Origin of the sequence: Nonlabens sp. SY33080, from assembly GCF_011784885.1 — a bacterium.
GTDB classification, from domain to species: Bacteria; Bacteroidota; Bacteroidia; order Flavobacteriales; family Flavobacteriaceae; genus Nonlabens; species Nonlabens tegetincola.
This window is the reverse complement of the sequence record NZ_CP050461.1, coordinates 2,076,171-2,133,841: the sequence shown is the minus strand read 5'-3', so window position 1 is coordinate 2,133,841 and position 57,671 is coordinate 2,076,171. Positions and strand designations below refer to the sequence as shown.

Below are 57,671 nucleotides of genomic sequence, written 5' to 3'. Positions count from 1 at the left end.
AAGGACATCGTTCCAGTAAGCAGGTCCAATCGCCCTATCTTAATGAAACGATTAAATTTATTGTAGTAGATGTGATATATTACGCTTTCGCGAAAGCGTGTTAACCACCTATAAAAGAATCCAGTAATCTTACTGATCAAACCATTCAACTACACTTAACGCCTGTCTAGCGAAAATACACCTAACAAGGTCGTTTATAATTCTAATTTTGACACATATAAACAAAGTCAAGATGAAGAAAATACTACTCCTTTTGTTATTCGTATCTCAGTTAATATGGGCTCAAGGTTATCAATATCTAGGAGCCTATGATTCCATGGGTACACCTTTATATTTAGAAAACCCAGGTGATGTGGTAGGTAGCGACACTATGGATATGGTGGGTTATTCTTTGCCAGAAGGTTATCCTGTTCCCATCTACAATCCTCACTATATAACAGCTGGATACGATACCGATCTTATTATTGATAGTCTAGCAGACGTTTGGGTAACCTTCGTAAGTGAAGGTGCAGGTTATAAGAATGTTTTAGGTTTTTACACCTATGATGTTAATAATCCTCCAGTTACAGCTCCTACTCCATCAGACATAACGATTATTTTTCCTAACGTATCTGCACTATACAGTGGTGGCGGATTATTAGCTGGTGATAAAGTTAAAATAGGAACTTTTCCTGCAGGAACGGGAATTGGATGGGTTCTTTTAGCAAATGCATGGAATAGTTCTACATCTTCTATAGGTAATCCACTTTGGGCTGTACACTCAAACCCAGACTTTAACCCAGAAGCCCTACCCGAACTACAGCATCATAATGTCTTGCTACAAGATGCCGAAAACGAAAGAATCATTTTAGGATTTGAAGATGTAAGAAGAGATTACGGCTCGTGCGATAATGATTTTAATGATGCTGTATTTTATATTTCTGCAAATCCATACACTGCATTGAGAACAACAAATTATGCCGATGTAAGCAAATCGGCAACTGTAACATCGGGAAATACAGGTGGTTTAGAAAGTGATGGTAAGCTAGCTAGCCTAGTTGCAGTTAGAAATTTTAAACGATCTAAAGATAACCATCAATCAAATAAGAAAAATCAAGAGAGTTTTACTTCATATATTTCAAAAAACGGCGGAACTCAAACGACTCTAGATACTTACATTCCTAATACAGGAATGTATGGAACTGAAGTGGCACAAGTATCTACACCGCAAGACCTTATAGGAATTACCAATGCAAATGAAGTTTTATCAGTAGATTATTATGAACAAAGTAATCGCGTAGCGGCTGTTCTAGCAACTAGTACAACAGGATCTATATACGATCATTCCAAAGTTATTTGCGACCGATTAAATAATTCCTCACTGGACGACGTACGTGTAGTAACCGTAAATGGGTATCCCATGATAAGTTCAAAAATAACTCGAGCCAATGGTGAGGTAGAGTACGCATTGGGTTTTTCCATTAAACACGACGGTGCCCAAAATGAACTCTATAGTTTGTGGGAAATAGGCCAGTATCCTACAGGAGATTATTACAATTTTCAAGTATGGGGAAGTTCTTTTTCACAGGTTTTTGCAATTACTAATGGTATCCTAAGCAACTTTAACCAATCTCAATCTGTAGTTAATACTACCATTACAGCTAAAGTGCCAGAGGTGTTCGTAAATTCTGGTTACTATAAAAATGGAGCGCTACACCTTACTATTACAAATAAAACTGGTGTCCTTAATATGAATTTTTCTGGGAATTTGTCTGTAACAGAACAATCTGGAAGACAAAACATCACGCAGTCCATTAATCTTTCAGGCGCTTATCAAGAAGATATAATAATTCCAACTGGTGGATTATTTGATATTGGATTTTCTATCAATACAGGATCTTCACAGCCCGACACTCTATATCTAGCTGATGGACCATGGGGACTGGACTATCTAGACACCTATGCAACTGTATCACAGTTTGATATTAATGCGGGTAATACATCGGTTTTACCAAACGTTTATCATGTGGAACGTAATCCTATTGTAACTGGTAATGTAAAGGGTAATATCAACCTTTTTAGACACCTATTACCTGGTGATCAAAGTCTGGATATAACAAATTATGACACCATTCAATTTGATTTAAGCAATGACCAAGATGTAGAAATTGTTCTGGTTCCAAATGCAGATATCGCCTGGACTGACAGGTATACCTTTACCATTCCGGCTAATCAGGGAAATACTACTACTACTCATACGATAAGAATAAATGAATTTGAAAATAGATCAGGAGTTCCATTCTCTTATTCAGACATTAAAACTATTGTTTTTTCAGTTATAAGTGATTATTCCACAACTATTCCATTTTCAATAAGTATTAATGATTTAAAAATCGGTCAATTTTCAACGTTGTCGGTGAACCAAAATTACGATGCTATTGCACAGGTTATGGTGTATCCTAATCCGGCTAGTACAACTGCCTACTTTAAGTTGCCAGAATCTACAAGTTCAATTGAACTACACATATATGATATGAATGGAAGATTGATAGATCGTAAAACTGAATCTTTGTTAGAAACTGAGAATAGCTTTAAATATGATGTGACTTCGCTTAAAAAAGGCTATTATGTTTATAAAATTCTTACAGCAAATAATGAATCTTTTATGGGGAAACTCATGAAACAATAGGTATAAGGAATTGTGGTTAGTTATGTTTTCGCGACCGAGCAAAGCGAGGGAAGACAGAAAAAAGGCTTGGAGTAATCTTAGCCTTTTTTTAGTCCATTTTTTTTGCTTCTGAAAAATTAAATAGTGGTCTTTTTGTAATGTACCATCTAAGGTTCAAACCAAATTCAGTAAACGTAAAACCAGCGGTGGTTGTTGACGCAATATTACTTTGCAATCCATATAAATCAATAAAAGCTCGATCTGACAATTTGTAACCCAATTTGGCCTGTACACGATAAGTAGATTGACTAGGATTGTCTTCTATGACTTGTAAACCTGTAGCAAGATTAATGTCGTAATACCATTGATTGATCTTAATCGAATTAAGATCTCTATTAAGGTTTAAGAAAATTTCTACAGCATTAAAACTGCTAGGGCTAAAATATGTGGTAGGCACTTGATTTTTAAAGCTTATATATTGGTAGTTTACACCGGCTTTAAGAACAGGTTTTTTGAAAATGTTATAATATAATGAGGTAAAAAGCAAATTACGAGTATTATTATCGTTCTGCGAGGTATAATAATATTGAGTAAACCATCCTAAGTTGAAATTGGTACTTAGATTATAGTTTACATAATAGTTGTTTTGAATCAATTGTCTATCTAGTAAAGCTGCATTGAAACTTTCCAGAGTGCGTTGATAACCTAATGATAAGGATTGTAATTTGAGTGCGTTAATATTGAGTGAGAGGTTTGTGACAACCTGACTTTGGTTAGTATTCTCACTATTAGTGTTAATGACACCCAACAACCCTTTTAAATCAATTTTTGGAATTATCGTGTATTTAGATCCTATTTGGAATGAGTGTGCGGTTGCTGTAGTAGATAACAAATCATTATTTGTATTTCTATAAGTATAATCTGCTAGTAATTCCCATTTTGCACTCATAGGAACTTTTAGTGTGAGTTGTGAACTATACGCCTCATTTTCACCATTATCAAAGCTATAGCTAGGTTTGATATTTAAGTATGGAGTAAAACTTTGATCTATATTTTTTAGAAACTTAGTAACGTCTTTTTGTTGATTAAAAATGTCTAATGTTTGAATTCCTTTAAGGTAGGCTTGTTGGTAAAGGCCTAAAGCTTTTAATGAGTTTGCTTTACCTAGATTACCGTCAAACGATAATGAATCATTATTTAAAATTTTATCGTAGTCTTTGATACTTGATTTAAAATTACTTTTATAAACATTGTTAGTAGCTCTTAATGCTAGTATCCAGTTTTCATTACCATAATCGTTTAAAAGCATTTCAATTTTATCACTTGCTTTTTTATACTTGGAGTTCCATATAAGAGCTTGCACATACCGTTCATGTGTTCTTGCAACTGTGTTGGGTTCAATATTTAAAGTTATCAGGCTTAATGATTTTGAAGCTGTTTTTAAAGCTTTTTTATCCTGATTCTTTAGATGTTGTACTAGGGCAATACCGTTTAATGAAATAATACTGTCAGTTCTTGTTTTATTTATTCTCTTATAAGTAATAAATGCACTATCTATTTTTTCTGAGATCAAGTAGGTATTAGCTAGCACCTGGAGTAATTCAGCATCCTCCTTTATTAATTTATTTACTTCATTCAAGGTATTTATAGCTGCTTGAGTTTTTTGGTTTTTTACTAGAGAATCTGAATATCCTAAATGTATGTACTTTTTAGAGGTAAGAGCATTGGCATTATTGGGTTCTAATTCAAGAGCTTTATTTATATAAATAATAGCTTGATCATATAATTTTAGATTTGAAAGAGTATTTGAATATCCTAATACAGCTGGAAAACTATTCGGTTGGGATCCTAGTAATTTCTCGTAGTATTCTTTCGCTTGTTGAAACTCTTTGTTCCAAAGAAGAGACTCGGCATAATTAAGTTTAATTTCAAAATCATTGGGATATTCATCCAGTAAATCAACGAACATATTCTTTGCTAATCTAGGGTTATCATTAAGGCCGGTAGCTCGAGCGTAACAAAGCTTTGCTGTTTTGTTGTTAGGAAAATCCTGTAAAACCTGATTAAAAAAAACTTGGGCTTCTCTAAATTGACCTTTCTCTAGCATTTTAAACCCTTCTGACATTTCCTGTGAATAGAGTCTATTACAACAAAACAATGTTATTATAAAGGAAATTAAAACATACGTTTTCATAAAATCATAGGTAAATCGGGTTAGACTAAAGATAATTACCACTGGTCTACAGTAAAATGCGATTAAACGAAAATAACCAATCTAAGCCTTTAAGCTAGAGCATCTTTGTAGAGAATAAAAAATAAAAATCATTTAAATATCAATATTATGTCTTTACAAATTAACAAATTAAACGGGATTTATGAATTAACTGGAGTGCTTGATTTAACCACTGCAAAACCATTATTAAATCATATAAAATTATTGCAAGGGTTCGAGAACTCTATTGATATCAATATAGATAACCTATCACTGATTGATAGAACAGGTGTTGCTGCACTACTTACTATACTTTCTTTGTCTCTAAGAACTGATTGTAATATCACTATTTCTGGTAGAGGTTACAAAGATATTTATAACGAGTATAGAGATAATCAAGCTGCTTAAAACAATAATTTAAAAAAAATAAAATGTTAGCCAGTACCTTCCTTAAATCAAAAAAAATTACCTCAGAACAATTATTTATGTTAAGTGTTCTTTTGGTGAACGGTGGTAATTATTTTTATAATTTAATTCTGGGAAGGCTATTGGGGCCATCGCAATTTGCAGATGCAGCAGTACTCGTTACTTTTTTATTAGTGCTTTCTTTTTTGGCCATGACATTTCAGCTGGTTACCACAAAATTTAGCGCTTTATTAGAATATTTTGATTTATCAAAATTCATCAATTCAATATTTAAACTGTCTGTGATTACCGGTATTATCATCGGTGCAATAATTATTACCTTATCAAAGTGGCTTCAACAATCATTACAAACTCAAAGTTCTATGATGTTTGTGATTTTTGGAACAGCGGTTCCTGTTTACTTTATATTGAGTGTAAATAGGGGTTTTCTTCAAGGAAATAATCAATTCAAACCTTTATCCATTACCTATCAATTGGAAATGGTAACTAGGTTAGTTTTAACTGTCAGTTTTCTATTATTCATACCAAAATTAGAACCCATAATAAGTGTTTCCATAGGAATCGTGATTTCATTAATCGCAGGTTTCTTCCCCTTCAAATTGACGCCTTTCATTGAAAGAATGTCAATTAAATCCAGTCTGATTTTAAGTCGACCTGTGAAACACTTTTTTATTGTTACTCTATTCTATGAACTTACTCAAATCATTATAAATAATAGCGATATTTTATTAGTGAAGCATTTTTTCAACAGTTATGATGCTGGATTATATGCTTCCCTTGCTTTAATAGGTCGAGTAGTTTACTTCATGGCATGGATGTTTGTAATGCTCTTACTTCCTAAAGTAATCGAACTGAAAAAAAACAATAAAAACACAACTCAGATTTTATCTAAATATGTAAGTTATATCACCTTATTGTGTATGGTAATTGTAATTGGAACTATCCTTTTACCAGAAACCATAGTAAGCTTACTGTTTGGTAATGAGTATTTAGAAATAGCACCATTGTTGTGGAAATACGCTGTGGCAACCTCATTGTTTGCAATCGCCAATATATTCTCGTATTACTTCTTATCCTTAGGAAATTATATTCCTGTAATTATTTCTGGGATTATGGGAATGATGCAGGTGGCAATGATTTACTGGTTTCATGATTCTCTTCACACAGTTGTACTAGTTCAAATAATAGCTATGGTTGTGCTTCTTACTGGACAAGTATTATACTTCTACCAATCAAAAACAGATCAAAACCATTCATCTACACCAACAGGTATTTAGTCTACACATATAAGTGTGCAATCGTTTTTGACTGATTAACACGTTTAAAACTAGGCATATTTGTATAGAAATTAAAAACAAAGATCAATGAAAATCGCAGTCGTAACATCGTTTCCTCCTAGTAAAATCACACTAAATGAATATGCTTTTCATTTGGTAAAAAGCTTAAGTGATCATGAAAAAATTTCAGAGATTGTATTATTAACTGATCACACGGTTGAAGAAAAAGATTTAAGTTTTAAAAATGATGATTGCATCATAACTGTCAAAGAATGTTGGTCCTTCAATAGCTACTGGAACTTGAAATCGGTTACTAAAGCAATTAACGAGACTAATCCAGATCAGGTTTTATTCAACCTACAATTTATGAAGTTCGGAGACAAAAAAGTAGCTGCTGCATTAGGTTTAATGTTACCCTTAATGTGTAAACTAAAAAAAATACCTACAGTTGTCTTGCTGCATAACATTCTTGAGGAAGTAGACTTATCTAGTGCCGGTTTTACAAATAACATTATCCTTACGAAAGCTTATAACTTAATAGGCTCTTTACTTACTAGACTCATATTACAAGCAGATGTTGTAGCCGTTACTATGCAGAAATATGTAACCATTTTACAAGAGAAATACAACGCAAGTAATGTAAGGCTTATACCTCATGGAACTTTTGAAACTCCTCAACAAGAACCTAGCTACGATACAAATACTGGCGCGTTGAAGGTAATGACCTTTGGGAAATTTGGAACCTACAAAAAGGTAGAGAACATGATCGAGGCTGTAGAATTAGTACGTGAAAGAACTCACTTAGATATTGAGATAATAGTTGCAGGAACTGATAACCCAAACGTTCCTGGATATTTAGAAGGTGTTAAAAAGAAATACAGTAGCGTTGAAAAGGTAACGTTTACTGGATATGTAGAAGAGGATGAGGTACCTGTAATCTTTCGCGAAAGCGATATCGTTATATTCCCATATACATCTACTACTGGTAGTTCTGGAGTACTGCATCAAGCAGGAAGTTATGGTAAGGCTGTAGTAATGCCTGATCTAGGAGACCTAGCTCTACTTACTAAAGAAGAAGGTTATAGAGGTGAGTTTTTTGAGCCTACTAGCATTACTAGTTTAGCATCTGCCATTGAAGTATTACTTACAAACGATGCTCACCGTCGCGCTATAGCTCGTTCAAATTTTGAGGCTGCAACTGCTTATCCTATGAGTAAGATTGCACAATTATATGTTGATGTTTTTGATGAATTACAGACTGAATCTAAGTCTGTTAATCATTTACAGGTTGTTAATTAGATAAATGTTTAAAGGTTGGTTTCTTATTGCCATGGACGTCGATAAATCCATAGAATTTTTGAGGATTTCTACGCCATGGCAATATTCCTGTTACCTTATCAGGTACTTGGTTAAAATCATATAAAGTCCAGGACATAGCAGGAATTTTCTTCTCTTTCAGGATTGAGTTGGCTTTTTTATGATACTCTGCTTGTTCTTTTTCACTAGAACTCAAACCCAGTATTCCTGTATAAGAACTCCATCCATATTCGGTAATAACAATTTCTTTTTCAGAGAGTTGAGAACAAAGTTTTTCCCACTTATTTGATAATTCATCTAGGTCTTCATAATAATGAAAAGAAACAAAGTCTACATGTTCACTTAATCCTGTCGCAGCTTGTGCATTTGACCAACCTATAGTGACTGGATGATCCTGGTCTAGTAATTTAACACGATAAATCATTTGTTCAAGCCACGAATCTACCATGGAACGACTTCGGTTTTCGTAATCGAGATCTGGCTCGTTTTTTAAGTCATAACCTAATAAAGCTGGGTGATTCATTATTTGTGGAATCAATTGATTTAAGTGCTGTGTGGTCATTGTCCAGTCTTCGACATCATAATTACCATAAAAGTCAAATAGAGTTACCAAAACGTCTAGATCATTGGAATGAGCGCTATCTAATAGCTCGAGCAGTTTATTAACTTTCTTACTTTGCACGTATTCTTTTCCAAAATCCTCATACCCAATAAAAATTCTAATCGTATTGATGCCTTGATTTTTAAGCAGCTTAAAATCTGAATCAAAAGTGGCCTTGGTAATACTATCATTAAAGGTATCCCAAGGAAATTTTTGAGGGTAATAATTAATTCCTCTTACTTTACTGTGCAGTGGTAAGGTTTCAAAATTTGAGGTTATAGAACGTACGCCTGTTGAAACTAAATGCCTAATGTGCCAGTGACCATCCTGTAGTAGTAACACAACCTTATAGTCATTTGATGTATTTTGTTCATCGATTGTCTGATTATCTTGATACGTTTTTTGATATTGAAGTACTTCGGTATCTGATATAACCACAATTTGACCATCCTCGCTCATAAACTCTATTTTAGGATGATGCTCTAGTGTGGTCATCTCAACCGTTGTTCCGTTTTTACTATTATAGTCGATAATAGATTTTAGTTTGCCCAATGAGCGCTTTGTGTAAAAATCTGAAACACCGTTAATGTCGTTATTTTTAAGAGCATTTGCTTTTACACGCCATGCGTTTAAATAATCTTTCTCTATGGTGGCAAGCATGGTTTTATTCACAGATCTACCTTTTACTGCTGTTGTATCCCAGGTTATTATAGGTCGATAAGTGCGTTGTTCTAGCTGTTCAGTATGTAGCATTTTATTGCGATCTGCCCCAGTATTTAAATAACTGTATACGCTTCCTATCGCTAGGATTACACAGGCTATAAGTCCTAGGTAAAGTAAAACCAGTCCAGATCGTAATATATTTACGCTAAAGTTATTCAATAGCTACGTTTTTAAGATGTTTAACGACTCCACCAGCTGTAATTTTAATATCATAGTCTCCTTTTTCAAACACATTTGGGTCTAGATAAAATATAACATCACCATTTAAGGTTCCTTTATTTAAGTTATGGTTGCTATCATTTCCAACTATTATTGCCTCGACTGTAAATCCATCTGGAATGATTTGGCCTAGGAAACTAGTAAGTGAGGTGACCCTTATACTTCTACCCGTAATCTGAATATCAAAATCTTTGATAGCTGGTAAAAATTCAATTTTCATATAATTGCTTACGGCCATATTAGGGATTAGGGCACGTACTTCCCATGACTCGGCTTTTTCTGGATGAAGTAGGTTTGCTGTTGCTACTCCGTTAATAGTTGTTGCAGTGGTTTGTCTAGTTGCTCCGTGCTCTGTTTGAATATAAAAAGTAACAAGCGTTCCATCAGAAACTGTATTTCCATAACGGTCGGTAATTGATGAGGTAATGAGTTGTAGTGTTTGATTACCATCTGCATATGGGTGATTACGCTTTCGCGAAAGCGTAAAATCCACAGCCCTACCAGCCATTATATCAATCGTGTGTTCCTTACTGGATACATTTCCCGATGTGACCGTCGTAATTAATTTACCAGTAGATGTAGGAGCATTGAGAATATCAAAGGTAAAAAGGTTATTAATCATAAGATCTTTTTCCTCTTTTTTGAAGTCCATAAAGTTTTTAAGAGTAACTGTAGTATTGTCCAACTGAGGATTATCAAATTCATCAACCGGAAGAATAGTGATCATAGTAAAATCATCCTTACTAGCTTCTAAAGTAGGTGGACCAACATAACTCTCAATATGATGTATGTTTTTAGGTAGAATTTTAAGTTTACCTTCCAGATTAGTTTGAAGTAATTTCCAATATAATACACCTGCTTCATTTGAGATAAATTGAGGTATTGGATATTTTAAATAGGCGTCGTTCTTTAAAGGCTTAATTAGAATAATGCCTTGATTTCCCATTATTTTAAGTAAAGGAATGTCATCAGTGGTGGCGCTTATTTCTAGGACAATGTTATCTCCTGCAAGATATTCAGTAGTTGTGTTTATCAATCGATATGTAGGATCCACATACGGGTGTTCTTTGCTTGACATAAGCAAAGTCACTATTATAATCAGGATATGTGAGTTTCTTAAAATCATTAATTAGGATTACCTATATAACTGTTCAACTCTATTTTAATATATAGGATTTCACTATTGCTTGTAGGTATTAATTCATGTTCAACTTTGTCATCATAACCAGTATGGTAATTAGGATTGGGTAATCCATTCACATAGCAATTTGACATGTTTGAATTGATGGTTTTTAATTCTTTGAGATCAGTAAGTTTAATTTCAAAATTTGACTTGCGCTGCGGTCTTATCGCATCAGTAATAAAATGATGTTCTACCCAAACTAGATTTGAATGTTGATCATAATAGGATAATAGTAGTTGAGGTACTGTTACTTGTTGATTGCCCGCATTGAATAAGGAGCCTGACAATTTATCTCCCTTTATATGAAGCTCATTAATAGTTAATGCTTTATACAAATCAGTTATCGCTACATTACCAGCAGCTTGAAGATTAAAAACCTGCGGTTCACTTTCAAAATTAATAGGTGTATAATGGTCTGGATCAAATCCTGACGGAATACTGTCTTTGGTATTTTGCCAGGCAATACCTTCAAACTTGATTTTGAAACTACTGATCTCTTTTGGTAACAGTTTGTGTTTTAAATCGTATTGAGCATTATAACTAGCTAGCTCTTTATTGCTGTTATCATAAATAGTACCATTTATAACAACATCTGCAGGAACATTATCTATATTTTGTACCTCACCAAGTAAATAATACTGTCCTTCATTTTTAACAAGTTTGCTATTGAGTAGTTGAAGTTCTGGTTGTTTAAGTACGTCCTCGTGAAACGTTTTTTCTACCGTTGCCTTGCGCCTTCCTTGATTATAAAAATCTGTTTGATTAACACTTATAAATTGATCTGGAGGAAGGTCTGGATCTTTTTCCTGTAATTGAATGTACCAATTGCCATCACGTTTTACTGTAGAAATAATCATGGTTTTTTCTAATTTCTTCAATGGAGTGATCCATTTTGTAAAGACTTGAACTATAGCTGTGCTATCAGTAGATGATACAATTTGAGTGTCTATTTCGTCTAGCTTACCATAAGAACTTAATAATCCGTCAGATACTGAAACCTCTAGCATATATTGATCAAGGGAAAGTTCACTTTTTACGTCAATATAGCTATGTGCCTTTTTAAATTCCTTGAAATCAAGAGCGTCATAATAAGCTATACTTACATTCTCTGGACTATGGTGGGCATCATTTTTAATGTATAATAAATACAGACCAATAATTGAGATGATTACTAAAATTATTGACCATATATGTAGTAGTACAATTAAACTCCAAGGTATGTTTTTGATTGTAAAAGGTACTTTTAAATAATCCGGTAATCTGACCTCTTTATATTTCAACAATCTTAATAAAAGCAAGTGAAAATTGAGCACAAATGCAATAAGCACTGTCAATATAGGCATGATTCCCCAAAGCAATTTTTGCCATTGTGCGACATCTTGAAAAGGTAAAATTTTTGGTAATGGAGCAACATTAAGTTTTTCCCAAACCATAATTCCGTTTTCCAGTTGTTGTAATCTTTGCCATCCACTGAAATATAGCATTGGATCATAAAATTTATCATTAGAAAAAATGTATTTCAAATGATACTTTTCTGGAGCGGTTAAAAATTGTTGTAAAGAGCCTAAACCTTCTACACCTTTAAACTTTGAATTTTCTAATCGTTCTATGGGTCTTGTTGTCAACTCTGGTAATCTGCGAGCAGAATGATAATTACCATCAACCGTTAGTGCATTTGTTTGAGCAGATAGCCATGCCATTTGATCTCCAAATCCTAATGTTAAATACCTCCATTCATGGTGTTGATCTTGATCAAGAAAGTTGACTATGGGTAGCATTTTAATTTTAGGCGGCTGCGACGGCCTAAAGTTTCCTAGAGTTATTGTAAAAATGCTGAAAAAAATGATTAAACCAGCTAATACACCACCGCTCAATCTATGATAAACGGCACCTAATTTACTTTGGATCAACTCTTTTAAATCACCATTTATAAATCTATAGGCAAACTCACCCAACATAGGCAACGACATTATGGAAGCCCATAACGTAAATCTATCTAAGGTAAGAATATTAAAGGCGTTTTCTCCCAATATCGTTCTTGGTATAGGAGTAGTTCCTCCTGTTCCTAATATGGTAAGTAAAGTAATAGACAAACCAAAAAACAAATAGCGCTTACTATAATACCTATAGAATATATAAGGTAGAATTAACAGAAGAATACCCCATGGAATTAAAAAGAAAACAAGTCCTGAAGAAGTGATTTCTATAAAATTATCTCGTGATCCATGTGGTATAGGAACCTGTGTTATTGGATTATTTTTAGTGTTAATCCAATATGGTAAAATACAACCTATTATAATTACTAAAGAACAAGCTCCAAATACTACTATCCTTTTAAACAATTTAAAAAAGCTAACTAGGAATACCTTAAAAGTGATTTGTCTGTACGTAGAAACACGATCTCTTGAATGGTCCATAATGACCATTCCGATTAATGGAAAAATAAAAAATACCATCCCAAAAATCGGTGTGACATGATGTGAGGTAACGGTAACCGCGATTAAGGATAAGCTCGTTATTAAATATTTGATTTTACCATTTTTCAACCATAAATAAATTTCTGGTAGGGCATGCATAAGTACCGATATTCCAACTATACTAGGCAATTGACCGAATATGTGTAGTGTTTCGACAAATGAAGAAGAAAAAACAGCTAGGAGCGCGGCGTAACCTGCACAATTTCTGTTTGAAGTAAGTAATAGGGTGAATCGATAAACACCGGTAATAAATAAGATAACTCCTACTATAGCAATAGTAAACATACCAAACTTCAATCCACCAATATTACTTAACAAGGCTATAGATTGATGCACCAATGGTGGATAACTCATTACTGTAAAACCAGTATACCACTTAAAGTTCCACGGTTCAAACCAATTACTAGCGTAGTGTTCTGCAAAAAACAAATGAATAAGAGCATCATAGGTAGTTTCCAGAGTATAAAATATCGTAGAACCATGAAACAATAGCCCTACGAATAAAGCTACTATCAATATTTTATTGGTCTTTTTAGATGATTTCAATGGTTGCATTTTATACATGCTAAAGATATAACAAGGAATTTATCCAACCATCGGCATTTATCCTCGCTCGACTGCCACTCGTCTATAGTTAAATGACAACCAGCGAATTTCAACGAAATTAGGTGTCTTACACCGATAATTTTGGGTCGTAATTAAAGCTCAAATATTATGAAAACTGGAATTATCATACCGTGTTACAATGAAGAAAAAAGACTAGATGTTCAAGCCTTTATTGAATTTATTCAAGCTCATGAAAACTATCATTTATGCTTTGTAAATGATGGAAGTAAAGATAACACTCTAGAGGTTTTGAATAGTATTCGTAAAAACAGCCCTCAACGAGTAAGTGTTGTTGATGTTAAAAAGAACGCTGGAAAAGCAGCTGCAGTTCGTTCAGGTGCTAGATACTTATACAACAGAGAGGATATTGACTATATAGGTTTCATTGATGCAGATTTATCTACCGACTTTAAAGACTTTAAAAAGTTGGTAGATACGTTGCATAATAATGATGAGCTTACAATGGTTTACGGTTCCAGAGGTAAAGGAAATGGTACTATCGAGCGTAACCCGTTGAGATTACTGTTTTCTAAAATCGTGAAAATGTTCATCTTCTTTATTTTAGGTTTATCAATAGAGGACACACAATGCGGAGCCAAAGTGTTTAAAAGAGATATCATTCCTTTAGCCTATCAACAAGCATTCTTGACAAGATGGTTATTTGATGTCGAGATCTTTTTGAGACTTAAGAAATATTATGGAAATCATATCATGAATAAAATGCACGAACAAGCATTAGATAGATGGGTTCACGTTGACGATTCAAAGTTAGGATTAAAGGATGCTTTAAACATACCTCTTCAACTTACTCAAATATTCTACCAGTATAATGTTGTGAATTCGTTTGCTCAGCCACAATTCGCTGTAAATTCAGGCTTCAATGTTAATACAGCAACCTTAATAGAAATGCCAGTAAATACTCCACAAGTAATTGCCGCGTAATTCTATTGAACCACAGTTAATATTAAAAACTTGTTTTATTAGTTTGTAAACTAAAAACATTTATAAAGAATTAATATTAGAACTCTTTTAAATCTCTTTGAAGCGTTTTCAACATTTGCTTTTCTTTTTTAATCTGGTAAGCGATAAATACAATCATTGCAATCGCAATAGGAATGCTTGAAATCCAGGTATATTGAAACCAAAAATCACTTAAATACTTTTTAAAAGTAGGAATAAGCATAACAAATCCTGCCCAGTACAGTGTAAGTAGTACCGGTGTCCATACCTGGTGGATTTGTAATCTCAATTGATGTCGGTCCCGATTCAATTGAGTGTACTCTTGAGCGCTCAATGTTAAATGAATAGGCTTAAATTGTCTAGAAGATTTAAGCTCTAACGCAATACGTACTGAAATAACACCTATCATAAGTAAAAGTCCTGAAGTAAATAAAGGCTCGTTTGATGTGGCTGTATAAACAAAATACGCCACTAAAGTTAGAGCTGTGATACTAAGTACAGCAATGGTGATGAGTTGACCTCGTTTTATTTGTGCTAGCGTGTTTGTTGCTTTTGTGGTAATATTTGAATCAGGCTGGGATTTTTGATCCGGCCAGGTTTTAGTTATCTCTTCAAATGTTTTCATGATTGACACATTTAGTAAGTTGTTGTTTAATTCTATTAATTCTAGTGCGCACAGCATTGTGATTAATTCCTACGATAGCTGCAATTTCCTGCTGTGGCACTTCTTCTAATTTTAATAAAAGAATGGATTTATTGACCTTATTCAACTTGTTCATGCATGCGTAAAGCGTTGCATATTGAAGTTCCTTATCTACTGCAGTTTCTACTGTTTGTTCTATCTTATTATCTAAACTCTCTGTTAGTTTATTTTTATTATCTCGTAAAAACTGCAAGCAGGTATTTACTGCAATACGGTACAACCAAGTAGAACGTTTTGCTGTTCCTTTGAAAGAGCTCCAGTGTTGCCAGACTTTCATAAAAACCTCTTGTTGTAAGTCCGTAGCTAGTGGTTGATTTCCTTTTACGTAACCTAAACAGAGTCGGTGAACCTTGTCTACATTATTGTGATAAAGTTGTTCAAATGCTCTTTGCTGGTCGGTTATCATAAGTCTAAAATAGCGTGTAATTTCTCATTCAACCAATCTGGAGCATCGTACATGATAAAATGCTTAGAATCTGCCTTAATGTGAAAATCATAATTCTTTAGATTGCTGTACTGTTTTTTATAAGTTTGGGTTGCCGCATCAACTCCATAAGGTAATCCTGCTGCAATAATAGTCACAGGAACTGTTATTTGTTTGAGTAAAGGACGTACGTCTAGCTTTAAATAATCGGTATATCCATGAACATAGGTTTTACGATCACACTTAGTGATGGATTCGGCAATAAGGTTTTGATGTTCTGGTGAGCCAGCCATTCCTTGGGCCATCATCACTGCCATTTGACTAAACTGTTGATCACTCATAGCGAGCATTTGATTGTTATAAGGGCTGTCATAAATAAGTGTACTAGGGTCCACGCCAGGGAACATGAGCGCTGCGGTGCCAGGCAATCCATCAATAACCACTACTTGTTTGATGTTCAGGTTTTCTTGAGCGGCTAACCAAGTGGCAATAGTACCACCCATGCTATGACCTACAACCGTCCATTCTTCAGTGTTGTTGTGAGCTATGTAGGATTTAATTTCCTTTAAAACACTAGGTAACCACAACGAGTCAACAGCTTGAATCTGACCAAATCCAGCATAATCTACTAAGTGTAATTCGTTATGGTCTATGAATTCGGTTACTACAGAATCCCAAACTGAATGATTACTTGCAAACCCAGGCAAAAGTAGAACAGGTTTTCCAGAGCCTTTTACGGTGGTTTTGATAGCGTTTTGGGCATAGCTGTGAGAAAAAATAAATAATGCTATAGCGAAAAGAATAATGCGTTTCATAATGATGTTTTTAATTGTTATTCACCCTTATGATGCAACTTCTTTAAAATGTTACATGGTTATTTTGAAAATTTATGTTTTAGATACTCCGCTTTCGCGAAAGCGTACTAAAATTAAAGTAAATGAATAATGTTTTTGTTATTAAGCCTGTATACAAATCCATAAACTCTATAACCTATTCAAAAGATTTTTATACTTAACTAACTCCTTTTTGGAAATAGAATTTGTTACAGTTAAAGCTGAATAATTAGATAAGCCGAAAAGTATATGATCAACGATTTGCTTTCTATGCTCAACTGCTTGTATACGCATAACCGATTTATACACCATGTTTGGATTGTGTATAAAACACATTGCGATGGCATCGCTAGTTAACTCGTTAGCGGAACTTGAGTCTGCAATCATGGTTTGTATAAATAAATGAAGAAGCTCTATGTCTTTAGTGTTCTTAAAGTATTCAGGTATAAATTCTAAAACATAATTATATCTAGAGTCGCTGTAAAAAGCGGCTTTTTGAAATGATTCCTTAATGAGAATTTGGTTTTTTGTTGCTAAAGATTTGTTTGCCTTTTCTCGAAGGTCTTTATAGTTTTTAAGAGTCTTTTCGATAAGGTCCTTTTGATATTGTTCACTAAGTTCTTCAACCGGTTGTATGCGGCTTTTATGAACAAATCCTGATATGTTTTTGTTTTTCCAGGTTTGTACATAAAACCAATTTATTGTGTCCGTTGCATAGAACTCAAAGAAGTCTCCATTATAAAGTGTGTCTTTTACTTTCGTTTGTAATTCAGCTGATTCTCGGACAAGAGTATAACCATCTACATCTTTGATAATTCCTATATGGCTTTGAGCACTGGTGTTATAAAAAACCGAAAATGCGATCCACAAAATACAGCTGAATATCTTAATTATTACTTGCTAGTTAATTCTATCCAAACCATTCATTAAGTGCTTTTTTATATACGTCACTTGTTTATAAATTCCAACAAATAGTAACAGCAAGAAAAACACATATAATCCAATTAATGCCAATACCAAATAAACAAATGTGTCATCAATTTCGAAATTTACAGCGCAATAAACTAGGAGCAGCAAAAAGAATGTAGAAATGGCATAAAAAGAAACTCTAATTTTTCGAGTTCTGTGGTAAGACACTTGTACAATTGACTTATAGTCATGGACAGGTTCAATTCTACCCAATGCAAACACATAATCTCCTATGGAATTCTTTTTAAAAACAGATGATTTTGGCCTCAACGTAAATTCCCTACCATAATAGCCGTGAATAAAACCCGTAAAGGGTTGATGAGTGGTAAACATCTTCTTAAAACTTTCATTTTGTGAACACAAGGAATTAATGTGGTCGCTTATCGTTTTATCTGATAGATCAAAACTACTTTTCCTATTTATAGGAGAACCAGTAAATAATAGTAAAAAGAGTTCTTTGAACAACATTTATCGCAGTTAATTAATATCATTCTATTTTTTAAGAACTTATTCTATTATAATTTTTTTAGATTTAGTTCCCGTATTCAAAACGGCTTGTAGAATGTAAACTCCGGTTGACAAATTTGTAGTTGTAATTCTAGGATCAAATGATTCGTAAACAAGTTTTCCTGACATTTCAAACAATCGTAACTCTTTAAACGTAGTATCATTGTCAAATGTAAGATATAATTCATCTCCATCATTATCTACTATCACATCAAAGCTCGTAGTGTTTTCGGCTGAACTTTTAAATTTGAAAACTCTAGCATAGCCATTTTCGCTTGAATTTGAACTTGAATTGCGAGATGGCGATCCAATCGCTACAGTCAAGCCATCTGAAGATAAGCTTGTACTCCACCCGTTAAAATCATTAGAGAATTTACCGTAAATATTATTACCCACTTGAACCCAATTATCATTCTCAAAACGATATAGTTTTACTAGTCCTGCACGAAAAGCAACATCTTGATTGAAACTTTCATCAATAACCAAAAAATTTCCATTTTCAGATAAGTTTACACTACCACCGTTTCCAGATTCAGAATGGCTTCCATTAATACTTTGACCCATTTGAATCCATTCATTCATAGTTTTCCTGAAAACCCTAGTTTGACCCGTGCTTTCTCCATTAACAGTAGCGGTTCGTGCTCCTACTGCCAATATATTACCGTCTGAAGACAATGAAACACTTGTTCCAAAGTAGTCTCCTGGATAGTTCCCTTTAATTTCTTCGCCATAAGGAACCCAAATATTGTTTATATAGTGAAAAACCCTGACGTGTCCAGATGCGCTTCCAGCCGCATCATTTAATTCGCTGCCTATAGCGATGATATTTCCATCTGAGGATAAACTTAGACTTACACCTGACTGATCAAATGCTTGTGCTCCAACAATTCTTTCACCCATATTCCTCCAAACATTAGATTCAATTTTATAAACAGTCACATGCCCAGAACTAGTGCCATTATAATTACTATATGGGGCTCCAATCGCAACGATAGTTCCGTCATCATTAAGTTCTAGTGACCAACCACTTAAAAACCCTCTATTTTCACCGTAAATAGTATTTCCATACTGAACCCAACTATTTTGAATATATTTAAAAACCCTTACGGCTCCAGCATTAAAAATAAACTGACGGAGGCCATGGCTACTTATTGCTAAGGTAGTACCATCTGAAGAAAGAGAAAGATTAGTACCGCTTAATTCGTTTGGAAACTCACCGTAAATAGTCTGCCCCATTTGAATCCAATTTCCAGATTTGTTTTCAAAAATTCTTACCATTCCAGAGACATCTCCATTATCACTATTTCCAGGAGATCCAACAGCAATAATCTTTCCATTAGAAGATAAACTAACAGCACTTCCACAAGATTCACTATAACTCAGTCCAACGATATCCTCACCTACTTGTATTTGTGCAAAACTAAGTTTAAAGGTGAAAAACAAACATAGGCTGAACGTAAGCAACAATCTTTTAAATCCCATAGGCATAAAGATAAGGTTTCTTAAACTCATGCACGTATTTGGACTATTTAAGCCTTAATAAAATGAAACCGCTCCCAAATTGGGAGCGGTCCTAAGTTGTATTATGAAAGAAAAACTTACTAGTTATTCAATGCCTCTGCACCACCAACGATTTCAAGAATCTCATTAGTAATAGCCGCTTGTCTAGCTTTGTTATAAGTTAATTTCAACTGATCTCTAAGTTCAGTAGCGTTATCTGTAGCTTTGTGCATTGCAGTCATACGTGCACCATGCTCACTTGCCCATGAATCACGTACTGCTTTATAAAGCTGTGTTTTTAGTGATTTAGGTATAAGTTCCTCAATGATTTCTTCTTTAGAAGGCTCAAAGATGTAATCCATCTCTTTTTGAGCAGCGATAGCTTCTTCGTCTTTGGCTACTGGTGCAAGTGGTAAGAAATCTTCAGTTCTTACTATTTGTGTTGCCGCATTTTTAAAGCTGTTATAAACTAGGATGATTTTATCAAAGTCTCCGTTCTTGAACAACTCCATCAATTCTTCTGCAATTGCAGCGACATTTTCAAAAGAAATGTTGTCAAACAAATCACTTTTGTTAGATTGAACTGTGTCGTTCTTACTTACAAAGTCGTTTGCTTTCTTCCCTATCGTCATGTATGAAACTGCCACACCATTAAGCTCTTCTTGATTCAAACGAACTAACTCTTTTATGATGTTTGAATTAAAAGCACCAGCCAGACCACGATTAGAAGTAATAGCTACTACTAAAGCCTTTTCAACTGGTCGTTGAATAGAATAAGCACTCGCAGAATCACCTTCTAGCGTAGCGCTTAAATTTTGTAGCATTTCAGTAAGTTTATCAGAATAAGGACGCATTGCTGTAATGGCATCTTGGGCCTTTTTAAGCTTTGCTGCACTCACCATCTTCATTGCACTAGTAATTTGCATGGTTGAAGATACCGAGGATATTCTGTTTCTTATTTCTTTTAGGTTTGCCATAGTTTATTAAGAAAAGAGATAAGGAGAAAAGAAACAAGAGAGGTTCTCTTGTTTCTTTTTCTTTATTCTATTAGTAACGTGCTGAAAGATCTTTTGCTACTGCTGTTAATACGTCAATAGCTTCATCAGTTAATTTTCCAGCCTTAAGAGTATCTAGAGTATCTCTATGCTTTGCATTAAGTAATTCTAAATAATCTCTTTCAAATTCTTTTACTTTCTCTACAGGTACATTTCTTAACAAGTTCTTTGAACCAGCATAGATAATTGCAACCTGATCTTCTACCGTATATGGTGAGTTTTGAGCTTGCTTTAAGATCTCTACGTTACGTCTACCCTTTTCAATTACGTTAAGTGTAGCAGCATCAAGATCAGAACCAAACTTAGCAAATGCTTCTAGTTCACGGAACTGTGCTTGGTCAAGCTTAAGAGTACCCGATACTTTTTTCATAGACTTAATCTGTGCACTACCACCTACACGAGATACCGAAATACCTACGTTAATTGCTGGACGCACACCAGAGTTAAATAAATCTGATTCTAAGAAAATCTGACCGTCAGTAATCGAAATTACGTTTGTAGGAATATAAGCAGAAACGTCACCAGCCTGAGTTTCAATAATAGGAAGTGCAGTAAGAGAACCACCACCTTTTACGATAGGCTTAAGACTTTCTGGCAAGTCATTCATATTTTTTGCGATATCATCATCTGCAATAACTTTTGCAGCACGCTCTAATAATCTAGAGTGTAGGTAGAAAACGTCTCCTGGATACGCCTCACGTCCTGGTGGACGACGTAATAAAAGAGATACCTCACGATATGCAACAGCTTGTTTAGATAAATCATCATATACAATAAGAGCAGGACGACCTGTATCACGGAAGTACTCACCTATTGCTGCACCAGCAAATGGAGCATATACCTGCATTGGAGCAGGATCAGAAGCATTTGCAGCAACGATGGTAGTATAAGCTAGGGCACCAGCATCTTCTAGTACCTTAGCAATGTTAGCTACTGTAGAAGCCTTTTGACCAACAGCTACATAAATACAATATACTGGCTCACCAGCATCGTAAAACTCCTTTTGGTTAAGGATTGTATCAATACATACTGTTGATTTACCAGTCTGACGGTCACCAATTACAAGCTCACGCTGTCCACGACCTACAGGAATCATGGCATCAATTGACTTAATACCTGTTTGCATTGGTTCGTTTACAGGTTGACGATAGATAACCCCAGGAGCTTTACGCTCAAGTGGCATTTCATAAAGGTCACCTTCAATAGCACCTTTACCATCTATAGGCTCACCTAGTGTGTTTACCACACGACCTACAATACCTTCACCTACTTTGATAGATGCAATACGTTGTGTTCTTTTTACCGTATCACCTTCTTTGATTTCCTGTGATGGGCCTAAAAGTACCACACCTACGTTATCCTCTTCAAGGTTTAATACGATTCCTTCCATTCCTGTTTCAAAAGAAACAAGTTCTCCATATTGAGCGTTTGAAAGACCATAAACACGTGCGATACCGTCACCTACAGTAAGAACAGTTCCCACTTCATCAAGAGATGCAGTTGCATCAAATCCTGATAATTGTTGCTTAAGTATTGCAGATACTTCTGCTGGATTTACTTCTGCCATGTTATTGTTTTTATTCTATGTTTAAACCTTGCGGTTTTTACTTTTCTATTAAGTTGTAGTAAGTACGCTTTTGCGAAAGCAAACTAACCACAGATATTATTATTTATTGAGCAAACTCTCTTTTTAACGCACTGAATTTGTTTGTAACACTAGCGTTAATTTCCTTATCACCTACTCTTAAAATGAAACCACCTAGTATAGATGAATCTATTTTTTTCTCTAAAGTTACCTCTTTACCAGCAAGTTCGGTTGCCTTAGCAAGTATTTTTGCTTCTAGGTCTGCTGTAATTTCTACGGCAGTCGTGACTGTAGCAATCTCACGCTTGTTCATCTCTTCAAATAAGAAGATGTAACGTGTAGCAACATCGGCAAGGATATCAGCTCTTTTATTGTCCACTATTAGATCAAATGACCCCATAGTTATCGCTCCCGAATCCTTAAAAACTTGACGTAATGCATTACGTTTTTGCTCCATCTTAATTAAAGGACTAGATAGAAACTGGCTGAGCTCCTTATTGTTTGCTAGCGTGGCTAGTATGGTTTTCATGTCATCATTCACAGCAGCCGCCTCGTTCTTCTCAACCGCAAGATTAAGAATAGCTTTTGCGTATCGTGATGCAGCTCTTGATAATTTCATAATTCCTAGATATTAGCTTCAGTAAGCATTTTATCAATTAAAGCTAGTTGCGCATCTTTTTCAGATAATTCTTTACGAGTTACCTTTTCAGCGATATCAACAGAAAGTTCAGCTACTTGTGTTTTAATATCAGCAAGTGCAGCTTTCTTTTCAGCTTCAATAGTTTCTTGTGCTTGTGCGATAATTTTATCAGCTTTTTCTTGAGCTTCAGTGCTTGCCTCGGCAATCATTTTTTCTTTGATCTCACGAGCTTCTTTAAGCATAGTATCTCTTTGAGCACGAGCCTCGGCAGCCGCAGCTTCATTTGAAGCCTCAAGCTTTTTCATTTCAAGCTTTGCATTTTCTGCAGCAGCAAGTGCCTCACTGATTCCTTGCTCACGATCATCTAATGAATTGATGATAGGTTTCCATGCAAATTTCCCTAATAATACTACTAATATGATAAGGATTATCGCTTGCATGATAAACAAGCCTGGAGAAAAGTCGTTTAAAAGAGTTTCCATTTATAGTTATTCTAAAATTTGAGTTTAATTCTAATTTTAAAACACATCCTGTAACCAACCGTTACAGGAATGTGTTCTATTTTTTAATGATTACTTACCTAAGATAAGTGCACCAAATGCAAGTCCTTCAAGAAGTGCACCGATGATGATCATCGCAGTTTGGATTTTTCCAGCTGCTTCAGGTTGACGAGCGATAGCTTCCATCGCTTTTCCACCGATTTGACCAAGACCGATACCACCACCGATAACGATAAGACCAGCTCCAATTAAATTGTACATAACAATTGATTTAAAAATTAAACAAAACGTTCTCTAGTTTCCTCAACCTCACCTTGAGTTAAGATCTCATCCTCATGTTCTTCATCATGATGATGGTCGTGTTCTTCAACGGCCATACCGATGAATAACGAACTTAACATTGTAAAAATGAAGGCCTGTAAGAAAGCCACTAATAATTCTATTACCATAATGAATAACGCTAGAACTAATGAAAGTCCTGTCGAACCTACTGGTCCAAAACTTTCCTTCAAGGTTATCATAAGGGCTATAAGACTCATCACCACAAAGTGACCAGCTGTAATATTTGCAAACAAACGCACTAAAAGTGAGAACGGCTTAATAAGTACGTATCCTACTAATTCTATAACGGCAAGAATCGGTCTAAGTAAAACAGGAACACCTGGCATCCATAAAGTGTGACCCCAAAACTCTTTTGTACCACTAAATAGGTAAATAATTGCAGTGAATATTGCAAGACATGCTGTAACTGCAATTTGACCTGTTACATTAAATCCTATAGGAGTAAGTCCTAATAAATTCAAAATCCAGATGAAGAAAAATACCGTTAATAAGTAAGGCATAAATCTTCTATACTTTTTCTCTCCTATGTTAGGACGAGCGATTTCATCACGCACATAGATTACTAGAGGCTCTAGTACTCTACCAAACCCAGTTGGGATGTTTTTCTTTTTATACTGCTTGGCTAGTCCACCAAACAATAAAAGTAATATCAAACCAGTAACTAAAATTCCAAATACAGATTTTGTGATTGAAAAGTCAAGTACCTTGTGTGCATTAGTCGGGTGATGCTCTTCATCAAAAGCTACAGTAGTAGCTCCATTATCTAACTCATAAATTTTACTATGAAGTTTAGTTAAGGTAACTCTACCTTTTTGAACGAGCACCTTACCATCATCATCATGATGGAATTCAGAAGACATGAAAGTTTTTAAACCTTCACTAGTCCAAACAATTACCGGTAGTGGAAATCCTACATGCTTGCGTTCACCAGCATCGTTTGTATACGAAAACAGGTGAAAATCGTGAGCATCCTTCAAGTGATGCTTAATGTAAACGTTAATTTCTTCTTTAGAATTTACTCTACGGTCATCGGCCTCAGTAGTATGGTTGTCGTGACCATGATCTTCTTGAGCATTAACTGTTCCTGAAAAGACAGTAAAAAGTAAAGCAAAAAAAGCTGTTTTAATATAAGCTCTGTACATGTATTACACCTTAAATAGTTAGGTTCTCAAATTCGGGTGCAAATGTACGACAAAAAACATTTGAAATAACCTTAAAAACTAGGCTATTATTTTATTAATTTTTTAAACCGGTTGTAAACGGTAATTATTTATCATTAAGCCACTTAATTACAATGGCAGATTCAATCATGAGATAAATGAAGTAAGGAACAAGTAAGTGTAACTTATCAACACGAGATAATGACTCTTTTTCTGCTAGCAATTCTGGGAATATTAAAAGTGCTGCTCCTATCTTTACCATTAATATAGCAATGAATACGAATCCTAGTTTTTCACTAGCAATCGTGTGCACGTAGTTTAAGGCAGCAACTGTAAAATATCCTGCTATACCTAAAAACAAATAGATTTTTACTAAACTGATCTCTCCTGCTGGGATAAGAAAAAAGTGCGCAGCATACAGTAAAAGGGTAATTACTGTTATTGCTGCAAGGGACTTTACATAAAAATTCATCAGGCAGTTTTACCTTTTTTACTTGAGTCATTAATGTTTTTAACACCAGATTGCATGCTACAAGTAGCGTTGAACTCTGCACCTGGTTCTACAGCTAGTTTACCTGTTGTCACTTCACCATCGATACGAGCAGTTGCTTTGAGCGTTAAAAGATTATCCACTACTAATTTTCCTTTAATGGTTCCCTCAACGTCGGCATTTTGACAATGCATGGAGCCGTCTATTTTACCTTCTTTCCCTATTACTACTTTGGCTGTAGTTTCCAACGAACCTATAATTGTACCATCTATTCTAAAGCCACCTGTACTTTTAATATCTCCTTCAATAACAGTTCCTTGTCCTATACGGTTTTGAGATTTTCCTGACTCCATAGTTCCTTTACCTGATTTTTTATCGCTAAACATTTTCTTTAAGGGGTTATTTACTTCATTTCGGCTGTGTACTTATCCAATGATTTATACACTTGAATGATTTTATAGTTTTCTGTTGCTATTGCAATATAAGGTCTTGAAATATTATAACCATTTTCTGGTTTCTGTAGTAATTCACCCAATCCTTTGGCTCCTAATTTAGTATTGAAACCGTGAATTACTAACAGTTTTTCGTTTTCATTGTACACGTCGGTTGAGTAGGTGAATGAGTATTCCGCTTTCGCGAAAGCGTCATCAAGAGCAGCAGTCAGGTTATCAATTGCAGATTGCTCACTTTTATTAAACCTATAAACCAGTTTAAAATCTGTAAGCCCATCTTCTGGCAGGTAAACTTCTGGTATTTTGAGAGATTCTGCTTTTTTTACTAAATCCTGTGCGCTTTTACCTATCTCACTGTTTGGATAATTAAGTGCTACATAATCTATTCCTCGCTTATAAGCTTGAAAACCGTATAATCTACCTGATGCAAATGCTTTAAGTAGTTCTAATCTAGGTACAATTTCATCTCCATTGAATATTTTGACATATTCTGGAACAAGAGCTATTACTTGATCGTACTGCTCAGCCTCATACATTTTATACAGTCTATTATAAACCGCAAGCGGTGTTTCACTATTATCTAATTTTGATTCTGGATTACGCAATAACTCGGCATATCTAGAATCTGGATACTCAGAGATTATTTTGTTTTTATAGAGGTTGGCCTTTTGTGCATTTGGTGTTTTACTGTCTTCCTTATAAATAAGGTATAGGTTGTAAAGGGCAGGTAATTCTAGTTTTTCTACTGGTTCAAAATCCAGAAGTCTAGTGAATCGATCAATAGCCAGATCGTTTCTTTTAAATTTCTCCTTATAGATTACACCTAACTGATAGTAGGCAAAGTCTCTAGAGTCGGCAATGCTGTCTAACACAAATCTGCCTTTTGGTAGTTGTTCAATATAAAAGGAGGTTGTAAACTCTGGTCGTAATTCCTCTTCTTCATTTACAATTTCATCTTCTATCTCACCATCCAGGGTAGATTTTTTGTTTTTACGTCGCCAGTTATCCTCTAATTTGCGTTTACCCCATTTTGATCTAAAATCTTGTTTACCACGAGCAACAGTTTGCGTGTTGTAAAAGTAGAAAGATGAGTTACCTAAAGAAGGTCCTGTAGGTCCTGGTGGTGTTGCTCCACCAAAGGTTGGTCCTATATTACCTCTTCTAGAAGTTTTGTTATTTTGAATTTTGGAAAAGGCCGTTTGCTGTTGTGCTTCTTTTGCTGCGGCAACTTCGGCAGCTCGAGCTTCTCTTTCTTCTTGTGCTTTTAAACTATCAATATATACTTGATAATATTGTTCTTGTTCTTGTGGAGACATTGCTAGTACTTTAAAAATACTATCGGCACTACTACGCCATCCTTCATAAACTATAACGCCTTCTAAATTGTCTCGCTTTTTACGTACCAATCTATGTTCTGGCGTGCGTTCCTTATATTGCGCTACTGCGCTATCATAGTATTTCCCAGCATTGACATATTCTGCCTGATCAAAACTAATTTTTGCAAGTGCACTGTAGTTATTACCTCTTAGATATTTATCAGTACCACCTTTGGCTCTTAGCGATTTATTAAAGTATTCTTTAGCAAGATTTAAACTGTCCTTGTCATGAAAGTAAATAGCCTTACGAGAATAAATAGCATCTAACCACGGTCTATTTTCTCTGTTTTCCTCAAGATCGGTGATGGTTTCAATAAGCTCGGTATCACTATCAACGGCCGGATCGTACAGTTTTATTTTTTCTATAAAAGCATTTATATAATAACGTCTAGGTATTTTACGATGCCATTCAATAAGTTGATCGTAATGTGCAAAAGCACTGTCGCGTTGACCCGATTTTGCAAATAATTGCCCTGCAATAAAATTATACCTTGCTTGTGTCTCTCTATTTTTAGTTTGTTGAGCTGCTTTATTCATGTAGACTAACGCGCTATCAACTTCTTCTAAGTTTAAAAAAGCTTGTGCAAAAATGGCATTTGCCAGTGCTAGATCTTCTTGTTCAAACTTTTCCTCGTCCTGAGAAAGTAATTTTCTCAAGTTCTTAATTGCGATTTCATTATTATCTAATCGCATATTTGTTTTTTCTCGCCAGATTTTTGCTCTATTGAGCTCATCACTTTCTGGCATGAACTGTAAAATGTAATTAAATGCTTCAAGGGCAGGAACAAATCGCTGGTCATAATAGCGAGCTTTTCCTAAAAGCATGTATGCCTCATCGATTTGAGGATTATATTCTACCTCATTGATAAGCATGCTGTGTTTTTGTACAGCTTTAACCGCTTTTTCTTCAGCTCGTTCAAAATTGGGATCTAGCGCTCGCTGTCCTGGTAAAAAAACCTCGTCCTTAACGGACATTCTTTCAACTGGTAGAACTTCCCAGTAGTTGTCTTTATAATTTTGCTCTAGTTGATCCAGTCCTGCTTGTAAAGCAAGGTCGCCGTTATACAATACATTGTATTCTGTTCCTACGGCATGTAGGTTGCGACTTATAAAGGAGTTTTTCTTACGACTACATCCTACAAGTCCTGAAACGACTACAAGTATTAATAAAAACTGTGATAAATATTTATTCAAAAGAGCTCTTTTTAAGTCTACCTTACATAACTACAAAGCCTTATAGTTATTGTAATAAGTCGGTAAAAATAAGAAAACTGTAGACGTCTATCCTAATCTAAAGAATCAACCAGTAAGTATTCTTTACGGTTATAATACTATTAGTCCTAGTTTGTCCAACTAACTCAATCATATTGGTCATTAACTAAATACCTTTTTTATTTCATCCTTTTGTACCTATTTTTAAACGATAATTAAATGATTGCATGAAAAACTATTTATGGATAGGTGCTTGTTTGTGGTGCCTACTAATGACTGCTCAACAAGAAGAGAACAGCTTGTTATGGAAAATTACCGGTAATGGTCTAGAAAAACCATCCTACTTATACGGAACCATGCACGTGAGCAAAAAGGTGGCTTTTAGACTGGACGATGTTTTTTATAAAGCTCTAAATGAAAGTGATGCTATTGCCCTAGAATCAGATCCAACCTTCTGGATGGGTGAGTATTATGAAGAGGAAAAAAATGATCCTAAGAATCTTACTCGTGGTGGATATGATGATGATTTTTATGAAGGCATGTTTAAACTAGGTCATCCCGAACCTCAACTAGTAAGATACAGTTTAAGATTAGGTGACGAGGCTTTAAACGGTTTTCTTTATAGGAAATCAAATGGCGGCGATAATTTTGAAGAGGAAACCTACCTGGATTTATTTATTTATCAAGCTGGTAAAAAGAATAATAAGCCCATTATAAGTCTTGAGGATTTTAAAGAATCTCAATATTTAACTACCGTAGCAGGAAATAGCGAGCCAAAGAAAGAGGTCGATAAATGGTTACAAGAACGTTTAGAAAATAAAAATCGATATACCTTAATGGAAGATGTTTATCGCGATAGAAACATCTCATTACTAGACAGCATAGGGCAAGCAACCGATACCGAATACTATAGGGAATATATGCTTTACAAGCGTAATCAAAATATGGTTGATGAGCTTATAAAATCCATGGGTGACAAAAGCATTTTTGCAGGTGTTGGAGCAGCACATCTACCTGGGGAAAAAGGGATGATTCACTTACTTGAAAAGGAAGGTTATACGGTCGTACCCTATACGAGTGAACAAACTGAATACGCAAGTGCACAAAAAGAATTACTGGACGATACGTTTGTGGCTCCTACGCTTTCGCGAAAGCGTACCGATGACGACTTTATTTCCATTGAAAGTTTTGATGAATTAAGAGGTTTTTCTGCTAGTAATCAAACTTTTATAATGGTACCAGAAATGACAAATGGTGCTTATTTAATGATGTATCGTATAAATACATTCCCTTATTTACCAATTACTCCAGAGGAAACAGAAGAAATTAATCTGGAGTATATAGAGAATTTTCTTTACGAGGATATTCCAGGTGAAATTGTAAGTAAGGAAAAAATAACCAGTCCCTATCCTGGTTTTGATATCTTGAATAAAACCAAAAAAGGTGATTATCAACGATACCGTATTTATGAAACACCATTGGAACTACTGATTATAAAATTAGGTGGTAAACAAGGCTATGTTAAACAATATGGCGATTCGATTTTTAATACGTTAGAAATTAAACAGGTAACTACTGGAATGGAAGAGTTTAATTCTCCTAATAAAGGTTTTAAAGTAATGTTTCCTAAGTACCGTACTGCTACAAACGTTTCCTTAGCTGGTAAAAAATTACTGCAAGGTAAGAGTGATAGTATTACTTATTTTCTACAGGAAACTGTTGTTAATAGTACTAACTATATTGAAGACGATAAATTTGAAGCACAGTTCATTGTCGAGGAATTTGCACAAAATCAGAAACTTCAATTAAAAGACGGTTATTTATCAAAAAACCCTTACCAATCATACACTGCCCTAGCACAAGACACAATTAATAACACCGCTATGTACTTGCATAGTGTTATGCGTAATAATAAATACTATCTTCTAGGAGCAACTACAACTGATAAAAAAACTGCTGATGCGTATTTCAATTCGCTTGAATTCGATACTCCAAAGTATGAAAAGTTTGAAACCGTTGTTGACACCGCATTGTATTTCACTGTAAAAAGTCCAGTGGACGCACCTTATAGAAAAAGTAATTCTTATGACAGACCAAAGGCACATGAAAGTCTAGAAAAATCTACCACTTACTATACTCCCGCAAACGAGTTTATCAGAGTAAAAATGGGAAAATTTCATGATCTTCAAATGTATAAGGATGCACAAGAAATGTGGGAAGATTATAACAATGACCTAGCTGATAATTATAGTTTTGAGGAGTTAGGTGCTACTCTTAAAGATAGTATAACTTCACAAAACAATGACTTATACACCTATTCTAGGACTTATACAGATAGTTCAAGTGCCAAGATTTTAAAGTACAAGAATTTATATTACAAAGGACGTATTTATGAAATAAAGACAGTGTATGATACTATCCAAGAACCTTCTGAATTCATATCAAATTTCTTTGAAACTTTCACTCCAAAAGATACTTTACTAGGTAAAGATGTGTTTGTGGATAAGGTTGATATTTTCTTTAATGCAGTTAAAAATAGAGATACACTAGCTTTTGTTTCAAACGAATTACTAAGATTTAATAAGAAACACATTGACCAACTCATTGAATGGATACCAACCGTAAAAGCCGATGAGAAGAATTTCAAAAGTGAACGTAATGATGCTATAAAACAATTAATGGCGTTACAAGAAGAAGATGATAGAGTGTTACCATTTATTGAATATTTGTATGAACTCTCTTATGACCAACCTGATGTACAAAGCCTTATCCTGAACGAACTCATGCGAACTGATACTCGCAAAGGTCAAAAAATATTATTGGGCCTTTTAGAAAAAGATCTACCATTGAGTACCAGTTATCAGGACAACTTTTTAAGAAGGAATGATCGCAACCTTGTTCTAAGAAAAGAACTATTCCCTGAACTGTTTAAATACGCATCTATCTCAGAATATAAGGAGCCTGTTTATGAATTGCTAGCTAAACTGAAAGATAGCGGCCTTATGAAAGTAAAGCAGTATAAGCGATATAGAGATCAAATAATCACCGACGGGAAGATTGATATTAAACGTAATTTAAGTGCTAGTAGTTCCTATGGTTCTACCAGTAATCTTCTTCCCTATGCAAAACTTATATTTCCATTTAGAGAGGAGCGCAATGCTAAGATTTTCTTTGAGAAATTAATAAAAAGTAAAAACGATAAGGTTTTGTCTTATTATTACCTAGAGCTGCTCAAAAACAATGAATCAATACCAGCTGAGCTGGATGAATACAAAAATACCGATGCCGACTTTGAAGCAGTAATCATAAGAAAAGGAGCACGATATGGAGTAAAACCTTATAACAACCTAAATGATCAAGAAATAGCAAGAGCTACTTTATTAGGTCGAATTAACATTGAAAAGAAAAAGGATTCCATGTTCTTCCTTAAAAAGGAAATTATTAAAACTGATCTAGATGAGGAAGTAAGTGTGTACTTTTTCAAGTTGATAAAAGAAAACACCTACAAAGACAAGGAGTATGTCATGTACGCGGCCTACTTGCCTGAAAATGATCGTGAGTATAAAACAGAAACCTATGATGAATCCTCAAGTAATGGTATTTCTATAACACCTACTCGAGATGAAGAGGATATTATTAAAAAGGTTACTAAAAAATTAAAGCACCTTACACGTGGTCGTGTACCTAGAATAGGTGGTAGGTATTAAAACCACCACACATCTTTTTTAAAAATCCATTTTAAACCGTAGCGCTTTCCACTTTGGTATTGCGCTACGTGTGGTTTTGGTGCCACCACTACTGCTACAATTATGGGTAACATCGTAGTAAAAACAGATGTCTTATTAGTAATTGCCTTGGTTATAAAAAAAGTTCCCATAAATAAAACAAGAAAACTAATTGAATACACTAAATACGTTTTTATCTTAGGGCTCATAATTATTCTTCTTCTTGATAATTTTCAGATATTCCTTTAAAATATGACTCTAATTCGTGGAATGTACCAGCCGTTTTTACAATGTCCTTTACCACCTTACCTTTTTCAAGTAAAACGACACGTTGTGCTACCTCAGTAACGTGTATTAAATCATGACTAGACACTAGCACAGTGACCTCAGGATCGTTGGCTAGATCCTTGATGATATTCTTTAAACGTATTTGAGTACTTGGATCAAGATTTGCAAACGGTTCATCTAGAATGATAACTTTAGGGTTGCCTATAAGAGAAGCAACAATCCCTACTTTTTTCTGGTTTCCTTTAGAAAGATCTCTTAAATATTTTTTCTGGCCGATAGCTTCGCCATTAAAAAAGTCCATGTATTTGGCCATCACAGCATCTACATCGGCTTTATTTAATCCTCGTAGCTCACCTATAAAATAAAAGTACTCTTCGGGAGTAAGATATCCGATAAGAAAACTCTCATCAACAAAAGCGCTTGTAAAAGGTTTCCACTCTTCACTCTTATCCACGCGTACGCCATTTGATTCAATGTGTCCGCTATTTGCCTGGATCAAGTCTAGTAATAATGAAAATAATGTCGTTTTTCCTGCGCCATTGTTTCCAACCAGTCCTATTGCTTGACCTTGTGGAATTTCTAAGTGTTCTATATCCAGAACTGAAACTCCATTATATTGTTTTGAAAGATTTTGAATACTTATCATGATGTGTAAATATTATTGGTTTTTTAGGGTTTCGCTTTCGCGAAAGCGGACTATTTAAATCTCACTCCTACCCTACTTTTAATTGTATTATTATTGAGGCTAGTTTTTTTGCGCATAGGCAGCAATAGTGTCGTACTTTTCTTCCTTATATAGACCTTCAATTATTTCAAAAATTTTATTTCTAAATAGCAATCCTAGTATACCTGTCACTGCAATAGCGATAAATCCAGCAGATTCACTTATCGTAAGTCCAAATGCATAATAAATTACTATAGGTAGAATAAGTTTTGGGATAAGCATGAGTAAAGTCTTTGCATTGAAAGCCTTGCTATCTCCAAATGCTTTTTTGTTTGAGGTTAAATCAATAGGTGTTTTAACATAGGCACCGCCCCATAAAACTACAGAAGAATTAAAGCCTATATTATAGATAGCTCCACAAACCATGGCTAACCACCAGTCCAGTCCAAAGTATAAATAGAACGTACATATTAAGAAGCTTACAGCGGTACATATTACCATAAGCCACCATTTACTTAATAGAAACTCTCTGTATGGAATATTTTGAGACATCATTAATTTGTAATAGCTACTGTCCCATGAAGGTACTAATCCACCAAAGCTGAATAGGAATCCACCGGTACAAAATAATCCTGCAAAAATTTTCATACCGTTTATTTGCTCGTAGATATCATTCATAAAGAAGAATCCATAGAACACAAACAGAAAGCCCATGATAAAGGTTGTTCTTGCACGTTTGTTACGTTTTATAAGTTTAATGTCGTTTTTTAAATAGGTTGATATTTTACCGAATCTATCAAGAAAGCTTAGATCTTCTGTCTTGGCTTCTTTAACCTTTGATTTTAGTCCAGCATCTAAATAAAGTTGTCCTTTAAAATATTTATAGGCGTACCAGCCAAAAAATACTGCTGCTCCTATTGGTAATACAAATGACCAGGAATTGTTGTAAAAGAACTCAAAAACAGGTTGAGTATAGATAGTGATGTCAAATATGCCGTAGTATTGAGTAATGGCAAAAACTCCCATTATGGCTGCAACTGGATAAAATACAACGTCTTTATTATTGATGAAAATGTTTAAGAAATTGAGCGAAAGTGTTATTCCTAACATCGCTAAATGCCAGCTAATTACTCCAGCTACGTCATAACCTTTAACAAGTAATACGATACTAAATGGAATAAAAAACATGGCCGGTAGTAAAGTAAAGAACGAAAAAACAGTTTTACCTAAGGCATATTTTACAATCTTTCCCTTTGTAAATGGTAAATAAAGTAAAGGTTTAATATTAGCCACTGGCATCTTTTGCATAGCATATCTAAAAACTAAATCTACTACGAACCAAAAAATCAAAAACTTGTTTATTACTTCAAAAGGACTTCCGGCATTGATTTTACCATCCTCAATGAATTCTTCTAGGATAAAGTAACTACCAGCTCCTAATCCTATAAATTCAAGTAAAATGATAAAGGCAAAGAATCCTAATATTATCTTGATTGCTAGATTTTGTTTAAAGGCGGCGCTTCTTAAAAAACTCTTCCATTCTAAACTCAAAAAGTACTTAAGCATAAGATTTTATATTGTGGTTGATGTATATGTAGACCTTGATAAAAATTTGTTACAGTATAAAGATATGGTCTAATCCCGATAATCTGGATATTGATGGCTACTCATTACTCTTGTAGCTTATAAAAGCAGCTTGTTATGAATTATATTTGCATTAAAATTAAGTACATGTTTTCAGATAAGGCAAATAAGTTATTTCAAGAAGTTATAGAGAAGTATCACGTGATAAATACTGTGGATCAATCTTTTGAAAACCCATATGATCGTAATTCACACCTTATTGAACATTTACTATATCGCAAGTGCTGGATAGATACTGTCCAATGGCATTATGAAGACATCATACGCGACCCTAATATTGAACCTGTTGCTGCTCTAACTCTTAAAAGACAAATTGATGCCAGTAACCAGGATCGTACCGATATGGTTGAATATATTGACAGTTATTTCCTTGAAAAATACAAGGAGGTTGTACCACACAATAATGCGACTATTAACACAGAAAGTCCTGCATGGGCTATAGATAGACTTTCTATTTTGGCTCTTAAAATATTTCATATGCATGAAGAGGCTACTAGAGAAGAAGCTTCACAAGATCATCGTAATGCTTGCCAAAAAAAATTAGATGTTCTTCTTGAACAACGTATTGATTTGTCAACTGCTCTTGATCAACTTTTGTCTGATATTGCTTCTGGTGATAAGTATATGAAAGTGTACAAGCAAATGAAGATGTACAATGACGACGAGCTTAATCCTGTATTGCGCGCGGCAAATAAATAAAAATGCCTAATTCTCCTAAAAACATCTTAGTAACGCGCCTAAGTGCGATGGGTGATGTTGCTATGATGGTTCCAGTACTTATTGGATTTAAAAAGAAATATCCAGAAGTAAAGGTAACCGTATTATCGCGCAAGCGATTCAAGGATATTATAGAACAAGTCCCAGACGTTCAATTTATTGAGGCACAAGTTCAAGAGAAACATAGTGGCGCTCTAGGAATTTATAAGTTGTCACAAGAATTGCAACGCTATTCGTTTGATGCTATTGCCGACTTTCATAACGTATTACGTACTAAAGCATTAAGATTATTTCTCACAGGAAAAAAAGCTGTGATAGACAAAGGTAGACTAGAGAAAAAACGTTTAATTAATGACCCTAACTTTTTTAAGCCATTAATCACTACTCACGAGCGCTACACGCAAGTTTTAAGAAATTTAGGTTTTGAAATTAACTTGCATGGTGATGAATTTCTTACATCCTTACCTCTATCAACACGCCTACAAGATTTTTTACCTACTAACACTTATAAATGGATAGGATTTGCCCCATTTGCAGCACATCCTTCTAAAGGGTTAAGTGTAGAAAGAATGGATGAATATTTAAAAGAGTTAAGTGGTCTGGAAAATGTTAATGTTTTTTTATTTGGTGGTGGTAAAAAGGAAGTAATAGTTTTAGATAAGCTAGCAGACTCCTATAACAACGTCATCAATCTTGCCGGTAAATTCTCTTTTAAGGAAGAACTAGCGATCATTTCAAAATTGGATCACATGATAGCCATGGACAGTGGTAATGGACACCTTGCAGCAATGTATGGTGTTGATACGATCACTGTTTGGGGATGCACGCATCCCTACGCAGGGTTTGCACCATTTGGACAACCTATAAAAAACCAAGTGACGGTTAATAGAGATCGTTTTCCTTTAATTCCTACTTCCGTTTACGGTAATAAATGGCCTGACGGTTATGAAAATGCTATCAACACCATCCCTATCAAAAAAGTCATTCAATTAATAGTCAATAAATAAAGAAGGAGCACTTTGTAAAATGCTCCTTCTTTATATTCTTTATACTATCAAGTTTTTACTCTCTAGGTCTAGTAGTACGCTGCTCTATACGTTTCTCATATTTCTCTCCTTGGAAAATACGCTTAACAAAAATGCCTGGTATATGAATTTCATTGGGATCCAATTGTCCTGCAGGCACAAGTTCTTCCACCTCAGCAACAGTAATAGTTGCAGCACCACACATACAAGGATTAAAATTACGAGCAGTTCCTTTAAAAATTAGATTACCAGCTTCATCTCCTTTCCAAGCTTTTACAAATGAAAAGTCTGCCTTAAAGGCATGCTCTAGGATATGTGGTTTCCCATTAAATTCTCTTACTTCCTTTCCTTCTGCAACTTCAGTACCATATCCAGCTGGAGTATAAAACGCTGGAATTCCTGCTTGTGCAGCCCTACAACGCTCAGCAAGTGTTCCTTGAGGAATTAAATCAACCTCTAATTCGCCACTTAACATTTGTCTTTCAAACTCGTCATTTTCACCTACATAGGAAGAGATCATTTTTTTTACCTGCTTACCTTGTAAAAGTAATCCTAAACCAAAATCATCTACACCAGCATTATTAGAGATACAAGTAAGGTCCTTTACTTCTAGCTTTACTAATTGAGCGATACTGTTTTCTGGAATTCCAGACAGGCCAAAACCACCTACCATCAGCGTCATACCACTTTTAACTCCTTCGAGAGCTTTCTCTACATTAGCAACTGTTCTATTGATCATAATGTGTTTTTATTATCGGTATGAAAATACAATAATTATAAGACAATGAAAGCTGGTAGGGCTATACCTCATCAAAATTTACAACTACTTTTGAACTAGTTGGATAAGCTTGACAGGATAAGTATAATCCATCGCTTACTTCTTGATCAGTAAGTATAGCATTCTTAGCCATTTGGGCAGTTCCTTCTTCAATTAAACAAATACAAGAACTGCATATTCCACCTTGACAAGAATATGGTGCATCTATATCGTTTTTAAGAATTACATCTAGTAAATTTTGATCTCTAGTCATGGTAAAGGAATGCTCTTCATCATCTAGAATAACTTTTACCTCTGTTAAATGTGAATCTTCAGTGATTTCAATATCGTTCTCTTGAGTTGTAAACAGTTCAAACAAAATGTTTTCTTTGTCCAAATACCCTTTTTCATTTAGATTGTCGCTGGCCATTTTAATCATATCCTCTGGTCCACATAAGTACGCTTTCGCGAAAGCGAGATCTTTACAATCATTTTTCAAAAAGTAATTCAAATTTCCTTTTGAAACACGACCAAATAGAGCTTCATCTCGTTCTTCACGTGAGAAAGAATACTTCAAAATGAATCTATCGCCGTATTGATCTTTCAAATCATTAAGTTGCTCAAAGTAAATAGTTTGAGATAGAGATTGATTACCGTATAACAAGGCAAACTTGCTGTCTAATTCTTGTGAAAGAACGGTTTTAATCATTGAAATTATAGGTGTGATTCCACTACCGGCAGCAATGGCAAGGTAGGTGTTACCGTTGTCAATGTTATGAACAAAAAGACCTTGTGGCGCAGCTACTTCAAGAGTATCACCTGCTTTTAAGCTTAATGCATAGTTAGAAAACAAACCATTAGGAACAGCTTTAACCACAACACTTATTGAGTCCTCAAATGGAGCGCTAGATAAGGAGTAAGCTCTACGTACATCCTGATCGTTTATCTTAGATTTTAACGTAAGATATTGTCCAGATTCATATTCAAATTCCGATTTTAAATTATCTGGAATCTGAAATACAATCTCCACAGCTTGTGGAGTTACTCTAGTTACTTGTTTTATAGTGAGTTTATGAAAAACCATCTTGTAATTTTAAAAATGTAAAAATAAGAACTGTCGCTTGCTTAATTACCAATTGCATTCAAATAGTCGCAGTAGGTCATAATTCTTATCTTAGCATCATAAAAACAGAGGTTATAAGAAAAAATCGATTGATTTGAACTTGTAATCACTAGGAATTAACCATAATTACACATGAAAAAAATTGCATTATTATTACTCGCAGCATTTATAGTGAGCTGTGGATCAACCTCATCAACTAGTTCGGTGGCATCATCAAGTGATGAAACTACTTACTGGCAACAGCATGTTGATTATACCATGGATGTTGATATGGACGTGGACCGATATCAGTATACAGGAAAACAAACTTTGGTGTACACCAACAATTCGCCAGAAACGCTAGACCGTGTTTATTATCATTTATTTTTTAATGCTTTTCAACCAGGTAGTGATATGGATGTAAGGTCACGCAGTATCGAAGATCCTGATAGAAGAGTTGGATCTCGTATTGCTGGACTGGATCAAAATGAGATAGGTTATCTGTACGTGGATAATATGACGCAGGATGGGACTACGTTAAATCCACAACGTGAAGGAACAATACTGGTAGTACCACTAGCCAAACCTCTTGCTCCAGGAGCTTCTACAACTCTTAAATTAGATTTTGATGGGCAAGTTCCTGTTCAAATACGTCGTAGTGGTCGCAATAATGCTGAAGGTGTGGCGCTTTCAATGACACAGTGGTATCCTAAAATGGCCGAATTTGACAAAACCGGTTGGAACACCAGTCCATACATAGGTCGTGAATTTCATGGTGTATGGGGAGATTTTGACGTTAAGTTAACAATGGATCGTACTTATACAGTTGGTGGAACTGGTTATTTACAAAACCCTAAGGAGATAGGCCATGGATATGACAAAGCAAATTCTGGTCCCGGAAAAGGAAAAGACGGCAAATTAACGTGGCATTTTGTGGCTCCACAGGTTCATGATTTTGCATGGGGTGCAGATCCTGATTTTGTTCATGATATTTACAAAGGAGCAAATGGTGTAGATCTTCATTTCTTCTATAAGAATAAAGCATCTATCAAGGATAATTGGAAGAAGTTACAACCAGTAACAAATGAATTTTTGAAATTTTTCAATAAAAATATCGGTGAATATCCATACAAGCAATACTCTGTAATCCAAGGTGGTGACGGAGGAATGGAGTACGCAATGTGTACCCTAATTACAGGTGAGAGAAAATTCAACAGTCTTGCAGGAGTTACTGCTCATGAGTTTGCACACTCATGGTTTAATCACATACTAGCTACAGACGAATCTAAACACGAATGGATGGATGAAGGATTTACTACCTATATATCAAATCTAGCAGAAGCGTATGTGAGCGGTGGTGACATGTCAAAAGCAAATCAAAGCTCTTACCGCGGTTATATTTACCTAGCAACGTCTGGTAAGGAAGAACCACAAACCACTCATGCCGATCATTATCATACTAATCTAGCCTATGGTGTAAGCGCTTATAATAAAGGAGCTACTTTCCTAGCTCAATTAGGATACATAGTAGGTAACGATGTACGTGATCAAATCATTAAAGAATATTACAACACTTGGAAATTCAAACACCCAGACCCTAATGACTTTAAAAGAGTAGCAGAGCGTGTAAGCGGTTTTGATCTTGAATGGTACTTGCGCGATTGGACCATGACGACTAAGACAATTGACTATGCAGTTAACGATATGAATAGCTTAGATGGTGTAAATGTAATCGAGCTAGAACGTAAAGGTCAAATGGGCATGCCGTTGGATATAGAAGTGACAATGACAGATGGAACGAAGAAAATGTTTTACATACCATTACAAGAAATGAGAGGTGAAAAGGAAATTCCTTCTAATTGGACCAAACTGGCTGATTGGTCGTGGGCAAATCCTACTTATAATCTAATATTGGATGGGATCAATATGAACGATGTAAAATCTGTAACTATAGATCCATTAAACCAAATGGCTGATATCGATAAAGAAAATAATAGCTGGAGTCTAGAGATGTAATCGAGCTTAAATTATTTATAAAAACGCCATTTCATGAAACTATGAAATGGCGTTTTTTTATTTATAGAACCTAGATATAGCTAAATTTGCTCCCAAGAATAATTATCTGATGATTAGATTTACCTTTTCAAAAAATCAAAAATTAAAAAGTCGCAAACTTATTGAGCAACTTTTTAAAGATGGTAAATCAATTAAATCAGGTCCATTACGTCTGGTTTATCTTCCCGTAGAGAAAGAAACTCAAATAGGTGTAAGTGTCTCAAAAAGATACTTTAAAAAGGCTGTTGACCGCAATAGATTAAAACGATTATTGCGTGAGGCCTATAGACTATCACAACATGATTTTCCATTTGATAAACAGCCTATCGCAGGTATGTTTATCTACCATTCTAATCGTATGCCAGAATACACCTTTTTAGAAAATCAAATGAAAAAACTCATCAAGAAGTACCATCTTTCAAATACAAATTCTAAATAAAAATAAGAAGGACTTCTAATTACAAACTGTGGAATGCTATTTGATTTATCGTGGTTAATTGTAATTAACCTATCTTTAGGCGTTACCCTATTGAGTAAGGATAAGAATTAACAAGTAATGAAATTATTAAAACGTAAAATAATCATTCCTATAATTGCTGTTATAGGAGTTTTCTCACTAGTTAGTTTTCAAAATGACTTTTTTGAAATTGCTAAGCAAATAGAAATTTTCAACGAAATGTATAAACAGATCAACATGAACTATGTTGACGAGACTAATCCAGGCGATCTTATGGATAATGCTATTGAAGGCATGATGGATGAGCTAGATCCCTATACAAAGTACTGGACAGAACAAGAAGTTGAAAAATCAAAAATTAATAGACGTGGAGCTTATACCGGTATAGGTGCTAGTGTATTAACTAAAGATGATAAAATCATAATAGTAGAACCGTGGAAAGATTATCCAGCAGACAAGGCTGGTCTAAAAGCAGGAGATGAAATTATAAGTATAGATGCGGTTCAAATTTCTGATTATAAGGACAACGCCGGTGATTTATTAAAAGGATCTCCTGGAAGTGAGCTCAAAGTAGTTTACAGAAGACAAGGCAATTTACTGAATGCGACACTTAAAAGAGCTGCGGTAGATGTACATGCTGTCCCTTTTTATGATATGGCTACTCCTGAAATAGGTTACGTTGTGCTCTCTAAATTCAATGAAAAAGCTAGCAGAGAGACAAAAGCTGCTATTAAAGAACTTCAAGAAAAAGGTGCTCAAAAAATAATCCTAGACCTACGAGGTAATCCAGGTGGTTTATTAAGTGAGGCTGTAAATGTGTCCAACCTTTTCATTCCAAAAGATAAATTAATTACCAGTACTAAATCTGTTGTTCCAGAATACAACAAAACGTACCTGACCAAACGTAATGAGACATTTGAAGGTATGCCAATTGCTGTGCTTATTAATGGTCGCAGCGCGAGTGCAAGTGAAATTGTAAGTGGTAGTATACAAGATTATGATCGTGGAGTAATAGTAGGTGCACGTAGTTTTGGTAAAGGTCTTGTGCAACGCCCAAAAAAGCTGAGTTATGGAACACAAATTAAAATTACCATTTCTAGATATTATACACCTAGTGGTAGATGTATACAAGCACTAGATTATTGGAATCGAGATGAAGATGGAAACGCCGTACGTACCAAAAAAGAAGATTACAATGCCTTTAAGACTGTAAACAGTGGTCGTACAGTGTATGATGGTGGTGGCGTTGATCCAGATATAAAGCTTGCTAGCTCGGCCTATTCACCCGTTACCACTACCCTTCTTAAAGAAAATGCGATTTTTGATTATGCTACGGACTACTATTACCAACATCAGTTCTCTGATATGAATGAGATTAAACTAACTGATCAGGATTTTAATGATTTTGTTGCTTGGTTAGAAAAAAGAGGATTTGATTTTGATACTGATACTGAATCCGCTTTCGCGAAAGCATACAAAACAGCCGTCAAAGAAGAACTGGACGACGACATTGCAACCACTTACAAAGCAATGAAACAAGCTATCAAACAAGCAAAAAAGAAAGATATATTGGATAAAAAACCTGAAATCATGAGTTTGCTTACTGATGAAATTGTAAAGAGATATTTTTACAAAGAAGGATTATACCAGTATCAAATAAAATACAGCCCAGAAATAAAAACTGCTATAGAAGTGCTTGAAGACGAGAATCGCTACAACAATATATTAAAATGATAAACCGTTATTGCACCCTATTATTCCTATTGACAAGTCTGTTTTCTTTTTCACAAATTCAAGAACAACACAGCGTTTATTTTGATGTAGATAAAGATGAATTCAGTTTTAGTGAAGGAAGACAACTCAATGCTTTTTTTGACAATTTACTGTACAAACCTATTCTAGATGTAAAAATTCTTGGTTACTGTGACGATCGTGGTAGTTATGAGTACAATATGGATTTATCCAATAGAAGGGTAGAAACTGTAGCAAACTGGCTGAAAAATCATGACATTCAAACGGATCATATTTCTAAAATTATAGAAGGCCGTGGTGAAGTTGCACTAGAAAAGAATTCACAAGAATCACTGGAAAATGAACGGGCACAAAATAGGCGTGTAGACCTCACCTTTACCTTGCGCAAGGAATATGTTGATCGTATTGAAATTAAACAGTTAGAACGCAGCAAACTCACTCAAAAACAAAAAGAATTCATCGATGAATATGAAGAAAAAGTAGTCGATAAAATTATTAATGAACCAGATAGTAAAGAATCTATTCCCGTATTGCCTCTTAACAATTCTATAGACAAGGAAGATGAAATAACAGCAGTAAAGGTTAATAAGAATACTAAAGCAGCAACCACTGCTGCAAATACACCAGAAGAGCAAGATGAATACCTAGATATTCCTACAAAACTTGATCCACCTATTGATAATACTAAAGAGCCTTTCAAAAGTTTACTACGTAAGAATATTAAAAAAGGCGAAATAATTAGATTAGAAAACGTACTGTTTTATAAAGGGCGTTCAAAACTTATAGAAGAATCACAGCCTATTCTAGAACGTATCGCCGAGATATTACTCGCCAGAGAAGATATCGAGTTTGAAATTCACGGTCACGTATGTTGTATAAATCCCGCGTATAAAGATGCTTACAATAGAGATACTAAAAAAACCAATTTATCTGTTGATAGAGCAAAGACCATTTTTAAAAAATTAAGAGAACGAGGAATTGATCCTAGAAGGATGAAATTTAAAGGATTCGGTAGAACCAAACCTCTAGGTGGACCCGATAAAAACGATCGTCGTGTCGAGCTTTATATTACAAAAATTAATAAGTAAACATGGGTATTACCAAAACTGAATTATATACAGATAAACAAGTTAATCTTGCTGCGGTGTTTAAAGCACTGGGACATCCTGCTAGAGTAAGTATTTTAGAATATTTATTTAAAGTAGAATCTTGTGTGTGCGGTGATATAGTTGATGAAATAGGTCTGGCCCAAGCTACCATCTCACAACATCTTGTAGTGTTAAAAAATGTAGGGATTATTCAGGGAACCGTTACTGGGACAAGCGTTTGTTATTGTATTGACAAAACAAAGTGGCTAGAAATCACAGAATATATTGAACCTTTCTTGAATTCTAGTACGTTAGATACGGAATGCTGTTAGGCTTAAATATTAATTTTTACTTGAGGTTTTTACTCCGATATTTGCCTGAAATTTGTAAAAGAATCCAATGACCGAAGTGTCTTCAAATATATCAAGGGCAGTAGACCTACTTAATCAAGATAAACTAGTCGCCATTCCAACTGAAACTGTTTACGGTCTGGCAGGTAATATATATAGTGAAAAAGCCATAAAGGGAATTTTTGAAATGAAGCAACGACCTTTATTCAATCCCTTAATTGTGCATATTTACGATGTTAGACAAGTAAGAGAACTTACTACTGATTTTCCAGAAAAAGCTCAAAAACTTGCTCAAAAATTCTGGCCTGGATCACTTACTCTCATTTTACCAAAAAATGAGAAAGTCCCTAATCTAATAACCGCAAATAAAAACAGTGTAGGAATTAGGATGCCAGATCATTCAGTGACTCTAGAATTGCTAGCACAATTAGAATTTCCACTTGCAGCTCCTAGTGCAAATCCTTTTAGTAGAATAAGTCCTACCACTGCCCAACATGTGAAGGATTATTTTAATGATAAACTAGAGCTAGTACTAGATGGTGGACCTTGTAAAAATGGTATAGAATCGACAATAGTAGGTTTTGAAAATGAGGAACCAGTTATCTATAGATTAGGTTCTATTTCTCAAGAAGAAATAGAAGAGGTTATTGGTAAGGTGAACATTAATAATCAGGAAAAAAATACACCTATTGCTCCTGGTATGGTAGAAAAACATTACGCTCCTAGAACCAAAACAGTGCTAGTAGAAAATGTATCAGACTACCTTCAAGCAAATAGGAATTTAAAAATAGGTATTTTATTACACGAGAAAATCGATGATGAGCAACTTGCCCATACCGTTAAATACCTTACCTCAACAAGCGATATTAAAGAAGCTGCTAGTTTATTGTATGCCAGCCTTCATGAATTAGATGCATTAAATCTAGATATCATTGTTGCCCAAAAATTCCCTGATTCAGGAATAGGGAAATCTCTCAACGATAGATTGACTAGAGCAACAAAGTAATACTTACCTTTGACAAATGAAGTGGTTTTTTATTCTATTTTCCATGTACTTCCTAGCATTAAATATAATGCCTTGTGGTGATGGTGTAGAACATGATGACCACATTGAAATTGCTATTGACGACGATGGCTGCGAGGATAACCATGAAGATTTGTGTTCCCCTTTTTGTATTTGTAATTGTTGTTCTGTTCAATTAGTATTTGAATTACCTTATATAACCCAGTTTCTATTTTCAGATAAAACTATTTTAGGTGATAATCACTACAAATCACCTTATTCTATAATTTATCCAGATTCGGAAATTGATCCTCCTAGAGTATTAAGTTAAATCCAACTTCAGGCTATAAATCGCCTTTATTTTAACTTAAATACACTCATAAACATGAATAAATATTTGTGCAGTATTATACTGCTATTAGGTGTTTACGCTTTCGCGAAAGCGCAATCACAAAATTCTCAAAACACAATTACCGTAACCGTTGTATCCCAATTGGATCAAGAACCTTTATTAGGTGCCAATATTTTTATCAAAAGTCTAAAAAAAGGTTCTATGACAGATATAAATGGTGTTGCAACCCTGGAAAATTTAGAAGATGGAACCTTTGAATTAAGCATAAGTTACGTAGGGCATAAAACGCAAATTATCACAATTAATTTACCATCTCAATTAGAATATCGTGTAGTTCTAGAAGAAAGTAAAGCTCAATTAAACGAGGTGGTTATTCAGTCTACACGTAGTACCCGAACCTTTAAACGTACTCCTACTAGAATCGAATTTATAGGTGGTGAGGAATTAGTAGAAAAAAATGCGATGAACAGTACTAATATTTCAATGGTATTAAGAGAAAGTACAGGTATCCAAATGCAACAAACCTCTCAAAGTAGTGCAAATCAATCTATAAGAATTCAAGGTCTAGATGGTAGGTACACGCAGCTTTTAAAGGATGGTTTTCCCCTATACAATGGATTTGCTGGTGGTTTAAGTATTATGCAAATACCGCCAGTTGATATCAAACAATTTGAGATTATTAAAGGTAGTTCGTCTACTTTATACGGTGCAGGAGCTATTGCAGGTCTAGTCAATATTCAATCAAAAACTCCAGGTGAGGAAAAGGATATGGACATCATGATTCAAGGTACCCAAGCTCTTGGTGCAACTGCCAATGTTTTTTATAGTGATCGTAATGAAAAATGGGGAACTACCTTGTATGTCTCGGCTAATTTGCAAGAAGCATATGATCCAGATGGAGATGAATTCTCAAACCTACCAGAAACTAAGTCCATAACCTTAAACCCTAGACTTTTTTACTATCCAAGTGAGAGCAGTACCTTATGGGTAGGAATCAATACCACGTTTGACGATCGTACAGGTGGATTTCTGGACGCTATCGATAAAAAAAGTAATAGGTACACCCAAGTAAATACATCGAGCAGGATAAGTTCTCAAATAAGCTATGATCAGCAATTAAATGAAAATAGTAGCTTACAATTTAAAAACAGCATTTCATATTTTAATAGGGAACTTCAAACTCCTTATATTCTATTTACCGGTGAACAAGTAAACTCATTTACAGAAGTTAATTACAAGCGTTCAGGCTTAAAGTCAGATTGGGTTCTAGGAGCAAATTTATATACCACCAATTTTGATGAAACCAGTATAAATGATAGAGATCAAAAGAATACTACAGTAGGTGCTTTTATTAACAATGTAACAGACTTAAGTGATAGATGGATATTAGAAACAGGATTAAGAACAGACTATGCAATGGATTGGGGTTTATTTGCTTTACCTAGAGTTTCCCTTCTATATAAAGGCCCAGGAACTTTTACCAGTCGTTTAGGTGGTGGATTGGGTTATAAAATTCCAGATTTATTTACAGAAGAAGGTGAGATGCTTAATTTTAGCGGTATCTCAGGTATTAACAAAGATGAATTAGATGCAGAAACATCTTACGGAATTAATCTGGATTTTAATTATACCACTCCTATTACTGAACAGATTAATTTTTCTATAAATCAATTATTTTATGCTACTGCTATTGACAACGGATTGTTATTAACCTCAACAGGTATGGATACTTATTCTTATCAAAATGCAGATGATATAACGTTAAGTCGTGGAGCAGAAACAAATATGAAGTTTACTTATAAAGATTTTAAATGGTTTTTAAATTATGCATTCATAGATACACAGCTTAATTTTCTTGATGGTAATCCTCAAAAACCACTTACTGCAAGACATAATGCTGGTACAGTTTTAATGTATGAAAACGAAGAATGGCGTATAGGTTATGAAGCTTATTACACAGGTAATCAATTACTTTCTAATGGGTTTGAAACTACTGATTACGTTACAATGGGACTTCTGGTTATGAAAAACTTCAAATGGGGTCATTTATTTACCAATTTTGAAAACTTTACGGATCGTAGACAATCTCGTTTTACTCCTACTTTAAATGTAAATTCAAACGGTGTCCCTAGCTTTAATGAAATCTATGCTCCTACTGATGGTTTTATTTTTAGTATAGGGGTTATTTTAAAACCTTTTGGAACTATGGAACACCACGATGATCATGATGATCACTAACATAAAAAGCCCTTTTTTGAAAAGGGCTTTTTTTATTTACTTCTACAAGATTATTTTCATTTTTTGATGTGGAATTCCATCCTCTAAATATTCTTCACCGGTGGATTCAAAACCTAATTCTTTATAAAATTTATCTAGATAGCATTGAGCGCTTATTATAATGGTAGACCAGGATTTTTTATGAATATAATCCATACTTGCTTTCATTATTAATTTCCCATAAGATTTACCTCTAAATTCTGGATTAACAACTACTCTACCAATGCTTGATTGTTTAAAATAATCACCTGGTTTAAAAATTCTAGTATAAGCTACAATTGATTCATCATGATAACCTATAACGTGAATTGCAAGTTGATCCTTATTGTCGATATCTTGATAAACACAATCCTGTTCTACAACAAAAACCTGAGAACGTAACCGTAAAATATGGTACAGTTCTATCGTATTTAATTCATCAAAGGTTTTTATACGTACTTGCATGTTTTTTAAAATTGTTTAGGTACAATTTTAGGTTTAGGTGGTTTTACACCTATCCTGATATCGGTAATTATTTTCTCTAGCATTTCACCAAATGATTCATCACCATTTGCCATTATTTCTTGTCGATGACTATCCAGATCATTTAATACTTGTTCTTTCTCCTTATCTTCATAACTGTCTAGCTCTCTCCATATTTCCATGAGTTTTTTCTCTGGATGTACTGCCGTGCGCAGTTGGTGAATTATAATACTAGCTTCTTTTTTCATATTTCCATAGTATCCCTAGTATTGTATACAAGAGAAATTTAATTCTTAATCATTATTTGATTTTACCTCTGTAACGTAACGAGTTTTCGTTATGTTGTAAAAGTAGTCGTTGATCCCTACTATAACTTTTCAATAAATGAATTACGTAATCCAATTGATCGTCAGTAAGATGTTTATAAGCAGGTGCTGGTATTTTATCACGCCATTTTCCTTGTAAAACATTGTCTAATGCAATACGCCAGTAACAATGGTTATCAAAATTAAGTTCTGGATATTGTTTAGGTAACTGTTCACCTAATTCAAAATAAAGTTTACTATTTGTTCTACTCATACCAATCAACCTTCCTTCTCTTAGTAGATAATTTAAATATAGCCGATGATAAAATAGGTTATGAACAAGCTATTTTATCAACCCTACGTTTGTGACGTCCACCTTCAAAATCAGTTTCAAGAAACGTCTTTACTAAAGCTATTGCTTGTGGTATTGAAGTGAAACGAGCTGGAATACAGATGATATTTGCATCGTTGTGCTCTCGTGATAATTGAGCAATTTCTTTACTCCAGCACACAGCGCCACGTACTTCTTTATACTTATTAACAGTCATTGATACACCTTGTGCACTACCACAAATAACTATTCCTTTTGAGGCTTTACCAGATACGATATCTTGCGCTACTTTATGGGCAAAATCTGGATAATCAACACTGTCAAAACTATCAGTACCATGATTAGTGATTTCATAACCATTTTCTTTTAAGTAACCTACTATGGCATTTTTATATGCAGGTCCTGCGTGATCGTTTCCTATAGAGATGTTCATGTGACTAAATATTAAGTAACAAAGGTAAAAAAGCAGTAAGTTAAATGAGGTTATTAACACCTAGTAATTTTTGACTTTTATAAATCAATAATAACCTGTTAATAGTTTTTAATGAAATTATTTAGGATTTGTCAAATGCTTGTGCATATATACAGGATACTGAAACAACATCATTTTCTTATTAGTTTTTTCAATTTAGTTGTTAAATGTAAAATTGACGTTATTAACAGATTAATTTAATGTAAATAATATACAATTCATTGTGAATAATGGTTGTGAACAACTGTGAGTAAAACAGTATAATTGGTTTAAAAATAGAAATTTAATTCTCTTATAACTTGTTTATAACTGCTGAAAGTTTCTTCTTTTTTAAAATAACAAAAAACGATTACCTAAATTTTACCGCTATTCACAAGCTATATTAATCACTATTTTTTATTTAAAAATTTTAAAAAGAAAAATCTATGATATAATATATGTTAATAACAACTAGAAGAAGTAAAACTTTAAAACTTTAAAAATTTAAGAAAGAAGAAAAAGAAAGGTATCTCTTAAAATGCCGTAGTGGCATTACTAGCATCAAGAGCAATAAAAATGAGAATAGCACATACTATAGCAGCTACTAGTAATATTCCTAGAAAAAAATAGATCGTAAACTTCTTATGTTTGAGAGACATTGTTTGGTTTAAACTATGTTTATATAACGTCTAAATTCATTTAAAGTTACACTTTTATTAAGGAATTTTTAAGATTTATTTATAATTTGTTCAATATTAATTATTTGTAAAGCAATTATGATTGAGTTATATAAAGAGTAACTTTGTTTATATATGAAGAAAAAGAAATCACGAAAATCAAAGACCAAGTTTCAAAACTTAAGTCAGAGTGTTCTCAATATTTTAAAAAACGAACCCAATAAACTATTTAACTACAAACAGATATGCGCCAAACTAGGAATAAGAGATTCTAGTGGCCGCAATCAGGTAATTAAAAAACTACATCAATTAAAAGCTAAAGACAAGATTGAAGAAGTTGATCGTGGTAAATTCAAGATCATTAAAGCAATTGATTATTACACGGGAATTCTCGATGTAAGCTCTCGCGGTACCGGTTATGTTATAACCGAAGAATTACAAGAAGATATAATGATTCCTAAAAGATCCATCGGTCAGGCACTTGATGGTGATCAAGTTGAAGTCTATGTCTATCACCGTAGACGAGGACAACAACCAGAAGGTGAGGTTACTAAGGTACTACAGCGCAATAAAACAGAATTTGTGGGAACTATTGAAGTTCATGAAAAATTTGCATTTGTAAATATTGCAAACCCAAAAATAACTACAGACTTCTTTATTTCTAAAAGTAATATTAATGGTGCCAAGGATGGTCAAGTTGTACTAGTCGAGTTCTTAGAATGGAACGATAAACAAGATTCACCTAATGGTAAAGTAAAGGATATTCTAGGTGATCCAGGTGAGCATGATACTGAGATTCATGCTATTCTAGCCCAATACGGTCTTCCTTATGAGTTTCCTATCGAGGTTGAAAAGTTCACTGAACAGTTAGATAAAACCATAAGTAAGCAAGAAATTAACAAGCGTCGTGACATGCGCGAGGATCTCACCTTTACGATAGACCCTAAAGATGCAAAGGATTTTGACGATGCCTTATCATTTAAAGTCTTAGAAAACGGTAATTATGAAATAGGAATTCATATTGCCGATGTTTCTCACTACGTAAAACCAGGAACTGTTCTCGATGATGAAGCCTATGAACGAGCCACATCAGTATATCTAGTAGATAGAGTAGTACCCATGTTACCTGAAGTGTTATCAAATGGTGTGTGTTCCTTAAATCCTCATGAGGACAAACTATGTTTTTCTGCAGTATTTGAATTAGACGATAAAGCAGTTATCCACAATCAATGGTTCGGTAGAACAGTTATTCACAGCGATCAGCGATTTGCTTATGAAGAAGCGCAACATATCATTGAAACGCAAGAGGATGAAATACCTGAAGATATCTCGCTTTCGCGAAAGCGTACAAAAATACCTACTCCTATTGTTCAAGCCACTCTTAAACTTGATGAACTTGCTAAAATCATGCGAGCAAAGCGCATGCAATCTGGAGCATTGAGTTTTGATAAGACTGAGGTTAAATTTGATCTCAATGAAAACGATGAGCCAGTAGGTGTGTTTTTTAAAACCTCTAAAGACGCTAATAAATTAATTGAAGAATTTATGTTATTAGCCAATAAAAAGGTAGCAGAATTTGTAGGAAAGCGTACCGCAAAAAACGGCGATAAAAAGACCTTTGTTTATAGAATACATGATGAACCTAATGATGAAAAGCTTAATGCCCTTGCAGGCGTAGTAAAGAAATTTGGTCATCAATTAGACTTAAGAGATCGTAATAGAGTAACCTCATCACTTAATAAACTATTGCACGATGTTAAAGGTGCTAAGGAGCAAAACATGGTTGATACCCTAGCTATACGGTCTATGTCAAAAGCTGTTTACTCTACTGATAATATTGGTCACTATGGATTAGCCTTTGATTATTATTCTCATTTTACAAGTCCTATAAGGCGTTATCCAGATGTGATGGTTCACAGACTTTTACAACATTATCTAGATGGTGGAAAAAGTGCCGATGAAGAAGTGTATGAAGTAAAATGTGATCATTCTTCTAATATGGAAATGCTTGCTTCAAAAGCAGAAAGAGATAGTATCAAATACATGCAGGTCAAATACATGAAAAACCATGAAGATGAAGAGTTTTTAGGAGTTATTTCTGGTGTGACCGATTGGGGTATATATGTGGAGATTATTGAAAACAAGTGTGAAGGTATGATTAGGTTAGGTGATCTAGACGACGATAGTTATGAATTTGTTGAGGAAGATTTTGCTGTTGTAGGTAGACGTACTAAAAATACCTATACACTAGGTGACGAGGTTTATGTCAAAGTTAAAAACGCCGATTTAGTCAAGAAACAATTAGATTTTTGGATGGTTGGCAGTAAAGAACAGGTAGAATCCTAATGAAAACGAAAATTTGTCATACTTGTCAAAAAGATGACAATGTGATGTATCGTATTCAATTTTCAGGAAGTAAACAATGGGTTTTTTGTTGTGAGTCTTGTACACAACATCATCAATCTGATATTAATTACCGTTATGGAGGCACCTGGAAAGGCAACCGTCATTAATTAAAATGCATTTAATTATGTATTTCATCGATATTAATTGTATTTAATCTAATATTACTAGTCAGTATAATTTAATTTTAAAAGTAATCTAGAACTGGTAGATATTTGTATTGTAATTGAGAGTGGTTACTTAATTACAACATTTTCATGGTTTTATGAAATAGAATATTTTCAATTAAGAAAGTTTTTTGGTTGGTTAGTAAAATCCCGTTATCCTCTTCAGGATGCGGGATTTTCTTTTAAAATTAATTATGCATGCATAATAGTTTGGCACGGGTTTTGGAAAGATATAGTTGAAGGTTATTAAGAGTAATTTTCATAAGTTTTTTGGTTGGTTAATGAAACAGCAGTCTTTTAGGCTGCTGTTTCTATTTATACAAACTGTAACATATTTATTTTTTGATTGTCTGTACATAAAATAACAATCATGAAATTTATAGTAAGCAGTGTAATAGTATTCTTCTCGGTAATAATAGTAGCCCAAAATCCTATTGAGGAAGACATGGGAAATTTTAATACAATAAAAACATTTGACTTAGTCAAAGTCAATTTAGTGAAATCTGATGTTAATAAACTAGTCATAACAGGTGAGGATGCTCAGGACGTAGAGTTTGTTTTAAAAAATAAAACTCTTAAAATCAGAATGAAAACGGAACGAATTTTTGATGGTCAGAATACCTTTATACACGTTTATTATAAAGATCTACAAACTATTGATGGTAATGAAGGATCAGTCATCGTAGTTAATGAATTAATGACTCAAAACAATCTTGAAATCAAAGTGCAAGAAGGAGCTAGGGTAGAAGCTGGTGTTGCGATTGAGCATCTGGATATAAGAGCGGTAACTGGTGGTATTGTTTCTTTAACAGGAGCAGCAAAAAACCAAAATATTGTTGTTAATACAGGTGGAATAGTTGAAAATGCAGGTTTAAAAACTGATGATTCTCGAGTTAAAATACAAGCTGGTGGAGAGGTTGAAGTGTATGCGAGTAATTACGTGAAAATTAGAATAAATGCCGGTGGCGATGTAATAGTATACGGTAATCCAAATAATATTAATAAGAAAACTGTATTTGGAGGTCGTATTGAAATTGTGGAATAACTACGTTATATCGTTCATTAAACTTTAGTTTTCTTAACTATCATTTGATAAGCCTTAGGTTATCTATTATTTTTGAGCTATAACTGATTTGTTATATGCTAGAAGATATATATAGTGCTATCCCATTAGGTTTTGGTATGGCTTTTTTAATAGGGCCAGTGTTTTTTGCCTTATTAGAAACAAGCGCCATAAAGGGTTTTAGAGCTGCTCTAGCTCTTGATATAGGAGTCATACTAGCTGATATCATTTTTCTTCTAGTTGCTTATTTTATGACCTCTAGTATTTTAGAAAAATTAAAGGATGATCCTGCATTATACATTTTTGGTGGTAGTATTTTATGCATTTATGGAGTAATTTCCTTTATAAAAACCAAGAAAACATACCTTAAAGAAGTAGATAAAGGAGTTTTAATCGTACAGAAGAACAATTATTATTCCCTGTTTATCAAAGGATTTTTACTCAATTTTATCAATATTGGCGTTTTAGGTTTCTGGTTGGGATTGATTGTAGTATTTAGTCCTCAACTAGATAATGATGAAAATCGTATACTGGTATTTTTCAGTACTGTTTTACTTACTTATTTCATTGTAGATTTATGTAAGATAGTATTAGCAAAAAGTTTAAATAGATACTTAACTCCACTTAGAATATTTTGGTTAAAAAGACTAATCGCTATTGTCATGTTAATATGTGGAGCAGTATTGATTATTAAAGGTGTATTTCCTCAAACCACAGTTATAATAGAAAATCAATTACCAGAATTACCACATTAAAATGAGATGGATTGCTTACGTATTAGGAGTTCTTGCAATTGGTTTTTTACAATTTATTTTATTTATAATTTTTGTTCCTGACTCTTGTGCGTACCACACACAATCGGACGAAAGACCCTTTTTAATTAAATACTGTTATGAAGGTGTTCATCCAACTCCAAATGTTTTAAATATTGTATTAACGATAGTAATCGGACTGGCATTAGGTCACTTTATCGCAAAACGTATTCAATAAAAAAATCCCCAGTAATTACTGAGGATTTTTGAGGTGCCAAGCGGATTCGAACCGCTGTAGTAGGTTTTGCAGACCCAAGCCTAGCCACTCGGCCATGGCACCTTGTGGACGGCAAAAATAGTAAAAAAGAACAGTTTTTAGGATATCAATCGATAAAATCTAAAAAGCTGTTATTCTTTATCTACTTTCTGACATTTCAATGATTACACTTTCAACGTCTCCACCTATAGGAGGATTTATTTTAGCTACTTGTACAGTAGCTTGTTGAACTAGTGGTTCTTCTTTAAAAATTCTATCTAGTATACGTTTTGCAACTTGCTCCAGTAATTTAGATCTTATTGCCATTTCCTCCTTAATAATTCTATTAAGGGAAACATAATCTACTGTATCTTTAAGGTGATCGGTTTGCGCACTTTTAGTTAAATCGGCACTTATTTCTAGATCCACTCTATAATCGCTACCTATACGTTCTTCCTCGTCTAGACAGCCATGGTTAGTAAAAACTCTAACGTTATTCAATTTAATTTTATGCATAGGGCAAAGATACATACCATTACTTATCTATAAATCTTAACTTTGCTTATAAAATAACATAGGGATGAGCGATAAAAAGCCAGCTAACTTTATAGAAGAGATTATTGAAGCAGATCTTGAAAACGGATTAAATCCAGATCATTTAAGATTTAGATTTCCACCAGAGCCTAATGGATTCTTGCACATAGGACATGCTAGTGCAATTTGCTTAAATTTTGGGTTAGGAGAGAAGTATAACAAACCAGTAAACTTAAGATTTGATGATACAAATCCTGCTAAAGAAGAATCTAAGTTTGTTGAAGCTATTCAAAAGGATATTGAATGGTTAGGTTATAAATGGGATAACCTATGTTACGCATCTGACTACTTCCAACAACTTTATGATTGGGCTATACAGCTTATTAAGGAAGGTAAAGCTTATGTTGATTCTCAATCAAGTGAACAAATTGCTGAACAAAAAGGTACACCTACACAACCTGGAACTAATAGTCCTTATAGAAACCGTAGTATAGATGATAATTTAAAATTATTTGAATCTATGAAAAATGGTGAATTTGGCGAGTCTGAGCATGTACTAAGAGCTAAGATTGATATGGCATCTTCAAACATGCTTATGAGAGATCCTATCATGTATCGCGTTGTGAACAAACCACATCATAGAACAGGTAATGATTGGAAAATTTATCCCATGTATGATTGGACACATGGAGAAAGTGATTATTTAGAACAAATAACTCACTCATTCTGTACTCTTGAATTTTTACCTCATAGAGAGCTTTATAATTGGTTTCTTGACCAAATAGTAGATAAGGATAAGATACGCCCTAAACAACGTGAATTTGCCCGTCGTAACGTCTCTCATACAGTTACTTCAAAACGCAAACTTCAAAAACTCGTCGATGATGGAATTGTTTCAGGTTGGGATGATCCTAGAATGACCACCATTTCTGGAATGAGAAGAAGAGGTTATCCTGCTCAAGCAATCCGTAATTTTGCAGATTCTATAGGTATTGCAAAACGTGATAATCTAGTTGACATGAACCATTTAGAGTATTTCGTAAGAGATTATCTAAATAAAGAAGCTGACCGAGTGATGGCAGTTCTGGATCCAGTTAAATTAGTAATTACTAATTATCCTGAAGGTAAAGAAGAAATCTTACAAGCCGAAAATAGTCAGGAAGATGCATCTAGAGGATATAGAGAAGTACCTTTCTCAAAAGTACTTTATATAGAACGTGAAGATTATAGGGAAGAAGCAAATAAGAAATTCTTTAGATTAAAGAATGGAAAAGAAGTAAGACTTAAAAATGCCTATATTATTAAGGGTGAAGGTTGTGTAAAAGATGAAAATGGTGTCATCACTGAAATACATGCAACCTACGATCCAGAATCAAAAAGTGGTAGTGGCACTGAGGCCAGTATGCGTCGCGTTAAAGGAACCTTACATTGGGTAAGTGCAGCCCATGCTGTACCAGTTGAGGTAAGATTATACGATAGGTTATTTAATGTTCCACAGCCAGACGCAGATAAGGATGTGGATTTCATGCAATTCGTAAATAAAGAATCATTAAAAACTATCACAGCGTTTGGTGAACCAGCTTTAAAAGACTTAGAAGTAGGGAAAACGGTACAATTCCAGCGTATGGGTTATTTCTCAGTTGATAGGGATAGTACTTCAGAGAATCGAATTTTCAATAGAACAGTAACTCTAAGAGATACATGGGCAAAAATTGATCAATAGTTTTTCTTATAATTTGCTTCCTTTGACATGAACTTCATGATTCATGTCTGCAGTCGCTAAAACATACCTCATAAAAGCATAATCGCTAAAAAGTCATTCAGTAATGGATAGCTTTTTTGGTTATAAATTGTATGATTTTAACAAAAATTGATAAATATTATATAGATTTTATGCTTTTTCATTGAATTAATCAAAATGCTTATATATCTATTAACGCTGTAAGCTGTAGGAGTAAGGTACATTTGTAATAACAAACAAATCAAAAAAAATATTACTATGGCAAAGACAGGAAATACGATTATAGCACTTGCAGCAGGAGCTGCTCTAGGAGCAATCGCAGGAATTTTATACGCACCAGAAAGCGGTAAAAAAACACGTAAAAAATTAAAAAAAGAAGCTATTAAGGCAAAAGATACCTTTACAGAAAGTGCTCAAAGAACCTATGAACAAGTAGCAGCAAAAACTTCAGAAGTTCGTGGAACAGTAGGTGAAAGGATAGATGAAGCACTATCTACAGCTAGTTATAAAGCAGATGATGCTATTGTCGCACTAGAAGAAAAACTAGAACAACTACGTACACAAAACGCCAAATTACAAAAACCTAAATCGGTAAGCGGAGCGGTAAAAAAAGCTAAAGCGACTGTATAAAAACTAGATTTTGAGTTCTATTACAGACCAAATACAGGAATTTCAAGAGGCCAGTAAAAGCTATATTGAAACTACAATTGAATTTCATCGTTTACGATTATTCAAAGGTCTTACGTTGTTTTTAAGTAGCAGTGTTCACAAGCTTTTAAGTATTCTATTTATAACATTATCAGCGATCTTTTTAAGCACAGCAGTAGCCTTTTTACTAGGTGAAATATGGGAAAGTTACGCAATGGGCTTTTTTGCT

Annotated in this window: 54 protein-coding genes and 1 tRNA gene (2 of these 55 cut by a window edge); 24 read left to right on the top strand and 31 right to left on the bottom strand. The window is 34.3% G+C overall.

The annotated features are described in order from the left end of the window. Both HCN53_RS09565 and HCN53_RS09560 read left to right on the top strand, forming a co-directional pair. A protein-coding gene (locus HCN53_RS09565) for a LytR/AlgR family response regulator transcription factor (protein WP_167342811.1) crosses the window boundary here: on the top strand, positions 1-66 show its final stretch. It extends 645 nt beyond the left edge of the window; the window shows 66 of its 711 coding nt (coding positions 646-711); its start codon lies off the left edge, out of view; the stop codon is at positions 64-66. 166 nt (positions 67-232) lie between these two features. Then, positions 233-2,668, top strand: a complete 2,436-nt coding sequence (locus HCN53_RS09560) for a DUF4114 domain-containing protein (protein WP_167342810.1) — start codon at positions 233-235, stop codon at positions 2,666-2,668. A gap of 88 nt (positions 2,669-2,756) precedes the next feature. Here the strand turns inward: HCN53_RS09560 and HCN53_RS09555 are convergent, their stop codons facing one another. Beyond that, positions 2,757-4,841 carry a tetratricopeptide repeat protein gene (locus HCN53_RS09555; RefSeq protein WP_240919346.1) on the bottom strand — a complete coding sequence of 695 codons (2,085 nt, stop codon included), beginning with the start codon at positions 4,839-4,841 and terminating at the stop codon, positions 2,757-2,759. A 147-nt stretch (positions 4,842-4,988) separates the two neighbouring features. Between HCN53_RS09555 and HCN53_RS09550 the strand changes: the two genes are divergently transcribed. From HCN53_RS09550 to HCN53_RS09540, 3 genes are all read left to right on the top strand, one after another. Further along, positions 4,989-5,267, top strand: coding sequence for a hypothetical protein (locus HCN53_RS09550; RefSeq protein ID WP_085775480.1), 279 nt, complete (start codon positions 4,989-4,991; stop codon positions 5,265-5,267). A gap of 23 nt (positions 5,268-5,290) precedes the next feature. Then, on the top strand, positions 5,291-6,562 hold the full coding sequence (locus HCN53_RS09545; protein ID WP_167342809.1) for an oligosaccharide flippase family protein: 1,272 nt from the start codon (positions 5,291-5,293) through the stop codon (positions 6,560-6,562). Positions 6,563-6,649: 87 nt separating this feature from the next. Beyond that, positions 6,650-7,861 (top strand): glycosyltransferase, encoded by a 1,212-nt coding sequence (locus HCN53_RS09540; protein WP_167342808.1) that lies wholly within the window; start codon positions 6,650-6,652, stop codon positions 7,859-7,861. Here the strand turns inward: HCN53_RS09540 and HCN53_RS09535 are convergent. From HCN53_RS09535 to HCN53_RS09525, 3 genes are read right to left on the bottom strand one after another with little or no spacing between them, the layout of a single operon-like run. Next, positions 7,854-9,362 carry a glycosyl hydrolase gene (locus HCN53_RS09535; RefSeq protein ID WP_167342807.1) on the bottom strand — a complete coding sequence of 503 codons (1,509 nt, stop codon included), beginning with the start codon at positions 9,360-9,362 and terminating at the stop codon, positions 7,854-7,856. The two genes, HCN53_RS09540 and HCN53_RS09535, sit on opposite strands and share 8 nt — an antisense overlap. Beyond that, positions 9,355-10,500: a hypothetical protein gene (locus HCN53_RS09530; protein WP_167342806.1), complete on the bottom strand. Its 1,146-nt coding sequence runs from the start codon at positions 10,498-10,500 to the stop codon at positions 9,355-9,357. Before HCN53_RS09530 ends, HCN53_RS09535 begins: the two co-directional genes overlap by 8 nt. A gap of 47 nt (positions 10,501-10,547) precedes the next feature. Continuing rightward, a complete protein-coding gene (locus tag HCN53_RS09525) occupies positions 10,548-13,637 on the bottom strand; it encodes a hypothetical protein (RefSeq protein WP_167342805.1) in 3,090 nt (1,029 codons plus the stop codon). 159 nt (positions 13,638-13,796) lie between these two features. Here HCN53_RS09525 and HCN53_RS09520 point away from each other — a divergent pair, with 159 nt between their 5' ends. Next, positions 13,797-14,630 (top strand): dolichyl-phosphate beta-glucosyltransferase, encoded by an 834-nt coding sequence (locus tag HCN53_RS09520; RefSeq protein ID WP_167342804.1) that lies wholly within the window; start codon positions 13,797-13,799, stop codon positions 14,628-14,630. Between the two features lie 76 nt (positions 14,631-14,706). Here HCN53_RS09520 and HCN53_RS09515 read toward each other — a convergent pair whose 3' ends face one another. The 15 genes from HCN53_RS09515 to HCN53_RS09445 form a co-directional block, all read right to left on the bottom strand. Continuing rightward, positions 14,707-15,273 (bottom strand): hypothetical protein, encoded by a 567-nt coding sequence (locus HCN53_RS09515; RefSeq protein WP_167342803.1) that lies wholly within the window; start codon positions 15,271-15,273, stop codon positions 14,707-14,709. Further along, on the bottom strand, positions 15,260-15,757 hold the full coding sequence (locus HCN53_RS09510) for an RNA polymerase sigma factor (protein ID WP_167342802.1): 498 nt from the start codon (positions 15,755-15,757) through the stop codon (positions 15,260-15,262). The genes HCN53_RS09515 and HCN53_RS09510 overlap by 14 nt, the downstream gene beginning before the upstream one ends. Beyond that, positions 15,754-16,590: an alpha/beta fold hydrolase gene (locus tag HCN53_RS09505; protein ID WP_167342801.1), complete on the bottom strand. Its 837-nt coding sequence runs from the start codon at positions 16,588-16,590 to the stop codon at positions 15,754-15,756. Before HCN53_RS09505 ends, HCN53_RS09510 begins: the two co-directional genes overlap by 4 nt. Before the next feature lie 168 nt (positions 16,591-16,758). After that, positions 16,759-17,478 carry an SH3 domain-containing protein gene (locus tag HCN53_RS09500; RefSeq protein ID WP_167342800.1) on the bottom strand — a complete coding sequence of 240 codons (720 nt, stop codon included), beginning with the start codon at positions 17,476-17,478 and terminating at the stop codon, positions 16,759-16,761. Between the two features lie 30 nt (positions 17,479-17,508). Beyond that, complete coding sequence (locus tag HCN53_RS09495; RefSeq protein WP_167342799.1) at positions 17,509-18,045, bottom strand: hypothetical protein; 537 nt, start codon at positions 18,043-18,045, stop codon at positions 17,509-17,511. Positions 18,046-18,084: 39 nt separating this feature from the next. Further along, positions 18,085-19,596 (bottom strand): T9SS type A sorting domain-containing protein, encoded by a 1,512-nt coding sequence (locus tag HCN53_RS09490; RefSeq protein WP_167342798.1) that lies wholly within the window; start codon positions 19,594-19,596, stop codon positions 18,085-18,087. 89 nt (positions 19,597-19,685) lie between these two features. After that, entirely contained in the window at positions 19,686-20,561 is an 876-nt protein-coding gene (gene atpG / locus HCN53_RS09485; protein WP_167342797.1) for an ATP synthase F1 subunit gamma, read from the bottom strand. Positions 20,562-20,631: 70 nt separating this feature from the next. Further along, a complete protein-coding gene (gene atpA, locus HCN53_RS09480) occupies positions 20,632-22,206 on the bottom strand; it encodes a F0F1 ATP synthase subunit alpha (protein WP_042276664.1) in 1,575 nt (524 codons plus the stop codon). A gap of 103 nt (positions 22,207-22,309) precedes the next feature. Continuing rightward, positions 22,310-22,843: an ATP synthase F1 subunit delta gene (gene atpH / locus HCN53_RS09475; RefSeq protein ID WP_167342796.1), complete on the bottom strand. Its 534-nt coding sequence runs from the start codon at positions 22,841-22,843 to the stop codon at positions 22,310-22,312. Positions 22,844-22,848: 5 nt separating this feature from the next. Next, positions 22,849-23,346 (bottom strand): F0F1 ATP synthase subunit B, encoded by a 498-nt coding sequence (locus HCN53_RS09470; protein ID WP_042276668.1) that lies wholly within the window; start codon positions 23,344-23,346, stop codon positions 22,849-22,851. 90 nt (positions 23,347-23,436) lie between these two features. After that, positions 23,437-23,625, bottom strand: a complete 189-nt coding sequence (gene atpE / locus HCN53_RS09465; protein ID WP_041495483.1) for an ATP synthase F0 subunit C — start codon at positions 23,623-23,625, stop codon at positions 23,437-23,439. Between the two features lie 17 nt (positions 23,626-23,642). Then, positions 23,643-24,848, bottom strand: a complete 1,206-nt coding sequence (gene atpB / locus HCN53_RS09460; RefSeq protein WP_167342795.1) for a F0F1 ATP synthase subunit A — start codon at positions 24,846-24,848, stop codon at positions 23,643-23,645. 124 nt (positions 24,849-24,972) lie between these two features. Further along, positions 24,973-25,338: a DUF6168 family protein gene (locus HCN53_RS09455; protein WP_167342794.1), complete on the bottom strand. Its 366-nt coding sequence runs from the start codon at positions 25,336-25,338 to the stop codon at positions 24,973-24,975. Continuing rightward, positions 25,338-25,742: a polymer-forming cytoskeletal protein gene (locus tag HCN53_RS09450; RefSeq protein WP_042276675.1), complete on the bottom strand. Its 405-nt coding sequence runs from the start codon at positions 25,740-25,742 to the stop codon at positions 25,338-25,340. The genes HCN53_RS09455 and HCN53_RS09450 overlap by 1 nt, the downstream gene beginning before the upstream one ends. A 17-nt stretch (positions 25,743-25,759) precedes the next feature. Then, positions 25,760-28,378: a tetratricopeptide repeat protein gene (locus HCN53_RS09445; protein ID WP_167342793.1), complete on the bottom strand. Its 2,619-nt coding sequence runs from the start codon at positions 28,376-28,378 to the stop codon at positions 25,760-25,762. Positions 28,379-28,623: 245 nt separating this feature from the next. Here HCN53_RS09445 and HCN53_RS09440 point away from each other — a divergent pair, with 245 nt between their 5' ends. After that, entirely contained in the window at positions 28,624-32,103 is a 3,480-nt protein-coding gene (locus tag HCN53_RS09440) for a TraB/GumN family protein (RefSeq protein ID WP_167342792.1), read from the top strand. On the opposite strand, the gene HCN53_RS09435 is transcribed toward HCN53_RS09440, so the two are convergent. From HCN53_RS09435 to HCN53_RS09425, 3 genes are all read right to left on the bottom strand, one after another. Further along, the gene (locus HCN53_RS09435) at positions 32,100-32,330 is read right to left on the bottom strand and encodes a hypothetical protein (RefSeq protein ID WP_157546967.1); all 231 of its coding nucleotides are present in this window, start codon (positions 32,328-32,330) and stop codon (positions 32,100-32,102) included. The two genes, HCN53_RS09440 and HCN53_RS09435, sit on opposite strands and share 4 nt — an antisense overlap. Before the next feature lie 2 nt (positions 32,331-32,332). Continuing rightward, entirely contained in the window at positions 32,333-33,055 is a 723-nt protein-coding gene (locus HCN53_RS09430) for an ABC transporter ATP-binding protein (protein ID WP_105017828.1), read from the bottom strand. A 99-nt stretch (positions 33,056-33,154) separates the two neighbouring features. After that, complete coding sequence (locus HCN53_RS09425) at positions 33,155-34,639, bottom strand: DUF5687 family protein (RefSeq protein WP_167342791.1); 1,485 nt, start codon at positions 34,637-34,639, stop codon at positions 33,155-33,157. 165 nt (positions 34,640-34,804) lie between these two features. On the opposite strand from HCN53_RS09425, the gene HCN53_RS09420 reads away from it, so the two are divergent. Together HCN53_RS09420 and HCN53_RS09415 are read left to right on the top strand one after the other, a co-directional pair. After that, positions 34,805-35,416 (top strand): DUF4254 domain-containing protein, encoded by a 612-nt coding sequence (locus HCN53_RS09420; RefSeq protein ID WP_042276684.1) that lies wholly within the window; start codon positions 34,805-34,807, stop codon positions 35,414-35,416. Positions 35,417-35,418: 2 nt separating this feature from the next. Then, the gene (locus tag HCN53_RS09415; protein WP_240919344.1) at positions 35,419-36,441 is read left to right on the top strand and encodes a glycosyltransferase family 9 protein; all 1,023 of its coding nucleotides are present in this window, start codon (positions 35,419-35,421) and stop codon (positions 36,439-36,441) included. Between the two features lie 55 nt (positions 36,442-36,496). Here the strand turns inward: HCN53_RS09415 and HCN53_RS09410 are convergent, their stop codons facing one another. Both HCN53_RS09410 and HCN53_RS09405 read right to left on the bottom strand, forming a co-directional pair. Continuing rightward, entirely contained in the window at positions 36,497-37,198 is a 702-nt protein-coding gene (locus HCN53_RS09410) for a CoA transferase subunit A (RefSeq protein ID WP_167342790.1), read from the bottom strand. Between the two features lie 61 nt (positions 37,199-37,259). Further along, the gene (locus HCN53_RS09405) at positions 37,260-38,300 is read right to left on the bottom strand and encodes a ferredoxin--NADP reductase (RefSeq protein ID WP_167342789.1); all 1,041 of its coding nucleotides are present in this window, start codon (positions 38,298-38,300) and stop codon (positions 37,260-37,262) included. A 171-nt stretch (positions 38,301-38,471) separates the two neighbouring features. On the opposite strand from HCN53_RS09405, the gene HCN53_RS09400 reads away from it, so the two are divergent. The 8 genes from HCN53_RS09400 to HCN53_RS09365 all read left to right on the top strand — a co-directional run bounded on the left by HCN53_RS09400 (position 38,472) and on the right by HCN53_RS09365 (position 47,613). After that, positions 38,472-40,334 (top strand): M1 family metallopeptidase, encoded by a 1,863-nt coding sequence (locus tag HCN53_RS09400; RefSeq protein ID WP_167342788.1) that lies wholly within the window; start codon positions 38,472-38,474, stop codon positions 40,332-40,334. Between the two features lie 109 nt (positions 40,335-40,443). After that, positions 40,444-40,812 carry a ribonuclease P protein component gene (gene rnpA, locus HCN53_RS09395; protein ID WP_042276695.1) on the top strand — a complete coding sequence of 123 codons (369 nt, stop codon included), beginning with the start codon at positions 40,444-40,446 and terminating at the stop codon, positions 40,810-40,812. 117 nt (positions 40,813-40,929) lie between these two features. Continuing rightward, the gene (locus tag HCN53_RS09390) at positions 40,930-42,564 is read left to right on the top strand and encodes a S41 family peptidase (RefSeq protein ID WP_167342787.1); all 1,635 of its coding nucleotides are present in this window, start codon (positions 40,930-40,932) and stop codon (positions 42,562-42,564) included. After that, positions 42,561-43,670, top strand: a complete 1,110-nt coding sequence (locus HCN53_RS09385; RefSeq protein ID WP_105017835.1) for an OmpA family protein — start codon at positions 42,561-42,563, stop codon at positions 43,668-43,670. Before HCN53_RS09390 ends, HCN53_RS09385 begins: the two co-directional genes overlap by 4 nt. A gap of 2 nt (positions 43,671-43,672) precedes the next feature. After that, positions 43,673-44,002 carry an ArsR/SmtB family transcription factor gene (locus tag HCN53_RS09380; RefSeq protein ID WP_042276698.1) on the top strand — a complete coding sequence of 110 codons (330 nt, stop codon included), beginning with the start codon at positions 43,673-43,675 and terminating at the stop codon, positions 44,000-44,002. Positions 44,003-44,069: 67 nt separating this feature from the next. Further along, positions 44,070-45,026, top strand: a complete 957-nt coding sequence (locus HCN53_RS09375) for an L-threonylcarbamoyladenylate synthase (RefSeq protein WP_105017837.1) — start codon at positions 44,070-44,072, stop codon at positions 45,024-45,026. A gap of 16 nt (positions 45,027-45,042) precedes the next feature. Then, a complete protein-coding gene (locus tag HCN53_RS09370; RefSeq protein WP_167342786.1) occupies positions 45,043-45,354 on the top strand; it encodes a DUF6660 family protein in 312 nt (103 codons plus the stop codon). A 54-nt stretch (positions 45,355-45,408) separates the two neighbouring features. Then, a complete protein-coding gene (locus tag HCN53_RS09365) occupies positions 45,409-47,613 on the top strand; it encodes a TonB-dependent receptor (RefSeq protein WP_167342785.1) in 2,205 nt (734 codons plus the stop codon). Between the two features lie 42 nt (positions 47,614-47,655). Here HCN53_RS09365 and HCN53_RS09360 read toward each other — a convergent pair whose 3' ends face one another. From HCN53_RS09360 to HCN53_RS13130, 5 genes are all read right to left on the bottom strand, one after another. Continuing rightward, on the bottom strand, positions 47,656-48,096 hold the full coding sequence (locus HCN53_RS09360) for a GNAT family N-acetyltransferase (protein WP_167342784.1): 441 nt from the start codon (positions 48,094-48,096) through the stop codon (positions 47,656-47,658). 5 nt (positions 48,097-48,101) lie between these two features. Next, positions 48,102-48,362 carry a hypothetical protein gene (locus tag HCN53_RS09355; RefSeq protein ID WP_042276708.1) on the bottom strand — a complete coding sequence of 87 codons (261 nt, stop codon included), beginning with the start codon at positions 48,360-48,362 and terminating at the stop codon, positions 48,102-48,104. Between the two features lie 52 nt (positions 48,363-48,414). Continuing rightward, on the bottom strand, positions 48,415-48,693 hold the full coding sequence (locus tag HCN53_RS09350; RefSeq protein WP_042276710.1) for a hypothetical protein: 279 nt from the start codon (positions 48,691-48,693) through the stop codon (positions 48,415-48,417). A 58-nt stretch (positions 48,694-48,751) separates the two neighbouring features. After that, positions 48,752-49,183 (bottom strand): ribose 5-phosphate isomerase B, encoded by a 432-nt coding sequence (gene rpiB / locus HCN53_RS09345; RefSeq protein WP_042276713.1) that lies wholly within the window; start codon positions 49,181-49,183, stop codon positions 48,752-48,754. Between the two features lie 551 nt (positions 49,184-49,734). After that, positions 49,735-49,860: a hypothetical protein gene (locus tag HCN53_RS13130; RefSeq protein ID WP_258150461.1), complete on the bottom strand. Its 126-nt coding sequence runs from the start codon at positions 49,858-49,860 to the stop codon at positions 49,735-49,737. Between the two features lie 153 nt (positions 49,861-50,013). On the opposite strand from HCN53_RS13130, the gene rnr reads away from it, so the two are divergent. The 4 genes from rnr (at position 50,014) to HCN53_RS09325 (ending at position 54,501) form a co-directional block, all read left to right on the top strand. Further along, on the top strand, positions 50,014-52,224 hold the full coding sequence (rnr, locus tag HCN53_RS09340; RefSeq protein WP_060523478.1) for a ribonuclease R: 2,211 nt from the start codon (positions 50,014-50,016) through the stop codon (positions 52,222-52,224). A gap of 594 nt (positions 52,225-52,818) precedes the next feature. Continuing rightward, complete coding sequence (locus HCN53_RS09335) at positions 52,819-53,493, top strand: head GIN domain-containing protein (RefSeq protein ID WP_167342783.1); 675 nt, start codon at positions 52,819-52,821, stop codon at positions 53,491-53,493. Between the two features lie 95 nt (positions 53,494-53,588). Beyond that, positions 53,589-54,266 carry a LysE family translocator gene (locus tag HCN53_RS09330; protein ID WP_167342782.1) on the top strand — a complete coding sequence of 226 codons (678 nt, stop codon included), beginning with the start codon at positions 53,589-53,591 and terminating at the stop codon, positions 54,264-54,266. 1 nt (position 54,267) lies between these two features. Beyond that, positions 54,268-54,501 carry a hypothetical protein gene (locus HCN53_RS09325; RefSeq protein ID WP_167342781.1) on the top strand — a complete coding sequence of 78 codons (234 nt, stop codon included), beginning with the start codon at positions 54,268-54,270 and terminating at the stop codon, positions 54,499-54,501. A gap of 31 nt (positions 54,502-54,532) precedes the next feature. Here the strand turns inward: HCN53_RS09325 and HCN53_RS09320 are convergent. After that, positions 54,533-54,603: transfer RNA gene (locus HCN53_RS09320), tRNA-Cys, on the bottom strand. A 75-nt stretch (positions 54,604-54,678) separates the two neighbouring features. Beyond that, positions 54,679-55,035 carry a dihydroneopterin aldolase gene (folB, locus tag HCN53_RS09315; protein ID WP_042276724.1) on the bottom strand — a complete coding sequence of 119 codons (357 nt, stop codon included), beginning with the start codon at positions 55,033-55,035 and terminating at the stop codon, positions 54,679-54,681. A gap of 64 nt (positions 55,036-55,099) precedes the next feature. Here folB and HCN53_RS09310 point away from each other — a divergent pair, with 64 nt between their 5' ends. The 3 genes from HCN53_RS09310 to HCN53_RS09300 form a co-directional block, all read left to right on the top strand. After that, on the top strand, positions 55,100-56,776 hold the full coding sequence (locus HCN53_RS09310; protein WP_167342780.1) for a glutamine--tRNA ligase/YqeY domain fusion protein: 1,677 nt from the start codon (positions 55,100-55,102) through the stop codon (positions 56,774-56,776). Between the two features lie 276 nt (positions 56,777-57,052). Beyond that, positions 57,053-57,424: a YtxH domain-containing protein gene (locus HCN53_RS09305; RefSeq protein WP_167342779.1), complete on the top strand. Its 372-nt coding sequence runs from the start codon at positions 57,053-57,055 to the stop codon at positions 57,422-57,424. A gap of 10 nt (positions 57,425-57,434) precedes the next feature. Then, positions 57,435-57,671: the 5' portion of a hypothetical protein gene (locus tag HCN53_RS09300; RefSeq protein ID WP_105017848.1), read on the top strand. It continues 105 nt past the right edge of the window; 237 of the gene's 342 nt are visible here — the first part of the coding sequence; the start codon lies at positions 57,435-57,437; its stop codon lies beyond the right edge, outside the window.

What these genes read in the sequence shown, in the direction of transcription:
- HCN53_RS09560 (WP_167342810.1), top strand. Translation starts at nt 233, where the DNA reads ATGAAGAAAATACTACTCCTTTTGTTATTCGTATCTCAGTTAATATGG.
- HCN53_RS09555 (WP_240919346.1), bottom strand. Translation starts at nt 4,841, where the DNA reads ATGAAAACGTATGTTTTAATTTCCTTTATAATAACATTGTTTTGTTGT.
- HCN53_RS09550 (WP_085775480.1), top strand. Translation starts at nt 4,989, where the DNA reads ATGTCTTTACAAATTAACAAATTAAACGGGATTTATGAATTAACTGGA.
- HCN53_RS09545 (WP_167342809.1), top strand. Translation starts at nt 5,291, where the DNA reads ATGTTAGCCAGTACCTTCCTTAAATCAAAAAAAATTACCTCAGAACAA.
- HCN53_RS09540 (WP_167342808.1), top strand. Translation starts at nt 6,650, where the DNA reads ATGAAAATCGCAGTCGTAACATCGTTTCCTCCTAGTAAAATCACACTA.
- HCN53_RS09530 (WP_167342806.1), bottom strand. Translation starts at nt 10,500, where the DNA reads ATGTCAAGCAAAGAACACCCGTATGTGGATCCTACATATCGATTGATA.
- HCN53_RS09525 (WP_167342805.1), bottom strand. Translation starts at nt 13,637, where the DNA reads ATGCAACCATTGAAATCATCTAAAAAGACCAATAAAATATTGATAGTA.
- HCN53_RS09520 (WP_167342804.1), top strand. Translation starts at nt 13,797, where the DNA reads ATGAAAACTGGAATTATCATACCGTGTTACAATGAAGAAAAAAGACTA.
- HCN53_RS09515 (WP_167342803.1), bottom strand. Translation starts at nt 15,273, where the DNA reads ATGAAAACATTTGAAGAGATAACTAAAACCTGGCCGGATCAAAAATCC.
- HCN53_RS09510 (WP_167342802.1), bottom strand. Translation starts at nt 15,757, where the DNA reads ATGATAACCGACCAGCAAAGAGCATTTGAACAACTTTATCACAATAAT.
- HCN53_RS09505 (WP_167342801.1), bottom strand. Translation starts at nt 16,590, where the DNA reads ATGAAACGCATTATTCTTTTCGCTATAGCATTATTTATTTTTTCTCAC.
- HCN53_RS09495 (WP_167342799.1), bottom strand. Translation starts at nt 18,045, where the DNA reads ATGTTGTTCAAAGAACTCTTTTTACTATTATTTACTGGTTCTCCTATA.
- HCN53_RS09490 (WP_167342798.1), bottom strand. Translation starts at nt 19,596, where the DNA reads ATGAGTTTAAGAAACCTTATCTTTATGCCTATGGGATTTAAAAGATTG.
- atpG (WP_167342797.1), bottom strand. Translation starts at nt 20,561, where the DNA reads ATGGCAAACCTAAAAGAAATAAGAAACAGAATATCCTCGGTATCTTCA.
- atpA (WP_042276664.1), bottom strand. Translation starts at nt 22,206, where the DNA reads ATGGCAGAAGTAAATCCAGCAGAAGTATCTGCAATACTTAAGCAACAA.
- atpH (WP_167342796.1), bottom strand. Translation starts at nt 22,843, where the DNA reads ATGAAATTATCAAGAGCTGCATCACGATACGCAAAAGCTATTCTTAAT.
- HCN53_RS09470 (WP_042276668.1), bottom strand. Translation starts at nt 23,346, where the DNA reads ATGGAAACTCTTTTAAACGACTTTTCTCCAGGCTTGTTTATCATGCAA.
- atpE (WP_041495483.1), bottom strand. Translation starts at nt 23,625, where the DNA reads ATGTACAATTTAATTGGAGCTGGTCTTATCGTTATCGGTGGTGGTATC.
- atpB (WP_167342795.1), bottom strand. Translation starts at nt 24,848, where the DNA reads ATGTACAGAGCTTATATTAAAACAGCTTTTTTTGCTTTACTTTTTACT.
- HCN53_RS09455 (WP_167342794.1), bottom strand. Translation starts at nt 25,338, where the DNA reads ATGAATTTTTATGTAAAGTCCCTTGCAGCAATAACAGTAATTACCCTT.
- HCN53_RS09450 (WP_042276675.1), bottom strand. Translation starts at nt 25,742, where the DNA reads ATGTTTAGCGATAAAAAATCAGGTAAAGGAACTATGGAGTCAGGAAAA.
- HCN53_RS09440 (WP_167342792.1), top strand. Translation starts at nt 28,624, where the DNA reads ATGAAAAACTATTTATGGATAGGTGCTTGTTTGTGGTGCCTACTAATG.
- HCN53_RS09435 (WP_157546967.1), bottom strand. Translation starts at nt 32,330, where the DNA reads ATGAGCCCTAAGATAAAAACGTATTTAGTGTATTCAATTAGTTTTCTT.
- HCN53_RS09430 (WP_105017828.1), bottom strand. Translation starts at nt 33,055, where the DNA reads ATGATAAGTATTCAAAATCTTTCAAAACAATATAATGGAGTTTCAGTT.
- HCN53_RS09425 (WP_167342791.1), bottom strand. Translation starts at nt 34,639, where the DNA reads ATGCTTAAGTACTTTTTGAGTTTAGAATGGAAGAGTTTTTTAAGAAGC.
- HCN53_RS09420 (WP_042276684.1), top strand. Translation starts at nt 34,805, where the DNA reads ATGTTTTCAGATAAGGCAAATAAGTTATTTCAAGAAGTTATAGAGAAG.
- HCN53_RS09415 (WP_240919344.1), top strand. Translation starts at nt 35,419, where the DNA reads ATGCCTAATTCTCCTAAAAACATCTTAGTAACGCGCCTAAGTGCGATG.
- HCN53_RS09410 (WP_167342790.1), bottom strand. Translation starts at nt 37,198, where the DNA reads ATGATCAATAGAACAGTTGCTAATGTAGAGAAAGCTCTCGAAGGAGTT.
- HCN53_RS09405 (WP_167342789.1), bottom strand. Translation starts at nt 38,300, where the DNA reads ATGGTTTTTCATAAACTCACTATAAAACAAGTAACTAGAGTAACTCCA.
- HCN53_RS09400 (WP_167342788.1), top strand. Translation starts at nt 38,472, where the DNA reads ATGAAAAAAATTGCATTATTATTACTCGCAGCATTTATAGTGAGCTGT.
- rnpA (WP_042276695.1), top strand. Translation starts at nt 40,444, where the DNA reads ATGATTAGATTTACCTTTTCAAAAAATCAAAAATTAAAAAGTCGCAAA.
- HCN53_RS09390 (WP_167342787.1), top strand. Translation starts at nt 40,930, where the DNA reads ATGAAATTATTAAAACGTAAAATAATCATTCCTATAATTGCTGTTATA.
- HCN53_RS09385 (WP_105017835.1), top strand. Translation starts at nt 42,561, where the DNA reads ATGATAAACCGTTATTGCACCCTATTATTCCTATTGACAAGTCTGTTT.
- HCN53_RS09380 (WP_042276698.1), top strand. Translation starts at nt 43,673, where the DNA reads ATGGGTATTACCAAAACTGAATTATATACAGATAAACAAGTTAATCTT.
- HCN53_RS09375 (WP_105017837.1), top strand. Translation starts at nt 44,070, where the DNA reads ATGACCGAAGTGTCTTCAAATATATCAAGGGCAGTAGACCTACTTAAT.
- HCN53_RS09370 (WP_167342786.1), top strand. Translation starts at nt 45,043, where the DNA reads ATGAAGTGGTTTTTTATTCTATTTTCCATGTACTTCCTAGCATTAAAT.
- HCN53_RS09365 (WP_167342785.1), top strand. Translation starts at nt 45,409, where the DNA reads ATGAATAAATATTTGTGCAGTATTATACTGCTATTAGGTGTTTACGCT.
- HCN53_RS09360 (WP_167342784.1), bottom strand. Translation starts at nt 48,096, where the DNA reads ATGCAAGTACGTATAAAAACCTTTGATGAATTAAATACGATAGAACTG.
- HCN53_RS09355 (WP_042276708.1), bottom strand. Translation starts at nt 48,362, where the DNA reads ATGAAAAAAGAAGCTAGTATTATAATTCACCAACTGCGCACGGCAGTA.
- HCN53_RS09350 (WP_042276710.1), bottom strand. Translation starts at nt 48,693, where the DNA reads ATGAGTAGAACAAATAGTAAACTTTATTTTGAATTAGGTGAACAGTTA.
- rpiB (WP_042276713.1), bottom strand. Translation starts at nt 49,183, where the DNA reads ATGAACATCTCTATAGGAAACGATCACGCAGGACCTGCATATAAAAAT.
- HCN53_RS13130 (WP_258150461.1), bottom strand. Translation starts at nt 49,860, where the DNA reads ATGTCTCTCAAACATAAGAAGTTTACGATCTATTTTTTTCTAGGAATA.
- rnr (WP_060523478.1), top strand. Translation starts at nt 50,014, where the DNA reads ATGAAGAAAAAGAAATCACGAAAATCAAAGACCAAGTTTCAAAACTTA.
- HCN53_RS09335 (WP_167342783.1), top strand. Translation starts at nt 52,819, where the DNA reads ATGAAATTTATAGTAAGCAGTGTAATAGTATTCTTCTCGGTAATAATA.
- HCN53_RS09330 (WP_167342782.1), top strand. Translation starts at nt 53,589, where the DNA reads ATGCTAGAAGATATATATAGTGCTATCCCATTAGGTTTTGGTATGGCT.
- HCN53_RS09325 (WP_167342781.1), top strand. Translation starts at nt 54,268, where the DNA reads ATGAGATGGATTGCTTACGTATTAGGAGTTCTTGCAATTGGTTTTTTA.
- folB (WP_042276724.1), bottom strand. Translation starts at nt 55,035, where the DNA reads ATGCATAAAATTAAATTGAATAACGTTAGAGTTTTTACTAACCATGGC.
- HCN53_RS09310 (WP_167342780.1), top strand. Translation starts at nt 55,100, where the DNA reads ATGAGCGATAAAAAGCCAGCTAACTTTATAGAAGAGATTATTGAAGCA.
- HCN53_RS09305 (WP_167342779.1), top strand. Translation starts at nt 57,053, where the DNA reads ATGGCAAAGACAGGAAATACGATTATAGCACTTGCAGCAGGAGCTGCT.